Here is a 50,182-nt window from a genome sequence, read left to right as displayed (position 1 = left end):
AAATCGAATCATCATTGAATTTACTACAAAAAGGGAAGGGAAAGGTTGCCGTTAGCAACCTTTCCCTTCCCCCCACCAGAATGATTATCATTTTCATAAGTTGTATATTTTATTCTCTGGAAGTCCCATAATGGCTTTTGCAAGAGGTCTAGTAACTATGACTCATATACATCCACTGATTTTGACTGCTTTAAACTATTTTGAGTTAAATATTTAGCTCTATCCTTTAGAATTTCTACTAATCCATAAATTTCATCTAGACTCGAAATGGATTTTTTAGCTTCTTTACCATCCACATCAATAATGCCGATATATTTTTTACTGGACTTAACCCTGTTCTGTCACTCTCCGAAAACATTTGCTATTGCTGAATTCTAGAGCTTTTGCATAGCAAGCGATTGGCTTCGCCAGTGCCGTAGGCAATCGCACGATTATTTTCTAATCACAAATACAAGACCCATTTTTTTCTAATAGGATAGCTTGTATTGATTGCCTCATAAGACTTCTAGCAATTGCCCTCCCGGAAAGTGACAAAAGCGGGATAATGTGCATCGCCCCTGATCACAAAATGAGGCAATTTTATAATTTTTAATGGATTATATTTAATTTTGTTATTTTCCCCACCTAATTATGAATAATAAATGGGTGGGCATTGCCCACCCATTAAAAGTTATCTGTCTACAGAACCCATGATTACGTCAATACTACCGAGAATCACCACAACATCTGCAACTTTCATACCCCGCAATAAATGAGGCAGAATTTGCAGGTTGTTGAAATCTGCTGCGCGAATTTTCCAGCGCCAGGGGAAGACATTATCATCACCAATTAGATAAATGCCTAATTCACCTTTACCGCTTTCAACACGGGCATAAACTTCGCCTTTGGGCATTTTGAAAGTGGGGGAAACCTTCTTACCAATGTACTGGTAATCAAAAGCATCCCATTCGGATTTTTTGCCCGCGGCTAGGCGTTTAGCTTCCAGATTTTCGTAGGGGCCGCCGGGTAGTCCTTTGATGGCTTGCTTGATAATCTTCACGGATTCGCGCATTTCCCGCATCCGCACCATGTAACGGGCTAAACAATCGCCAACTGTTTCCCATTGAACGTCCCAGTCAAAATCGTCGTAGCACTCGTAATGGTCAACTTTGCGTAAATCCCATTTCACGCCAGAAGCGCGTAACATTGGGCCAGAAAGCCCCCAGTTAATTGCTTCTTCGCGGGTAATTGTCCCAATACCCTCAATCCGGCGGCGGAAGATGGGGTTATTGGTAACTAATTTTTCATATTCGTCAACTACAGGTAGGAAGTAGTCGCAAAATTCTAGACATTTATCTACCCAACCATAGGGCAAATCAGCAGCCACACCACCAACGCGGAAGTAGTTGTTGTTCACCATCCGATAGCCTGTAGCCGCTTCCCACAAATCGTAAATCATCTCCCGTTCTCGGAACTGGTAAAAGAAGGGAGTTTGTGCGCCCACGTCAGCGAGGAACGGGCCAAACCACAGCAAGTGGTTGGCGATGCGATTTAGTTCCAGCATGATGACGCGGATGTAGCTGGCGCGTTTAGGAACAGCAACACCAGCTAATTTTTCTGGGGCGTTAACAGTGACAGCTTCGTTGAACATTCCCGCTGCGTAGTCCCATCGACTAACGTATGGGACATACATGATGGTGGTGCGGTTCTCAGCAATTTTTTCCATTCCTCGGTGTAGGTAGCCAATCACCGGTTCACAATCAATGACATCTTCGCCATCCAAAGTGACAATTAGCCGCAGAACCCCGTGCATTGAGGGGTGGTGCGGCCCCATATTCAGCACCATCGGTTCAGTGCGGGTTTCTAGTCTTGCCATAAATTCCGTGTTCTCCCATGATCAAAATTTGAATGGAACCGCGTAGATGCCAACCAGACCGATAAAATCGTGTCTGCCAAAATAAAGTTTGTAGGGGCAATATCTTGAGGGTAAACCCTGTACTTATTGCCAATACAGGAGTCTATTGGAGAAGAGGTGGCAGCAGAGAGATTTTATGATGTTTCTTTTTGTTTCACTTCTTCAACTATTATATGGAGCTTGAGATGCCGGAAATTGAGGCATCGGAATTTTTTCAACTCTCTGTTAGTGAATCGAAAAATTTTGCTTCAGGAGAGCGATCGCTAACTTTTATCCAGTTTAAGTACAATTAGAGTAGTTCTTGTAGTTTTGTTCTACTTAGGCTGAGGTTAGCGATCGCCCTTTGGGATATGTGATACCAATTCGTAATTCGTAATGACGCTCGTTCACCCTTGGGGTGCCGTAGGCAAGACTCGCTAACGTAATTCGTCATTAAGAAAGTCAGATACAGTATGGGTTTCGAGGTTTGAATATGTTGCCGGATTTTAGAGAATTGGTATGAGGTGAATAAATCTGTGTGGTAGTATTGTAGGGAAATTCTATTTGGTTTGTGAAGATATTTTTTAACGAACCGCATTAGACACAAAGTGGCTACTCTTACGAGAACGCTTAACGGCGCTAAAAAAAGAAGAGAAAGGTTTCACAAATTATTTAGAACTACTACAGGTTTTTCCCAAGTCTAATGAATTCGGATTCTTCTTCATCGCTGGCTATTGACGAACAAATATTTGCTCATTTACCTGTGTTACCTCAAGAAGTAATTGCAGGTTTAGCGGTGTGTGCAGGAGGTCATTATCTCGATACAACTGTAGGCGGTGGCGGTCACAGTCGCTTGATTTTAGAAACTTTGCCACATACACGAGTCACAGCAATTGATCAAGATGAGGATGCTTTAGCCGCAGCGAAGAAAGAATTAGCTGAGTTTGGAGAACGTGTAAAATTTATTTGCAGTAATTTTGCTGTTTATGAGTTTCCCGCAGCGACTTTTAACGGTATTCTCGCCGATTTAGGGGTGAGTTCTTATCAGTTAGATACGCCGGAACGAGGTTTTAGCTTTCGTCACACTGCAAGTTTAGATATGCGGATGGATAAGCAGGGTTCACTTACTGCTGCTGATGTGATTAATGAGTGGGATGAGGGGGAACTCGCAGACATTTTCTTTAAATACGGTGAAGAACGACTATCTAGACGCATTGCTAGACGCATTGTAGAACGTCGGCCGTTATCCACGACGACAGAACTAGCAGCAGCGATCGCATCTGCTGTTCCACCCAAATACCGTTATGGTAGAATTCACCCCGCAACCCGCGCTTTTCAAGCTTTGCGAATTGTGGTCAATGATGAGTTAAAGTCTCTAGAAACTTTTTTAGAAAAAGCACCAAAGGCGCTGGTTCCTGGTGGGAGAATCGCTGTTATCAGTTTTCATAGTTTAGAAGACCGCTTAGTTAAGCATAGTTTACGCAATTCTCCACTGTTGCGAGTGATTACCAAAAAGCCAATCACCGCACAAGAATCGGAAATTGCCAATAACCCGCGATCGCGTTCTGCAAAACTAAGAATAGCAGAAAGAGTTAACTGAAGTATGAAGTGTGTACTGCTAAAGCAAAACCCGCAGGGTAGTCTAAAGTATGAAATTTTATTTTTTAGCTTTCATTATTTAATCAATAGCCATTGGTCATTTATCATTAGTTGTTATTTCTTCTCTCTGCCGCCTGCTTCTACTCAGTGCATCGTTGTAGCTATATCTACGCCATCACTTTTCAGCAATCCATCTTCCATATAAATGATGCGATCGGCTATATCAAGGATGCGGTTATCGTGGGTAACTAGCAAAATTGTACAACCTTGTTCTTTGGCGAGTTTCTGCATTAATTCCACGACATCGCGCCCAGATTTTTTATCGAGTGCGGCGGTTGGTTCGTCGGCTAAGACTATTTTAGGATGACTGACTAAAGCACGAGCGATCGCAACTCGTTGTTTTTGTCCGCCAGAAAGTTTCTCTGGGTAATAGTTTACACGATCTGCCAAGCCAACTGTTTCTAGCATGGCGATCGCTGTGGCATCAATATCTTGATTGAGGTGTTCATCATGCAATTCTAGAGACATGCGGACATTGTCTTTCGCTGTCAGAAATGTCATCAAATTATGCGCCTGAAAAATATAGCCAATCTGACGACGTAACACTGTCAATTTTCGTTTATTAGCTCCACAAATTTCTTGTTCTAAAATTTTCAAACTACCTTCTTGGGCAGAACGTAGTCCACCCAGTAATGTCAATAAGGTGGTTTTACCAGAACCTGAGGGGCCGGTCATAATCACAATTTCACCCGCATTAATCTCTAAATTAATGTCAAATAAAACTTGTTTTTTTAGTCCACCTTCACCAAAGTAATGATTCAAGTTACGAACTGCAATTACAGGCTCTAAATTAGTGCCTGGATTGTAGGAATTTGCTGAGAGAGATTCTTGCAACATAAAAGTTTGATTATGAAAAAATATCAGCCGGGTCGGCAGCACTTAGTTTACGCATAGCGATCGCCCCAGACACACTACACATGATGACGGTCATCATAAACACTGTAATTGCCCGTTGTGTATTCATGAATATGGGCAGCATAGTGGCAGTGTAGGCGAGTTGATACAGACCTAAAGAAAATAAAAATGCTGGAATAAAACCTAAGAAAGCGAGGAATAATGCTTCTTGAAGTAAGACTACCAAGAGATAGCGATCGGTGTAACCCATTGCTTTGAGGGTGGCGTATTCTGGCAAATGGTCAGAGACATCTGAGTAAAGAATTTGGTAGACAATGACGATGCCGACAATAAAACCAACTCCCACACCTAAATTGAAAATAAAGCCAATACCCGTACCACTAGCCCAGTAGGCTTTTTCGATTTGAGCAAATTCTTCTGGAGTGAGGACTCTGACATCGTTGGGTAATCCAGCTACAAGTCGCGCTTGTATTTTGATAGGATTAGCATCGGGTTTGAGACCAATTAACCCAACTTCAATGCGGTCTGGTTTCCGTTCGGGAAAGATTTGTAAAAAGGTGGAATCACTCGTGATCACGTTACCGTCAGCTGCAAAAGACGCACCATTACTAAAAATTCCCTTAACACTGACTGTTTTATTGTTCAATTCTGTGTCAAATTTGCCTGTTTTCTGGAAAATTTCGCCCACAGCACCATATTCTGGACGACTTGCTTGATCAAACAGAACTTGATTCAACGGTTTGATTGAGTCTAGGTTTTGTTGAATTTCGGGAAAATTAAATGCAGATTTAACCGGATCGATACCCCAAACTAAGATGGCACGTTCTAAACGTGTTTCAGGGTTTCGCCATTGTCCAGTGCTGATATAAACAGGATTCACTGATTGTACGCCATCGTAACCTAATGCTTGGTACAGTCGCTCTCTAGAAAAGCTTTTGACAGAAAATAAAGTTTGAAATTGGGGATTAATTAATACTAAATCGGCCTGTAAACTGCGATGTGGTTTGATAGCCGCATCAAACAACGCCCCTTCAAATCCCATTTGAATAAATATCAGCATGTCGGCAAAGGTAATACCTGCGACTGCTACTAATAGGCGAGTTTTTTCTTTTAATAATTGTCGCCATGCTAAGGGCGTTTTGAGAAATAGTTTGGATAACATATACACACAGATTCGCTTTTTAATAACCCATCGTATCAATCCGCTGTTCAAGCTGGCGCTGGCGCATTAACAAAAATAAGGGAAGACCTAACGAAACACCTACTAAAAGATTACAGGCAACATAAATCCAAAGATTTGACATTTTCAGCTTTGTTCCTTCCGCATATACGAATAGCCATAATACAAAGGATGAAACCAAAACATCCATGCCGAAAAAGCCAGAAATTTTATTTACAAAAAGTTGTTCAAAAAACAGCTTTATGTCAACACCATGTTCCCATAAGAAAGAGATAAACTGTGAGTAAGGTAATATGGTTCCCATAACACAAAGCGCAATGTAAGTAGCTTTAACCATAATTGAATTGACCTAAAAGGTTGATGTTGAAATTTAAAAATTTATTCTTGAAAAACAAGCAAATTTACAGTTCAATTGCTGTTTGTACTTGCAAGTTAGTAAATCCTGCAACTTTTTTACTGTCTTCAGGATTAAGGCGAATTTTTACTTCCACAACTCGGCTATCTAAGTTTTCTCCGGGTTGATTACTAAAAACGTTTTGGCGGTTTACCTGTAAACCAATGTAGAAAACTTCGCCGCGCAGTTCTCCATTAAATGCTTGACTAGTGATTACTGCTGATTGTCCGAGTTTGACTTTGCCGATGTCTGTTTGATAGACTTCTGCCACTGCAATCATCTGTTCGGTTTGCGCTAAGTCTGCAATGCCGTTATCACTCATTTTTTCGCCAACTCTTGTGTGAATTTTGAGGATCTGCCCGTCCATTGGCGCTTTGATATAAGCTGCTTGCAAGTCAGTCTGGGCGCGTTTGAGTGCAGCGATCGCATTTTCAACTTCGGTCTTGGCGGCTTGCACATCAATAGGCCGGACTTCGGCAATACTGGTAAGTGTGGCTTTGGCTTCGCTGACTTGCATTTTGCCAGTGGCGTTAATCCGTGTTAGTGACACTTTGGCTTCGGCTAGTTGTCTACTTGCTGTGGAGTTAATTCGCGCCAAAACTGCTTTGGCTTCGTCTAATTGTTGTTTTGCTGTGTCTACAATCAGGCGCTTACTATCAAAGACGGAATTAGAAATTGCACCTTCGGTGTATAACTTTTGATAACGTTTATCTTCGGCTTGGGCATTTTTAAGTTCTGCCTCTAGCCTCTTAATTGTGGCTTCTTGAGCGATTCTATCGCCTTGCCATTGGGCTTCTATACGGGCGATCGCTTCTCGTTGTCCAATTGTATCTCCTTGAGATTGGGCTTGTAGGCGCTCGATGCTGGCTTGTTGTGCCTTAATTTCGCCAACTTTTGCACCAGCTTTTACTTGATCAAGTTTGGCTTGAGCAACTTTGACTTGTTTTTCTGCCTGGAGTACGGCTGTTTCTAGGCGATCGCGTGAATCTAAAATTGCTACCATCTGTCCGGCTTTGACAATCTCGCCTTCTTTAACTTTCATTTCCATAATGCGATCGCCATCCAAAACCAAGGGCGCAGATAAGCTAATTACTTCTGCTTCTGGTTCTAATCTGCCCAAGGCTGTGACTTTTGGTATAGGTGTAGTAACGACTGTTTCGGGTGAGGTAGTTCGACCAATTTGCCCAAATTGAGAAATGCCATAAACAACAATTCCACCCGTAACAGCCGTGGCAGCAATTACTAACCCCAGTAATTTTTTATTGGCAGGTTTAAGTAGAAAATTTTGTCCCATATTCCCCTCTATAAAATATTTTTCTAATTGACCAAAATATTCATGTCATGTTGTAAATAAACCGTCAACATTTTGCCCAGTAAGGCGCATTGTTCAACGAAATCAATTGTTTCATCACCCCATAATTTCTCCAAAATTAGACCATTTACAAAGCTCAAAATAAATGAAGCTAAAACTTTGTCTTGAACTCCCAAAAATTCACAAGCCGCCTGCTGATAGCGTTTATTAGCACGTTTAAATACACTGTTCTGATTCAGCATTTTCTTTGAGTCTTGATGCTGGCAAAAATCAACCCAAACAAATGTCCATTTAATAAAGTAATCCTCATTTTTTACTAAATATCTTCCCAATGCTGCCATCGCTTCTTGTAGTGTCTCTGTTCCTTCTAACTCTGCCAAAGCCGCACTCACATCCTGCTGCGAAATCTCTTCTACTAATTGCTCAAATAAAGCTTCTTTACTAGGAAAGTAGTGATACAAAGTCCCAGTGGAAACCCCCATACCTTGAGCAATCTGGCGCATGGTAATAGAGCCATAACCTTTTTGGGCAAATAAATCAAAGCATTTGCTGAGAAGTTCTTTACGGTATTGGTCATGGTCAACAATCTTGGGCATGAGTCAAATTTATTTATATCGAACGCTCGTTATTTATAATTTATTAGTGAAAGTAGCCTTTAGTCAAGACATCAATAAAGATATCCACGAAACGGCTATTAATGCGAACAGTTTGCCAACTTTGAGAAAATTATTGGATGTAGTTTCTAAATTTATACTTGTATACAGTTCTTAATGTAAGCTTTACTATCAGCCATGTCAAGCAGAATTAAATGTGCGGTTAGTTTTTAATAAAGAAATAACATCTCCTCCTTGTGCTAACAGCCATGCTAAAGCAAGCCAACTGGATTTTATGTCTTTTTTAGTGGCGATCGCTTCTTCTTCGTCACAACTACTATAAAATTCAGACATCTCCATGCAACCTAGTCCTGTAAAACTTCCAATCCTTGCTTACCGAGTTTTCTAGTTTCCATAGAAAAATCTCCTAATGACTGCACAAAACACAGTTACTTAGGAGTATTTTGCTCGCTAAGTCATCTATCCGCAGAAATACTTGCCAATTAATTGGCTTTTTCTTCTTTTTACTAGTAAGTTTAAATATTAAAGAAGATGGCTATATTATCTAACTTATAGAAATGATCTAAAAATAATTCATTGAATATCAAGTAATAGATATTGAAATAGTTAAGCAGTAAATTTAAGATAATTTGTAACAGTTTTTAAAACTTGGTTTCACTAATAAACTAGGTAATTGAAATTTACCTAGTTAGTGAGAGGTTGTCCTCGTTGCTTACCGGATAAAAAAACAATTATGTTTGATTTAAAAATCGGCTGGCTGGTTCCTGTGGCTTTAACTATAGTCAGTTTAGGGTTGAATGTGCAAAGTGTAAAAGCTCAGGGTGCATATAATTCTTATACATTTAGCGCTGACTACACTACTTCTGTTACTATTGATCAAAACTTCCGACCGGATTTAGGTATTGTTAGAGCAACCATTACAGGTGAAAGTGTAGAACCTGTTCCCTATGGTTTGAATTTCTTTACAAGCAATACTTATGGTAAGCTTGAGCCTATAGAAAACCCAGCCATTAACCGATATACCTTTAATTCAGATCCTGGGGTGTTTGGTTTAAATGAGGAACCAATACTATCTGATCGGTATTATGGTGGTTCCAATGAGTTATTTGGAACAGCAAATGATAGTGCTGAAATTAATTTTGATGAAGGTACAATCAGGGGTGGTGGTACTATAACTGTTTCTGGTGGTACAGGCTTATTCCGGGATGCTACAGGAACGATAACTTTTACCCAGGAAGACATACTCGGCGCACCGGGAACTCCTTCTCAAGGTTTGGCTAAACTGAACTTTAACTTACAAACCTCTCAGCCAGTTCCTGAACCAAAAGCAAGCATAACCTTCATTGGTATGGCTGTTATTGGAATCGGTTTACGAATTAAAGGAAATATTCGCCGCAAAGGCAAAGGTTCACTTTTTAGCGTTGCTGAATCTGAGGATGAATTTACTGTCGGATGAAAAATTTATGGTTATACCCCTCACCGCATAAAAAATATTACGGTAGTATTACTGGATGAGTGAAAAAAGCATGTTATACTGACTAAGCAGTATTACATAAAGTAAAAAACCTGCATAGGCAGGTGAATACATTTATTGACGCTGAACAAAACGCAGCGTCATGTTTACGTATCTATATTAGAGTAGACTAACGTTAAAAACTACTCTCATTTTTATGAGCATTTTGCCACTTTTTAAGTGTTATGTTTTTGGTTAACGAATTTTACTTTATAAGGTAAAAGCGATCGCTAACTTCTTACAACTTCTGTCCTGTGTAGATGGATCGGACTTCACCGTTACGGCGAACAATTGCTTCCCCTTTGTTGACATCTACTAATGTCCAACCACTACTACCGATGGTTTCTCCAACATTAATCCGGCGAGTCACACCGTCAACTTGAAATAAAGCCGCAGATTTATTGCCTAACTCTAACAATCCTTCTAAGGTATGGCTGGGAGCAGGTTGAGAATTTGTTGCCAAATATACTTGCTGAGTGGTTGTTGGTGATGCAACTAAACTGGCAACCTGAGATGGTGTAGAACGTAGTGGAGAAATTGGTAACGCCGGAATCGGGCTTGCAGATTGTCGCACAGTAATAGGGGCGGTACGCACAGCTACAGGTTTGATATCTGGACGCACAGCAGCCAATACATTGACACTGACAGGTTTAGCTGGTTGCTTAACGTTATTTAAAGCTATTCTTACAGCAGTAGGCTGAGTTGTCTGTTTAGCATTGGCTATCGGCGGTAAAGGTAAGGGAGTACCAGGAATCCGCGGTAGTCCGAAGCGCATAGGTGACGGCGCTTGATAAACAGGAATATAGATGCGTTCGACAACGTTAGTTGCAGAACGGTTAGGGGTAGGTGCTGTATTATTGGCAGTGAGAGGGGATGGTAAATTATCAACTGCTGGACTACTAGCGTAGGCAACAGATTGAGGATTAGGATTTACCCTGCTACTGATTCCGGTACGCAGAGATTTTTGATTACCGCTTGCCCTTTGCTGATCGATAATTGCTAACGATCCCAGCAGATAGTCAGCCAAATCTGCCTCAACATCTGCGCGTGTAAGTAATTGCACCTGTGGTAGAGAGAGGTTCGGCTGATTCAATTTGGCAATGAGGAAAGAAATAACTTCGGATTGTAATAGGTAAACTGTACCAGCGATCGCTACACCAATAGCTGTTCCTAAAATCACCAGTTTGCTCAAAACACGTCTGATTTTTTTAGGTCTTCTCATCCCGGAATTCATTACCGGAGCATTAACTACAACTGTACTCCCGTGTTGGTTCCTGACTTGGGGAACGCCTTGTACAATTCGGTTAAGTGCATTTGGCAAGACAATCTGGGGTATGTTTAGTGTTTGCAGAGGCTCGTAATCTGAGTAGTACCAATCGTTTACAGATGTTTCTTCTCTAGAACGCTGTGGTGTGCAACCAGCATACCTGACAGTATGGGAAGACAGAGTGCCACTGACATCCAAAATATCGTCAATATCGGCAAACAGATCATCCATCAAACCATCAGCATAGATTTCAATTGACCAAGGCTCGTTGGCAATCAATTCTTCTGATGGTTCCGGAATGATGAGATGGGTGCTGAATTCTTGTAACATAGGCATGATTTTGGGTTTTGGTTGCCAGGACTAAGCAATGCTATTAATGCCTGGAAATCAGGATTTTGCAAAAATATCAAACTGCCAGCCTAAACTTGACGAGTTTATTTTTATGTGGTATTAAATTCAACTGTAGTCTGGAGATAGCTAGTGATGCCAGTTATGAATTCGTGTCATCGATCATACCAATCTCCTTCCTTATACTATACTCACCTTTGTTAAAACTTTAATTTACATTAATGCCGGAAACTCTTTCTGGTTCTTTGTTTTACGCAATTCTAAATATATTAACAATGCGTTAATATCCGCAGGATTCACACCCCCTATACGGGCAGCCTGGCCAATAGTCAGTGGTTTTACCTTACTGAGTTTTTCCCGTGCTTCTTTAGAAAGAGTATCAATTTTGGCATAATCTAAATCCGCAGGTAGCTGGCGGTGTGCTTGACGGGCAACTTGTTCAATTTGATTTTGTTGTCTGGCGAGATAGCCAGAATATTTAATGTCAATTTCTGCGCCTTCTCTTTCTGCTTGGTTGAGGACGGGATTACCCAAACCGTATCTATCGAGGTCAACATAATGAAACCCTGGTCGCCGCAGCAAGTCAGCTAAGGTAATGGAACCTTTAATTGCTTGTTGAGTGTTAGTGGCGATCGCTTGTCCGATGTCATCATGTTCTTTGATGCGGGTAGTGTATAATCTTTCTTTTTCCGCAGTGATTTGGGCTTGTTTGTTGGTGAATAATTGCCAACGGCGATCGTCAATCAAGCCAACTTCCCGCCCCAACGGTGTCAAACGTTGGTCAGCATTATCAGAACGCAGCAACAAGCGATACTCCGACCTACTAGTGAGCATTCGGTAAGGTTCGCGCAAGTCCTTCGTACACAAATCATCCATCAGCGTACCGATGTAACTTTGCTCACGTGCAAACACAATCATTTCCTGACCCCGCACAAACCGCGCCGCATTAATTCCGGCGACAATTCCTTGGGCGGCTGCTTCCTCATAGCCTGTGGTGCCATTAATTTGCCCTGCACAAAATAGCCCGGCAATCTTCTTCGTCATCATTGTGGGATAACACTGTGTTGCTGGTAAATAATCATACTCCACAGCATAAGCCGGACGCAGCATTACACAGTTTTCCAAACCAGGAAGACTCCGTAGCATTTGTACTTGCAGATTTTCTGGCAACCCAGTCGAAAAACCTTGAATATATAATTCAGGAATATCTCGCCCTTCCGGTTCAATAAAAATCTGGTGGCTTTCCTTATCCACAAAGCGCACAATTTTATCTTCAATACTAGGGCAGTAACGCGGGCCTTTCGCTTCTACCCAACCGCCATACACCGGAGAAAGGTGTAAATTTTTTTGAATTAAACGATGGGTTTCGGCTGTGGTACGAGTCATGTAACAAGACATTTGTTCTCGTTCCACCCACACATCAGGGTCAAAACTAAACCAACGGACTTCCGTATCTCCAGGTTGGATTTCCATCTTACTGTAATCAACCGATCGCCTGTCTACCCTTGCAGGTGTCCCAGTTTTCAACCTGCCAGTTTCAAACCCCAGACGATTTAAAGTTTGTGTCAAACCCTCAGCCGCAAATTCTCCCGCGCGTCCCGCCGCCATTGATTTGTTACCCACCCAAATCTTGCCACCTAAGAATGTGCCAGTGGTCAAAATCACTGTTTTACATTGAAACGCCACACCAAAGTAAGTTTCCACACCGACAACTTCATCGTTTGCGCCCAAGACTAAATCTGTCACCATTCCTTCGCGGATGCTCAAATTTTCTTGGTTCTCAACAATTGCTTTCATCACCGCCGCATATTCGCGCTTGTCTGTTTGGGCGCGTAATGCCCACACCGCCGGCCCCCGTGAGGAGTTGAGGATGCGCTTTTGCAAATATGTCCGGTCTGCTATTTTCCCAATTTCCCCACCGAGTGCATCTATCTCATGAGTTAATTGAGATTTCGCCGGGCCACCAACTGCGGGGTTACAAGGCTGCCAAGCAATTTTATCTAAATTAAGCGTTAATAGCAGAGTTCGACAACCAAGACGCGCAGTAGCCAAGGCGGCTTCACAACCGGAGTGACCTGCACCAACGACAATGACATCATAAGCGTCTTGGAATTCAACACAATTGTGCATGGTCATACTTATACAACAGCAAGCTAAGAGTCAATGATATTTTAGCTGATCCAGTGCTTTCCAGGATGCGCCTTGTTAATAAAAAAGATATCAAAAAAGTCAGTCACCTGATAGTAGTAATTTTCTAGTTTCGGAAATTATAATTATTAGCTAAACCCAGGAAAAAGATTTAGTAAATTACTGCTTATAAGTTTTAGCAGCACTTATTTTTGCTGTACATTTACAGACAAGACTCATTGGATATATTTACACTTTTAGCAATTAATGAAACAACTACAGAAAAAAGTAAAATTTATCCTGACTGCTATTTTTATTTGTTTGATATTGGTTGCTAGTAACAGTATTCATCGTCAAATAGTGACATATAAGCAAGTAATAAATCAATGCTTAGTTGCAGTAAATTCAGATTGTAGCGCTAATGCCCAAGAACTAATCTTACCTGTAGTTCCTAGCCCATCATTGAATGACCAAGAACGTTTTGTAGCTGCAATTGTGCAGAAATTAAAAGTAATTCCTGAACCTGGGACGTATGAATATATTTTATTACGCTCTTATGGTGCTGCGTTTGTCAATCCAGCAGATGATGTTAAATTACCGCCAACAGTGCTTTTAAATAGTGAAGAAGAAACGAAAGAATTCCAAACACAATTAATATTACAAAAGGTTGTTGGGACAAATAATTGTTATTTACAAAAAGCAGCAGCAGACGCTTTAAATAAGGCAAGATTACAGTATAATATTCCGTTAAAATCAGGCTATGGTGCTAGTGATTGTACTCGGAGTTTTGCCACAAATTCTAGATTTTGGTATAAATATGCTAACAATAAAACGTTAGAAAAAGTCAAACAAGGTAAAGAAACAAAAATTTTGAGTGTGGTTGCACCGCCAGGCGCATCGCAACATCTTTGGGGTTTAGCAATTGATTTAGGCGTGTCTAACACCAAGCAAAGACAAATTCTCAATCAAAATGGTTGGTTTCAAACGGTAGTTAAAGATGTACCGCACTGGACTTATTTAGGTGTATCAGTAGAAGATTTACCAAAATTAGGTTTTAAAAATCAAGTTGTGCAGGGTATTACTTATTGGTTGACACCTTTATAAAAAGGAACTAATAAAGGCTGTAATTTGTTAACTATAGCGCTTAATAAAAATTATTGCCGTTAATGGCATGTATATAATTAATTTTGATAAAACAGGACTTACGCAAAATTATGAAAAAACGAACCACATAGACGCGGTAGCGGTGAAGCAGCGAGGTCTTGGGGGTTTCCCCCATGAGCGACTGCTGAACCCGAAGGGCTTCCCGCAGGGTAGGACGCATAGACGCAATAGCGGCTTCTCGTAGAGTAGGACACAAAGAAATAAGAGTTTCAGAGAATTATTGCGTAAGTCCTATAAAAAACAAAATATTGAGTATAAAGTCTGGAATTGCTCACGAAAGGAGTAACTAGATGACGCAAATCAGTTCAGACATAGGGGAAAGTTTATTTGCTGGTGATGGGGAGATGTGTACTTTAATGCGATCGCACGATTGGTCGCAAACACCCCTTGGTGCTGTGGAGCAATGGCCGCAAAGCTTACGCACTACTGTTAGCATTTTGTTAAATTCTCGTTACCCTATGTTTACATTTTGGGGGTCACAATTAGTCAAACTTTATAACGATGCTTACCGTCCTGTTTTAGGTTCAACAAAACACCCGCAAGCCTTGGGAATGCCCGCAAACGAAGTCTGGCCTGAAATTTGGGATGCGATTGGGCCTCTAGTTGAACAAGTAGTCACCAAAGGAGAATCCACTTGGTTTGATAATTTTCAGTTATTCATGCACCGCAGTGGCTATTTAGAAGAAACTTACTTTACTTTCTCTTATAGTCCTATTCGAGACGAAACAGGCGGGATTGGTGGCTTGTTTTGTGCTTGTACCGAAACCACAAAACAAGTTTTAAGCGATCGCCGACTTCGGACTCTGCGCGATTTAGCAGCGCAAACAGGTAAAGCCAAAACGGTCAAAACAGCTTGTGAGATAGCAATCAAAACTTTGGGCAACAATGCCGCAGATATCCCTTTTGCACTGCTATATTTACTTGATGCTGAAGGCAAACAAGCTGAATTAGTAGGCGCTACAGGATTAGTAGCCAATACTCCCGCCAGTCCCAGTTTAATTGATTTGATGGACTTGACTACATCGCCTTGGCCTTTAGCTGAAGTAGTGAATACGGCAGATGTCCAACAAGTTACAGATTTAACAGCACGATTTGGAGAACTGCCGGTAGGTGTTTGGCAGGAATCTCCCCACACCGCTTTAGTTTTACCTGTCGCCTCTCCTGGACAAGAGCAACCCACAGCATTATTAGTAGTAGGTATTAGTTCCCGACGGGTTTTGGATGACGATTACCAAGGGTTTTTGGAATTGGTGGCGGGACAAGTAGTATCAGCAATAGCAGATGCTCGTGCTTATGAAGCCGAACTGAAAAAAGCTGAAGCTTTGGCAGAAATTGACCGCGCCAAGACTGTGTTTTTTAGCAATGTTTCCCATGAATTTCGTACACCCCTAACCTTGATGTTGGCTCCTTTAGAAGATGCTTTAGCTGATACATCGCCCCATTGTCAGCAACACAACGCGATCGCCTCGAAATTGTCCAGCGCAACGGCTTACGCTTGTTGAAACTAGTTAACACGCTTCTGGATTTCTCACGCATTGAAGCCGGACGAATTCAAGCAGTATATGAACTAACAGATTTAGCAAGCTTGACAGCCGAACTTGCGAGTAACTTTCGTTCTTTAATTGAACGGGCTGGTATGTCGTTGATAGTAGAATGTCCACCTCTTGGCGAACCGATTTACGTTGATCGGGAAATGTGGGAAAAAATTGTGCTGAATCTGTTGTCAAATGCTTTTAAATTTACCTTGAAAGGAAGTATTAGCATTTATTTACAAAGTTTTAGCGATCACATTGAATTAACAGTCATAGATACAGGCATTGGCATTCCCCCAGAGGAAATACCACATTTATTTGAGTGCTTTCACCGCGTCAAAGGTGCTCAAGGACGCAGTTTTGAAGGTTCAGGCATTGGTTTATCACTGGTGTTGGAGTTAGTCAAACTACATGGCGGTAGCATTTATGTCACCAGCGAACTAAAACAGGGCAGTTGTTTTATAGTATCAATTCCCACAGGCTGCACACATCTGCCCAGCGATCGCATTAGTGCATCCCGGACATTAACATCAACAGCCCTGGGAGCCATGCCTTATGTTGAAGAGGCTTGGCGGTGGTTACCAGAAGATAGTACTGAATTGAACATACTCAGGTTTGAGATAGAAACGACAAAACAGCAGCAAGAAACCAAAAGTCAAAACAACACAAACACTCAGCACCTTCATTCTGCACACATTCTCGTAGTTGATGACAATGCTGATATGCGAGACTACTTAAAGCGGTTACTTCAGCAACGCTATCAAGTAGAAGCAGTAGAAGATGGCATGGCAGCGCTGATAGCAATTCAGCAAAGCCTTCCCAATTTAGTCTTAACAGATGTCATGATGTCTGGTTTACATGGCTTTGGACTATTGCGAGAACTGCGGCATGATCCTCAAACGCGAGAATTGCCGATTATCTTACTTTCTGCTCGTGCTGGTGAAGAAGCGCGGATTGAAGGGTTACAAGCAGGAGCCGATGATTACCTTACCAAACCTTTTTCTACTCGTGAACTACTGGCACGCATAGAAGCTACATTAAAAATGGCAGAGATTCGCAAACAAGCATCTCTGCGAGAACAAACACTGCGTCTGGAAGCAGAAACAATTGCTACACGATTATCTCGCATTTTAGAAAGTATGACAGATGCTTTTGTAGCACTGGATAAAGACTGGCGCATTATTTACCAAAATGCCGAAGGAGAACGCATTAACAAAAAGCCCCGCGACCAAGTGTTAGGAAAAACTCTTTGGGAAGAATGGCCAGCCGCCGTAGGCAGTGCTTTAGAATACAACTACAGATATGCAATAGCAAATCAAGTTCCTGTCCACTTTGAACATTGCTACTACTCGCCGCCTGATTATGATGTGTGGCTAGAAGTTCATGCTTACCCATCACCTGACGGATTAGGAATTTTTTATCGTGATATTGGCGATCGCAAACGTGCCGAAGCAGAATTGAGAAAATCTCATGAACAGCTAGAAATTCGAGTTTCAGAACGTACAGCCGAGTTAAGTCAAATCAATGCTCACTTACAACAAAGTGAATCAACTCTGCGGAGCTTCTTTAATAGTAGCTCAATGATGATGGGGATTATTGAGTTATATGAAAACGACATTTTGTACATTTCTGTTAACCAAGCCACTGCTGATTTTTTGGGTTTAACAGTTGAAGCCATGCAAAATTTATTTGTTAGTCAGATGGGAGTACCACAAATAGCTATTCAAGAATGGATTCGACATTATCGTAAATCTCAGCAAATACAAGCCCCTGTCAAATTTGAATATTTATATAATTTGGATGAGCCACATCGTTGGCTATCTGTGAGTGTCTGCCCAATTGCTGTTAGCTCTACAGGAAATCCGAGATTTTCTTATCTGAGTGAAGATGTTAGTGATGCCCGTCGGCAAGCTACGCAACGCAAACAAGCCCAAGAACAAATTGAAGCATCATTACGAGAAAAAGAAGTATTACTTAAAGAAATTCACCATCGCGTCAAGAATAATCTTGGTATTGTCAGCAGTTTATTACAAATGCAACGCCGACGCACCCAAGAACCTCAAGCGATCGCAATCCTGCGCGAGAGTCAAAATCGCATTGCCTCTATTGCCTTAATACACGAAAAACTTTACCGTTCTCAAGATTTAGCTAACATCGATTTTTCTCAATATATTCCTGATTTAACTATTCATTTATTTGATTCGTATAATGTTAACTCTAGTCAGATCAAACTCAATCTGCAAATTCAGAATGTAAGTTTGGACATTGAAAGTGCTATCCCTTACGGATTAATTATTAATGAATTAGTTTCTAATGCTTTAAAATACGCTTTTCCTGAGCAACGTACAGGAGAAATATTAGTAAAATTATTTCAAGACGAGCAAAATTTAATCCTGATTATTCGAGATAATGGTGTAGGTTTATCTCCAGATTTTGATACTAAAAAAACAAAAACATTGGGGATTACACTTGTTCAAGGTTTAGTAAAACAACTGAGAGGAACAATAGAAATTAACTCCCACCAAGCCACAGAATTTAAAATTACACTGAATAAAGACAGGCAGTAATCATAAACTGCATAGAACAAGATAGAACAGAAGGCAGAATAATAATTTATTACTCAGCACTCAGCACGCTGCTCAACTCCCGCTACCGCTAACAGCACTCAGCACTTTGGAATACTACAATAAAATAGTCACACTCAATCTTGGAGTTTTGGCAGTGGGCTTATTTGATGATTTGAGTCGGTTTTTAGAAAACCGTTTAGAGGAATTCTTGCGGAATAATCCGCATTTGGAGTTAGAGGCGCTGCTAGAGCAACTGCGTCAGCAAGAAGAGGATACTTTAAAGTTGATAGCAGATTTACAAGTACAAGAAAAGCGATCGCAAGACGAAATTCTCTCCACTGCTCAAGAAATTCAGCGTTGGCACATCCGCGTACAAAAAGCCAAAGATGCAGGTAGACAAGACTTAGCCGCCGCCGCCCAAGAAAGAGAAGCAGCCTTACTGCGGGAAGGAAACCAAAAATGGGGACACATGCAAGGCTTAAAAGAACGCATCAACCAATCTCAAGAACTATTGCGGAAAATCCAGGTACGGCGACAGGAAGTTCAAGCCAAAGCCGCACAAGCTCAGACAACACGCGCTCAAACTCAAGCCCAGCAACAACGCATAGAAACTGATGGTTGGTGGAATTCATCTCCAAGTTCTTCTAGTAGTTTTGATGACTTAGAAGAAAAGTTTCGTCGCTGGGAAACGGAAGACGAATTAGAGCAAATGAAGCGTAATCTAGGCAGAAAGTGAGCATAAGCTGTTATCAACCTAAATTGTACATTCAAACAGCAGGGAGCAGGGGAAAGAAATTGACATTTTTCTCCTAAATCAAAAATATGCAAGTTAAATGTGGAACAGCTTAGTAAAGGATTTGAATTTTTGGTGTTGCATAAATGCGGGATGATTTTCTTATATTTATCTTTCAAAACCTCTTCTTCTCGACGAGACGCTGCGCGTTGGCGGAAGCCTCTCGTAGAGAATGCGTACTTTGCGTACTTTGCGGTTCATTATTTCATCCCTAAATTCAGCAACGCCGAATTTTTATTTTTCTCACTGCATTCTGGCGCGTGACTCCTAAATCCTGGTTAGAGAGTCACAATAGTCAAAGAAGCCCATATTTTGTTTCTAAAAATGTCTGCTAAACCCACGGATACTAAAAGTCGAAGTCCAATTCAATCTGGTGAGTGGCCGATTGAACAATTACCAGGATTGAGTCAGGAAGAACAATCTCATCTCCAAATTTGCGGAATTAAAACTACAAGAGGACTATTTAACCAAGGAAAAACTCTGGAAGCTAGGCTAGTTTTAGCTAGTAAATTACAGGTTAATCTTCAGTATGTAAATAAATGGGTAGCGTTAGCTGATTTATCCCGAATTCCTAGTGTTGGCACACAATATTGTGGTTTATTGCTTCATGCAGGTATCGCTTCTGTAGCACAATTAGCCGACACTCCTACTCACAGATTGCACAGACAGATTATGCGTTTGCAAGTAGCAACTCTGCAACGACGGGACTTGTGTCCATCGGTTGAGTTAGTTCAACAATGGAGTCAACAAGCAAAAATAGTGCTGAGTGCTGAGTAATAAATTACCATTCTGCCTTCTGTCTCCTGCATCATTCTTTCACTAATACTCCATTGAGAAAGATATCAGCGAGTCCTTCGGCCATATGCTGCATTTCTTGGGGAGAAGCGTCGGGTTCCATGAGGGTGTTGTTAGAAAAACCTGCGATCGCAAACATTCCCAGGAACACTTTAGCAACAAGCTTGGCATCGGTTTGGCGATAAATGCCTCTATCCATTGCAGTTTGAAAAAATGCTTCGGCCACATCTGTCATTTTATTAATGACTTCTAACTGAATGCGATCGCGTAAATCGGGGTGAAACTGCACTTCCATAAAACAAACCCGCATCAAATCAGCGTTTTTCTGGAAATTCCACATCCGGCGGCGCATTACCTGAGCTACCGCTTTATAGCTGCCCATTTCACTTAATTCCGTTAGCAAATCTGTTAAAATTTCTACCCAGCCACTAGTAGCTACCTCTACCAAAATTGCCTTCTTATTAGAAAAATGGCGAAATAGTGTACCCTCAGCTACCCCAGCTGCTTGCGCTAAATCACGGGTGGTAGTTCCATCAAATCCTTGAGCAGCAAACAATCGCCTAGCCGCTTGTAAAATGCGGGTACGTGTTTGTGCTTCTGAGGGTGGGGGAGAATTAAAAACTCGCATAACAGTTATTGTGAGATTACTGTGAGATTTCCGGAATCCGACTGGTAGCATTATTGTCTAACGTCGAGTCCAAAAATCCCAGAAAGCTTAATACAAGATTAACGCCCTGTTGAGTTATTCGTATATTTCAGATCAAAGCAATCATAATCATGGATTTATCAGAGGAATTTAACGGCTAAAAAGTAATTTACCGCAACGTTCATTGGCGGGGACTGCTTCCATAATTTTTTTTGGTTCAGGTAAATCTACACTGGCCATAAACTCAATGAAGTTTTGGCGATCGCGCCCAACAAATCGAGGATTCCAGCGTTTTTCTTCGCCAATGGTAGATACTCCATGTCCACGATAGTCATGACAAGGATATACCAAAGTCTCATCTGGTAAAGTAAATAATCTTTGTGTTACTGAGTCAAATAAAATTCCCGCATCACCACTTTGAAAATCGGTTCGTCCACAGCCACGAATAAACAAGGCATCTCCAGTTAAAACTTTATCTTGATTAACTAAATACGCCATGTGGCTATCTGTATGGCCTGGTGTGGCGATCGCCTCAATTTTCATATTTGCCAATTTTAGGATTTCTCCATCTTGAATGTGCCTATTCGCACAACTGGCTTGAGCTTTGTCTGGAACAATCCCCAAACAACCAGTCATTTCCCGCAATTTGGCTGTACCTGTAATATGGTCTGCATGGATGTGGGTTTCTAAGCAGTAACGCAGAGATAAACCCAATTCTCTAAGTAGTTGCAAATCGCGTTCGACTTGCTCCAGAACCGGATCAACCAAAATAGCTTCTTGAGTTTGTTGCTCGGCAAGTAGATAAGTGTAAGTACTGCTTTCTTTGTCAAATAATTGTCTGAATAACATAATGTTTTCTCCTGCAACAGTAGGAAACTTCAATTTAATGTGAATTCTACAGACTTCTCCCTCCCAGCCTTCTTTTCCTAAAACTATCTATTGCCCGGATTTTTTTTAACAAACAGACAAAATACTTAAAATAAAATCAAGACGATTGATGGCTATAGTTTTGAGGGAATGTGATGAACGTAGTTCATGTAAAAATGGGCGGAGTCGAAATTAAAACAAACAGACTTAGGGGATGCGAGGAGAAATCAGAAGTTAATATGTATTTTGGAAGATTCGGCAGCCCAGCCAACCAGTAAGTAGCTTACCATAAACAAGCCTCAATGTTGTTCGGATCAGCACTATAGGAATCCGGTTTGATTACTGAACATACTTCTGTAGGAAGGGAACAGGGAACAGCAAAGAAGGCTGGTAGCAATGTACTGATTTTTTTCAACAATCAAATATGAGTCCTATAGCAGTCTTCAAAAATAGGGATTAAATCCCTATGTAATAATGTATCTGTCTACTCAAATGTCATGTTTTTTCTGCTTTTTTACATCCTACTTTTATTAAAAAAAATAGTTTATTGCAGAAAACAAAAACTTATCTTTTATCTTTGATTTAAAAAATAATTAATCCTTTTCTTACTGTTTCATCAAGCCTTATCTAGCTAAACTAAGTGATTGAACACAATTAACAGCTTGATCATTGATGGATAGAGGTATTTCAATATAAAACTCAGTTCCCTTACCAGGTACTGACAAACAGTTCATCTTTCCCTTATGTTTTTCAACTATAATCTGATAGCTAATTGATAAACCTAGTCCTGTACCTTTACCAACGGGCTTAGTTGTAAAAAATGGGTCAAATACTCTTTCTTTAACTGCTTCTGACATTCCTAAAGCATTATCAATAATTCGGATAACTACATTTTTTGTTTCTAAAACTTCTGTAGTAATTATAATTTTACTAGGATTAGATTGAATTTCCGTAATATTTCGTTCACTATTGAAGCTATCTAAAGCATCAATTGCATTACTAATAATATTCATAAATACCTGATTAAGTGAACCGGGGTAGCACTCTAGCAAAGGTAAATTTCCATAATTTTTTATGACTTCAATTCTAAAGTGATCAGATTTCTCTTTTAGCCGGTTTTGTAAAATTAATAACGTACTATCAATTCCTTGGTGAATATCAACTTTTTTCATCTCTGCCTCATCAAGACGAGAGAAATTTCGCAAAGATATGACAATTTCTGTAATACGCTCGGTTCCTACTTGCATTGAATGAACAATTTTGGGCAAATCCTCAAGTATGAAATCTAACTCAATTGCTTTAATATAATCTCGAATTTCTACCTCTTGATGGTCATAATACTTCTGATAAAGATGCACAAGTTTTAGTAAATCTTTAGTGTAATCATTAATATACTTTAAATTTCCATAAATAAAGTTAACAGGGTTATTTATTTCGTGAGCAATTCCGGCAACTAATTGCCCCAGGCTCGACATTTTTTCAGCCTGAATTAATTGAGCTTGAGTTTGTTGCAGTTCCTTCAGGGATGTTTCCAGCTTTTGAGCTTGCAACTGGGCAATCTTAGTGAGATGCTCTTTGATTCGTAGTGCATTCTGCAATTCTGTACGTTGGTGAGTCAGTTCTGTAGTTAACTTTTCAGTATCAGCTAAGGCAGTATTCTTAGCTTGTAATAAAAAGAGAAAATCAGTAATTGGGTCGTGAATAGCAAAATCCTTAAGTTTGATACCAAGAGGAGGTAAATTAGCTGTATCAGTAATCCAAGGAGAGCCTAAGAAAAATATAATTTCCTGCTCTTGCTGATACATCATTTGACCCTTGAGATACATTCCATTATGAAGAAATTCCAGAATGAAAAGAGAGCGCGATTTTTTATTAATGGTATCAAAATCAACTGGAATATTAGGCCGATTAATATGAAAATGCTGCTCAATCTGACTACCGACAAGTGATTCAGAACTGATACGTTCTAAAACATCACCAGCCTGTAAAATTTCTCGCTTCTGGTTAAATACAAAATGGAATGGAAAAGCTTTAGCAAATAATTCTGGTGAAAGACTGATGTGAGGAGTAACCATTCATGTAGCGCTCAGTGTGGTTTATATTTCACTAAAAATTCATCATGTTCAGCACCATCATCCCGGCTCTGGGTTTGAGTAATATCAACTTCTGTCTCAAACCTTGCACCTAAACCCTTCACTAAACCAACAATCATTGGAGTTAACCCTTCTCTGGTAGAGCGATAGTGTAAGCTGAGGGAATCTTCTCCCATCTCGCTACACTCAAATGATGGGGGTTGAAGCTGAGGAAAGCTGACTCCTACACGCGCATGAAGATTATCAAGGTTTTCTAGAAACTCAGGTAGGTTATCCCCACTCATATCCATCATCTCGCCATAGCCTTCTTCGGATGTGTATTTCACCCAAAATTCTCCAAAGGCTTGCATAATATCTGAAGACGGTAAACCTAAAACCACGCTAGCTGCTTTTACTAACTTATGAGTGATGTCATCGGGATAGCCTTCCATGCTAATGAAAACATCTACACTCACCTCAGCTTTTTGCTTAATCTCTTTCCAAATTTCTTCCCCAAAGCGACTACACACCATATCTTGAATCGCCTTGTTGACTAATCCATACATAAAAACCACCTCTAACTCTAATCTATACCCAACTTTAATTTGTCAATTTGACCAATTTTCAACAAGAAGATTTCCTACAAAAACAATTTAAATTTTAATGTTTCTGTATTTACCATTTACAGCTTTACATCTGGGAAAATTAGGATATGTTGCTTGAATTCTAATATGACAAATCAGTATGCCTGCATCCGTATTTACACCCTTTTCGTTCACATATAGTTATGAATTAACAAGAAGTAATGAATCGGGAGAAAAGCTATATTTAGAAATTTGACGTTGGATTCCATTAAAGAATTGGACACGGGCATCCATTGCTTCTACAATAGCTAACTTAACCTTGATATCACTGTCCTCCTCACTCATCGTGATTCGAGGTTCAATGACTGCTGCTAATTTCGCTGCATGACTATCATCCACATCAATATGGACTTCAAAAAAGATTAAAGATTCTTTGGGTAAAGGAGCAGCTCCGACAATTCCTTTATATAGTTGCGTATACAAAGAGCTAACAATTCCTTCGGAAGCATAGCAGACTGCACCCAGCGCTGCTAAATAGCCATACTGATGCGGAATTCTCAAATAGGTTTCGATTAAAGCACGAGTTTCTGGTGTCGTGGGTAATACTGCTAAAGTTTTGTCATCAATACCAAGCGCACGGGTAAATCGGCGAAACAATTCTGGATGAGACTTATCTGTATCGCCTTGTCCCATTTCGTCAAATAGGTTTTCTAAGATGACTAACTGAGCAGCTTCATCTGGGCAGCAAGACAAGATACTGGCTAGAATTCGATTGAATTCTTTGGAGAACTTATACATCTGAACAGCTAGTATCTGTATATCTGAAAGGTACAAATTTCCAGTACGACAGTGCTGAAGAAACTCATGGTTCCATAAAGGATGATTCAGCGTTATTTCACGGTAAGAATGTTTGATTAAAGACGACATAATCTGTTGTGTGTTATTTTGATACTCTGATGGCTAGATGGAGGGGTAAATCGAGTAAAGGGCTAAAGAATGATTCATCTAATGCAATATGCTCTGAAGTAACATGTAGTTCTTGTAAAGTGGGCATTGTATTGAAGCCAGCAATTTTTAGAGCATTAAAGTAATCCTCAAGAGTTTTATGAATCAACTGCACATTTAACCAAGAACCATCACGTTTCCAAATACGTCCAGGAAAAAGTTGATCTCGCTTGCTAAAGTAACCTCTCTCTTCAACTTGAAAATAAAATGGATATGCTGCTTCCCGCATATATGGAAAAGATGGGTGGGGAATACTAAAGACAAATCGACCACCAGGACGAAGAACACGGACAACTTCTTTCATACATTCCTGGGTCTGGTCAATTGTCAAATAGTTAAATAAGAAAACAGCAACAATTAAGTCAATTTCTCCATTACCAAATTGTTTGAGATTAGTAGCGCATCCTATTTCATACGTAATTTCTAAAGCTTCTTCTAATTCTTGTAAGCGGGCTGCTTCTATCATCCCTTGAGAAATATCTATTCCATGAACTTGTACAGCACCACGTCGGCTTAACTCTCGACTGCAATAACCTTCACCACAACCTAAATCGAGTACTCGTAGTTCATGAACAGGTTCACAAAGTTCTAGTATAAAAGGACGTGCGGTAAAGTCTGAGAGAGAAATAGGTTGAGTTCTAATCCACTCAGATGCTGTGCGATTATATAGATGACTAGTTGATTTTTTGTTATTTAGCATTGACATTGTTAAAAAAATATTTATATTTTATTTATGTTGGTACTTATCAGTTTCAAATATTCAACGATTGTTGAAATTATTTATTTTTTAACACCTATTGACTTTATTTTTAAATGTTGATTTTACTGAAGTTTATTTATTTAATCTGTTTGCAGCTAGATGGCATTAAATTACACTAAATTAATAGTCGTTCTACCATCAAGCTACTATTTTATTTAATCATTACTAAATAAATCCGTATCTAACTTCATAACTGCTTTATTTTAAATATCTGCATAAACTTCATAATTCTGCTTGCTGATTAACTTGTCTTTAACTTCATCTTGCTTTTACTAATATTTACAATAATTAAGAATTTGCTAAAGATAAATTGAAAAATAAAGTAGTATATCCTACGAAGGATAAACAGAATAATATTGTTAAATTTTAATAACAGCAATCGTTTTAAACAACGATTTGTCTGCGGATGTATAAGTAGTTTGGCTAATTTAAAAATAACTAGGAAAAAATGATAATCAAAGAATCACCAGTAGACAATAAATTACAATATGATCGTGCGATCGCATTTTCTCAACTTGGTGACAAACTGTTCAACGAACTTGCAGAAAGAATCGCTACAAGACATCAGTACCGCTTACTATTTGAACATACATTAAAAACTGAGCTATTCCAGCAAATTAGAGTTGCAGTAGCAGGTTACATTTCGGCATGTCTGAATAGTCCGATAATTCTTTCAGAAACCGAAATGCTGAATCGGTTGTTAGAAGCCAGAAATACTTTGCCCAACTACACTGGGACTGGTTTATTAATGCCCAAGCGAGAACACGTTTTAGCATTTAACGTTTTTCAAAAAAGTGTTGCTGATGCTTTCTATCAACTGGGTGCAAATGACATTATCGATTCTGTAGATTTACCAGTAAATCTACGTATGGTTTATGGTCAAACTAATGCAGAAAAATTGCGTTTGCCTTTTACTAGTTCAAAGTGCCATAGTGATGTATGGGCAGGCGTTCCATCTGATGCTACTGTCGTAGTTTTACCATTATTTGGTGACATTGATAATATTACCATCGAAGCAGGTGAAATGCCTCGTGAAATGGAACTAGGAGCTATGGGTGTGATGTCTGACTTTGATGAAGGTAAAGATATTCCGATGGTTGTTTCTTACACAGAAGCAAAACTACAACACGGGACGATGTACTTTAATGATGCACGAGGATTGCACCAAACAGTTAGACGGAAAACTGAAGGTCTGAGGATTTCAGTAGATTTCAGGTTTCGGAGAAAATTCAACGAAGCTTACCGAGCAATGGTAGTACCTAGTATTGCTGGTGTTGAAGAAGATATGAGTGTGCCTTATGAAAACTGGCTGAAGGTTGGCAAAGAAACATTAATTGTATTTGATGAAACTGTGGAACAGATGAAACAGCGACAGAAGAGTAAAGTTTCTGAGCCTCTTTATACTAGAGGGTATCGCTTAGTAAATATGTTTGATTAAATCCTGGAAATATAGTAGGTTACAGGTGATAGGTGACAGATTACAGGTTACAGAATTAAAAGCCTTGTGGTGTCTAATTTTTATGCTCTGTTGATGTTCTAAACCATAGTCTGCAAAATAGGGAACGGGAAACGGTGTGATGCTTGTTTCCTGTTCCCTATTAAGTTACACAGTACCCATAAACACCCGTTCAGCTGGGCCAGTCATGTAAACCCGTTGGTCTATTTCTGACCATTCAATTTGTAAGCAACCTCCTGGTAATTCTACAGTAGCAGCGCGATCGCATCTGCCAGTTAATACGCCAGCTACTAAGGATGCACAAGCACCTGTCCCACAAGCTAAGGTGATACCTGCACCTCTCTCCCATACCCGCATTTTTAGGTAGTTACGACTAACCACTTCAATAAATTCGGTGTTGGTTCTTTGAGGGAAAGCTGGGTGATGCTCAAACTTCGGGCCTATGATTTCTAAAGAAATTGCAGCCACATCTTCGACAAAGGTTATGCAGTGGGGATTACCCATACTCACACAGGTAACTTCCCAAGTTTGCCCTGCCACTTCTAGAGGTTGATTAATGACTTTGGCATCAGCAGCGCCAAGGGTAGTAGGAATTTCTTGAGCTAGTAGCCGAGGTAAACCCATATCTACCTTGATTTGACCATCGAGCATTAGCTGGGGTGTCATCGTACCAGCTAAGGTATGAATGCGATATTTATCTTGATTGCGGGATAAGCCCTCTAAATCTGCGAGAAACGCAGCTAGACAGCGAATGCCATTACCACACATTTCCGGTTCTGAACCATCGGAATTGAAAATCCGCATAGTGTAGTCAGTACCATTTTCTCCAGGTAAAGCAAAAATCACACCATTTGCGCCAATGCCAAAGTGGCGATCGCACCACTGAATTGCTTGCTCTGGAGTCAGGACTGGTGAGGATGATGAGCGATTGTCAATTAAAATGAAGTCGTTTCCTAGACCGTGATACTTAGTAAATTTGATTGCCATTTTTCCAATGATGAATTATCAATGATTAGGAAAGTATGAAGTATGAAATTTTATCCTTCATAATTCATAGTTCACAACTACTTACTGAAAACATTTTCTATTGTGAATAAACCATTATCAAAAATGCCTACGACTGAATTTGATACATCACTACCAAGCATTCGACAACTGCAAAACCTGATTAAACAAGCAGCAGTGGTAGAGTTCAAACTGGTCACAGGTGACCTGCTGACAGGTAAGGTTTTATGGCAAGATCCAAGTTGTGTGTGTATTGCGGATGAAAACAGCCAGCAAACAACCATTTGGAAACAAGCGATCGCCTACTTCCAGCCTAAAGGTTAATCACTCAACTTCAGTCTTTTTTGTACTTAAGGCAGAAACTCTTTCAGCGTTTGCGCCTCATTAGCTTTTGCCACGGGCATAGATAACGGTACTTTACTGGCTGCGACGAATAATGATTGTAGTTGATTCAAACTCGGTAAGCTACCACACAACAATACTTGGTCGCCAACTCGCAGGTCTGTTTTATCATCAGGGCGGCGAATAAACTTACCATCGCGTCGCAGTGCTTGCACCTGCACTGATGTTTCGTGGTTCTTCAAATCTGCAAGGGTTTTATTCTCAACGGGAGAATCAGCATCGACGACTATCCATTGACAAGCACTATTTTCTCCGGGAACGGCTATCTTACCCTGAGCAAATTCTTCTAAGGCTGCTAATTCCTCAGATGCGCCGACAACCAACAAGCGATCGCCTTCTTCTAATTTGGTTTGATTATTGGGATAATCGATTTCATTACCGTTAGCGCGGCGAATTGCCATTAAACTTACGCCTGTTAAGTAACGCATATCTGCTTCATCTAAACTCATGCCAATTAGAGGTGAAGTAGACGGTAGAAGATACCAGCGACGATTTAAATCACGAGTTGCTTGTCTTAAATCGCGGGAAACCTCGTCAGCAGAACGCTCTGGCCGCAAAGCCAAGTAATGATCGTTGCGGATTTGTTGCATTTCCCGTTGGACTACAAATGGCGAGAAACCTAAGTCATTTAATAGATAGGTTGCCATTTCTAAACTAGCTTCAAATTCTGGTTGTACAACTTCCCTAGCCCCTAATTGATAAAGTACTTCAATATTTTTGTCTTGGGTGGCGCGAACAACTAAATTTAGTTCTGGGCATAACTCCAAAGCGCGTTTCAGGCTCAGACGAGTACTCATGGGATCAGGAAGTGCGATCGCCATTCCTTTGGCATGGTTTACGCCTGCGGTTTCTAAAACGTGGAAACTCACGCAGTTACCGTAAACATAAGGCACTCCTGCTTCCCGTAACTGCTGAATCCGACCTTCGGATTGGTCTATGACTACCACAGGTAAGTCATGCTGTTGCAATAACTTGACCAAATTCTTGCCCACACGCCCATAGCCACAGACAACTATATGATCTTTGACAGGTAATTCTTCTGATACATCTCGTGCTTCACCTTCCCCAGCTAAATAGGGTTTCAGCCAAGGCATAGATTCGGCAAAGTTAAATAGGAGTGGTAGTAGCCGCAGTACAAAAGGGGTGAGAATGAGTGTGACCGCTGTCGTCCCCAAAATTAATAAATATATTCGTCGGGACACCAACCCCAATACTTGTCCTTCACTAGCGAGAACAAAAGAAAATTCCCCAATTTGTGCTAGTCCCAAGCCAGCAATGAAGGCTGTTTTCCACGGATAGCGGAACAGCTTGACTAAGGGGGTAATAATCAAAAACTTACCGACAAAAACCAGTGCCACTAACCCTAAAATTAATTCCAGATTGTTCCACAAAAACACTGGGTCAATTAGCATCCCAATGGCAGCAAAAAACAAACTGGCAAAAATATCTCGTAGTGGCTCTACGTAAGTCAGGGTTTGGTCGGCGTACTCCACCTCCGAAATCATCAGGCCAGCGACAAATGCCCCCATCTCAATTGAGAGTCCTAGATACTCTGTAAGCAGGGCAATCCCCAAACATAAAGCTACTACACCTAGTAAAAATAATTCTCGGCTTTCGGTGCGGGCTAACATTTGCAATAATGGCGGTATTAACCAAATTCCTGCCACTACTGCCCCAGCGGCAAATAACCCAATCCTTACTAACGCTGTTAATACTGCTATACCGATGACTTCACCAGGTTCGTGAAGTGCGGGTAAGACTGCAAGCATTAGTCCTAAAGCTAAGTCCTGTACTACCAAAATGCCTAACATTACCTGCCCGTGGGGCGTTTCTGTTTCGTTGCGCTCCATCAAGCACTTGAGGACAACTGCTGTAGAAGACAAAGAGAGAATTGACCCCAAAAATACACCTTTTGCGGGTAAGCTTCCCCAGGCTCCCGTGATACCACAAAGCACCACTGTGATTAAGATTGTCAAGGTTATTTGCAGTCCACCGCCTCCAAGGGCGATCGCTTTAACTTTTTTTAGTTCTGCAAAGGAAAATTCTACGCCTAACGCAAATAATAGGAAAGCAACCCCGAACTGCGCCAGAGTCTCTACTTGAATAACTTCTTTAATCAGCCCTAGCCCAGCAGGCCCAACAACCATTCCACCGATGAGATACCCCAACAGCACGGGTTGTTTTAAAAGGGATGCCAACAGTCCCCCACAGGCTGCGACTGCCAAAACTAATACTAAGTCGACAATTAACCTAAAATCTTCCTGCACAATCTTTAAAAAGAACTATTAAGGCCTGTTAATTCAGTCTAGTAAGTTAAGCTAGAGTTTTCAAACATCCTCTAAAATAGTTAGATTCCAATAGCTCTCGCAAACTTGCTTAAATTATCCTGTCGCCATTTGGCATCAGCTTTGCGATTTGTCTGCAACTCCAAAACCCAAATTCCTTTAGTTGGAAGTGTTTTTAATTTTTTCTGCAACTGTGGCCAAGAAGTAATTAGTTCATGCTGCACATTGTAAGTAGCACATAACTGGGCAAAATTAATATCCTGTGGTGTGCCAAAAAATTCTTCAAAGGGTGGGTCAAATTTGGCAATGGGTAACATTTCAAAAATTCCACCACCATTGTTGTTGATTAAGATAATCGTCAGATGACCAACAAACTGATTGCGGATTAAAAAACCATTGGTGTCATGCAACAGTGCTAAATCTCCTGTTATCATCACACTACTTTGTTGACGATGGGCAATTCCTAACGCGGTAGATAGTGTACCATCGATACCGTTAGCACCACGGTTAAAGTGCGATCGCACTCCTAAATTATTAGGTCGCCAAAAAAACTCTACATCTCGCACAGGCATACTATTGGCAATAAATAGCGGTGTTTCTGGTGGTAGTGTTTGAGACAATAACCAGACCGCTTTACCTTCAAATAAATCCTCCATGTTCGTCATAGTTTGATCAACAGCGAGCCTGATTTTCGCTTCCGCAGTACACCACAGTTGCAGATATTCAGATGAAGCAGAAAACTTTTTCTTGTCTGTTTTCCATTCCCCCAACTCTTCCACTCTAATTCGTAAATGTGTTGTCTTTCCGTGGAGAGGGTCAAGGTTTTGGTCGCTAGGGTCAATTACCCAGCGTCGGGGTTGTGTATTACTTAGCCAATTACGTAATTCTTTACTGGTAGGTATATCTCCCACCTGAATTACCATTTTGGGCGCTAACTGCTTTCCTAGTTGCTGATTACGCAAAATCAGGTCATAGGTAGAAATTAAATAGGGGTTGAGGTCAGCATAATTTCTTAATGGTGAGAGTCCTTCGGCTAAAACTGGCCATTGGAGAGTTTGGGAAAGTTTAGCGATCGCTCTACAATACTCCTGAGGATTTTGTGGTTGGGCAACTCCAGCAATAATAATACCGCGATCGCATTGCTGCCATGCTTGGGGAGTCAGAAGACTAGAGTCTGGAGTCGAGATTGTATTTGTGACTGCGGCGAAGAATTCTTCTGTGTCAAACTGTAAGTCAGTACCATCAGGGATTGGTGCAAGGGGGTCACGAAAGGGAATATTCAAATGTACCGACCCTTGTGTTGGTGTTTGCGCTCGTTCCCAGGCATAAATTATGATTTGCCGCAAATACGCCAGCATGTCCATATCTGGAGAGGGTAAAGCTAACTCGGCTTGCCAGTTTGGGTAACTACCATATAACTTCACTTGGTCGATAGTTTGACCAGAGTGGCAATCTCGCAGTTCTGGTGGTCTATCAGCAGTGAGCAACAGTAATGGTACGCGACTTTCTTTGGCTTCAATGACTGCGGGATAAAAGTTTGCTCCTGCTGTACCAGAAGTACAAACCAGTGCTACAGGTCGTCCCGTGGCTTTAGCTACTCCCAAAGCAAAAAAAGCAGCAGAGCGTTCATCGAGAATAGAAATCGCTTCAATATCCGGTCTTTGTTGAGCAAAGGCGACTGTTAGAGGTGTAGAACGAGAACCAGGACAAATTACAGCACAAGTTAAACCCAGGCGCTTTAATGTCTCCGTCAAGACAAAAGCCCAAAGTTGATTAACATTCCTATAGGCGACCAGCATCAAATCCAAGGTAGCTATCAGACAATATCCAATTGTGGCATTCTCTCATACTGACTTTCAGTGAACATGTAGGCTTTCAAACCTTTGTTTGTTAAATTTTGTATGGTCAATTAATTGCAAATTTATCGGAAACACCTATGGACTGTATTCATTTAACTGGAATTCGCTGCTATGGCTACACTGGATATTTGCCAGAGGAACAGTCACTAGGCCAATGGTTTGAAGTGGATGTAAAGTTATGGTTAGATATTTCCTCAGCTGCCAAGACTGATGCGATCGCAGATACTCTCGATTATCGCAGTGTCATTAGCACAATTCAAAACCTCGTAAAAACAGCCAAGTTCGCTTTACTAGAAAAGTTAGCAGGTACAATTGCCGAATCTATCTTGCAACAGAGCGATCGCGTCACGCAAGTCCAAGTTATTGTCACCAAACCCGCAGCACCCATTCCTGATTTTGCTGGCAAAATCAGTATTGAACTCACCAGAACTAAATCTCATCTTTGAAGAGTTTGTGGTTGAAGACTAATTGCGTAAAATGCTAGTCAAATTAAATACTTTTGCAAAACCAAAGAGCAAGTCATATCCAATCACAGATGACTGAATTGAACGCAAAATTTTCTGAACAAGTGCGGGTTTTTGTTTACGGTACGCTAAAACCCGGTGAAGCTAATTATCAAAAATACTGTGCCGATAAGGTCATAAATGTTAATAGGGCAGTCATACTAGGCAAGCTTTTTGGTTTACCTGTGGGCTACCCAGCGATAACATTGGGACAAAATCAAGTCCACGGCTATTTGCTTTCTTTCTCAGATCCAGAGGTCTTACATGCTTTAGATCATCTAGAAGATTACCAGCCCACTAGACCAATGTCAGAAAATTTTTACAATCGCCAACAAGTTGAAGTTTACACTCAACAAGGCGAATCTCTTGGTTGGGCTTGGGTCTATTTGATGAGTTTAGAGCTTGTTGACCAATTAAATGGCACTCTCCTAGACAATGGCTGGTGGAGTGGCTGTGGTTTAAAGGCAAAGTAGCGTCGTAGGTTGTGAATTAGATGCAGTTAGTTCAAGTCTGGTTCGATTTTTTCTAGTCCAGGTTGTTCCATCTGAATTGTCTTTTCTGGAAAAGTCACTGCTGCTTTGGGAATTTCAATCACGGGATTATTTAAAGCCACCATCAGCGGTGAAGCAGGAGCAGAAGATGTTCTTGCTGTTGGCGCAGATTCTACTTCTACTTGGGGTTTTTGAGCCAGCTGTGGTGTTGTAAATTCACCCTTAGGTAGCCAACCCGAAACTACACTAATGAGGCAAGCAGCAGCAGCAGCACCGCCGAAAGTCCAGGCTAAATGTGAACGACGGCGCAGACGTGAGAATACTTTTTGGGCTGTTACTTCTGGTGATTGTGCGGCGGCTGGTACTGGTAAACCCCGTAAACCTTGCCGCAGTTTTAATAATCTGGCATACAGGCACTGAACGGAAGCATCATTTGCCAGCCATTCTTCTACTTGCCTGCGTTCTGTGGCTGTCACCTCTCCATCGAGGTAGGCACTCAATAACTCGAAGCGATCGCGCTTCACCATATCCATAGTACCCGTTGATTCATTGGTATGCTGATCCCTTCCTTCTGGCAAATTTCCAGAAAGTTGCAAGTGGGAACGGTCGTAAAACTGAGAATCAGTAGTCATATTAACATTATTACTAATTCATGCACGGGTAAAGGGAGCGAGAAATGCTAGGAAATTTATCCAGAAATTGATTATTTCCTCTCCTGACAACAAAAGCATTTTTATTGATTCCTTACAATTCTTAACCATGCTTAAATTCTGTCATTAAGCAGAGGAAAGAGACTGTAATTTAAGAATCTAAATAATTTTGCAATTGAGCTTGCAATCTGGATCTTGCCCTGGCTATTCTTGATTTCACCGTTCCCAAGGAAACCCCTGTGATTTCGGCGATTTCTTCATATGCCATACCTTCAATTTCTCTTAAGACAATCGTAGTGCGAAAAACTTCTGGTAAGTCAGTGATCGCTTCTCGCAGTTGCTCGTAAAACTCTCTCGTTGTCAGCTCTTCTTCTGGGCCTGGAGTGTCTCCGGCAATGTCCCAATCCATTTCGCCATCTTCTAGCGCACGGGGAGCATCTAGGGACAAAGGACTAAGAACCCGTTTGCGTTTACGTAACTCATCGTAAAACAAGTTAGTTGCAATGCGGCTTAACCAGCCGCGAAACTTAGCAGGTTCTTGTAATCGGTTGATATTCCGATACACTCGAATCCAAACTTCTTGAGCCAAATCGGCTCTATCTGACCAATCTGGAGCTAGATGGTATAAAACCCTATCCACTTGGGTCTGATAACGGCGCAGGAGTTCTGCAAATGCAGCACGGTCTGGACGCAATCCTACTTGACAGCGCAAAATTAGATCGTGATTTGAGAGTTTGTCAACTTGCACCGATGCTTCTGAATACTTCGCATCAACCGTTGACCAGGATACAGCAATCGACTGACTCATAGATCGTACTGGCATTAAATCATCCCTTACTATTAGACCTACTAATTTGCTGGATGTTCCTGCTTTAGGTGCCGGATTAAGGATTGGAACATCAAAATTTTAATGACAAACTCTAGTTTTTTCGGAAAAATTAGCTATTTCAGCAGGATTGTGACACAATTATACTTATAGAAAATATGTATAATTGTGCATCTTATAACAACTGACTATTTACGCTTGACAAAATGGGCTTGTGAACCAGTTGTTGAGGCTATCTCTTCTCCTACACCTTGCCCCAACGGAGCTTGGTCAAAAGCAACTTCTAGTTTTGAGTACCTCTGAATAATAGCCTAGAGATTGCGCTAAAAAGCTTGAGGGCTGGTCAAAGAAGAAGTTCGGAGAAAAAATTTGACTTTACTAAAAAACAAATACTTAAATTTCTGAGCTTCTACTTTGAATACTGAATTGATGTTTTAGAAGCCGTTAAACTGTTGTAGATATCGTGGTAACTTCACCAAGGGTAGAGTAGAATCTTGTTTCTGGCAGCAATGACCAGAAAGCATCAAGCTCGAAGAAATTCATAATTAATAATTATGAGTCAGAAATTGATCATTTCTGCTGGCATCCTTGAAAAGGAATGTTATTTGTCCGGTCTAGTTACCAGAATTGCAGTTTTTTCTGGATTTTCCTGATAAATAGCGCCAGTATTAGCTGGATATGGTATGCGAACTTGAAAAAAGAAGTTAATGGAAAATGTGATTGTGATTGCTAGCAATAGTTTTTCAAACATGGATTTTCACCGACCCACACCATTAATGATTGATTGCTGCACTTGGAGAGTTTTAGAAAAAAGCCTGAACGGAGGAAACCTTCCCTTGGTCTTTAGAGGAATGAGGTTTCTCGCCAGAAGTTTTATTGGCTGGGGCATCCGCCTAAACTTAGTTTGCCCAGAAATATTGGCAAATTTATAAGGGAACAGATAAGTATTTATAAATTATTGATAATTGGATGATGAGCGCATTCAATTATTCCAAGAGATTGGATCTGTCAGGGATAAACAATAGGCGATCGCAATGGTAAGAAATGAATCTGTAGCGCGTATAGCAATGTTTCTCTGTTTTGGCACAGCCATCTTATCGTTAGCTGTCCATTGGCGAGTTACAACAACCCAACAAAAGTCGGAGAATTCACCCTCGGCTAATGGGAATTTTCCTGGGAGTATAGGGGAAACAGCCTTTGGTGCGTCTACAACTGCTGATGAACCAATCCCAAGGCAAAATCCACTGACGACTGATAAGTTTAAGTCCTCTAGTATTGAGCCTCATCATCAGTCTGGTACAGTGAGGCAAAATGTAGCTAGAAACAGTGATGTAACTAATAACAGACGATTGCAAGAACAAACAGAAAATCGTAATACTGAGGATCAACCGAAATCCTTTTTTACCCAGATTCTAACTCAACCAAAAACTTCTAACAAGCTGGGGATGAAAATGCAAGTAGTGGTTGATTTAAGCGATCGCCGCACTTATGTTTACAAAGGAGATTTAGTGATAGCCAGTTACCCAATTGCTGTAGGTAAAAAGGGCTGGGAAACGCCTACGGGTTCTTTTACGGTAATGAATATGCAGCACGACCCGATTTGGCAGCACCCAATTACTGGTAAAGTTTTTCCGCCGGGGAATGATAGTCCTTTAGGCGATCGCTGGATTGGTTTTTGGACGGATGGACGGAATGAAATTGGCTTTCACGGCACACCAGATATCCACCTCTTGGGGACTGCTATTTCTCACGGTTGCTTGCGGATGCGTAATTCTGATGTCCGATTGTTGTATGACCAAATTAAGATCGGTACGTTGGTAACAGTACGTGATTGATCAAAGGTCAAGAGTCTATAGTCAAAACAGATTGACTCTTGACCAAAATTCATTTTTGCTCAAAGCTGGGTGCGTAGACTTGAAGTAAATTACTAACTTGGCGCAAAACTTCATTACCAGTGCTTTTGGGCAAGAATGGTGTTCTATTGTCGTTCGGTTGGTCAAGGTTACGACCGATTGCCTCAGTTACTTGTTGGGAAATCAACTCTTGTAATTCGGCTTTAGCACGTAGACGTTGGTAGTTAGCACCTTCTTCTGTGGTGGCATATAAAGGCGGTAAGCGGTTAAGAGCATAGGCAGCAATATCGCCTACATCCAAAGAACTTTCGCTGGTAGCTTCTATTTCGGCTACGCGGGCGATCGCCTCAGTCAATACCAATTCTTCCATGACGTTAATAAATTGTTTGCGAGGTACCGCCACTACCTCACCAGTCAATAGCGCTCCCATTAATCTATCCAGCGCCATGTACTCTTCTATCGAGAGTTCCGATGCGTTATCACAAATTCGCCCAACTTCTGCTTCCATTGCTGGTGTAAGATAACCATCCTGGAGAGCTTGTTCTACAATTTTTTCAATACTCATAACGCTCATCTTGTTTAAGCCACCCAAGTAAGGTAGGGACGGTACCAATTAAATTTATCCTGCCCAATTATCGGCGCATAATATACAAATTATGCACACACGCCATTAATTCACTTTGACTATTCAAAGACCTTTGTTCGCCAGGGTACTGGGTCAACAGATTGCCCGTTAACATATAAACCCCAGTGCAAATGCGGCCCTGTAGAAGCACCTGTGGAACCTACTGCGCCAATTAATTGACCAGTTTTGACAAAATCGCCTTCTTTAACGTTAATGCGACTTAAATGCAAGAATATACTGGTCACTCCTTGACCGTGGTCAATGCCAACTACATTACCATGAACTCGGAAACCTTGAGACACTGTGCCTACCAAAGCCACTCGCCCGGATGCTGGGGCAGTTACAGGTGAACCTGTGGCTCCAGCGTAGTCAACACCCCGATGATAATAATCCTTTGCAAATTTACCATTATAGTAACGACGTACACCATAGATTGAACTAATCCGGGCTTTACTTGGTGCTAAAAATTGACCCTTCCAATGTTTTTCTGGTGTTTGTAACGCTTTGAATGCTGCTACACGCGTGAGTTCATGCTCAGTGGCTCCATCAGCAGATTTTCCTGGTGGTAGAGTGATGCGTTGTACTGGAAATTTGCGCGATCGCAATTTGACTGCTAAGTTTTTTACTTGACCATCCCCAGTAATTTTCAAAGTTCTAGTTCCGGCTGTTTCCAGTGGAGTTGTGGGGATGAATGCTCGATATTTATTTGGTGCAACGGCAAAAGCTGGGTAGGTTTTCTCGCCAACTACCACTGTTGGTTGCCTACTATTATCTTGGTTATCAACATCAATCATTACAGATAAGGTATCTCCCAACTGAGGATTACTGGGAGATACCTTCACTTGCAAAGCTTCTACGGGTAATGCCAAGGCGACAGGGAAAGATGTAAATATCCCAAGTAACAAATTTTTGGCATAACGAGTTACTTGCCAATTCTGAGAATTTCTAGCGCGATTCTCGATAGTCATAGAACTATAAAACAATTCCTTACTTTTGTTAACAGACAGACTAGATCATAAGCGCTAGGGTTTCCTAAGCACAGCAGATGTTTTGAACACCATAATATGGTGTTTAATGAGTGTCAATAGATATTCTAGAGAATAAGTTATATCTGTTTGGATGCGATCGCTAATGATCATCATTCACTTAAATAAATAGTACAGATAATTATTCAGGTTGTCGAAGCTAATTAGCTGAACCATACAAGCCACAAAGGTAGTGCGAGAAACAAACCGACAAATGTCAAAGCAATACTGCTGGCTAATAAGTTCCGATCTAAGTCATACACTTCTGCCAAAATCAGTACAGAAAGCCCTGTGGGTGTGCCAGACATTAACACCAGTACTAAGCGCTCCTCACCAGTGACACCTAAAAAGGTTGCGCCTAGTCCTACTAGTACAGGTACAACAAAGACTTTTAACACACTAGCAATTGAAGCAATTTTCAAACTTTTCCAGCCTGTGATTGTACCTAGTCGCAGGCCGACAAGTAACAAAGCAAAGGCGATAACTACCCAAACAGCTTGCTCTAATCCTGACTCAACTATTGCTGGTAACTGAATAAATTGAGTACTCAAGCCCAGCAAAAATGTCCACAAGCTAGGTACTGTGATTAAATCCCGTAACTGAGTCCACCACTGGTTATTGATTTGATTCTTGCCAAAATAGCTGGCAATTAAGACGGCAATTCCATAAGTACCGACAACATTGTTAGTAACACTGAATAATACTGCCCAGTCGTTGTTTTTTGGACTAGTTAGAACTTGGGTAAGGGTTAGCCCAACGAAACCTGTATTACCTAAAATGGCAGCCAGAATAAAACTGCCCAAACTGCCTCGCACCAATGAAATATCTACTGCCAAGTCCAGAGGTTCTAGTTGTTGTTTTTGACTGTTCAACCATTGTAAAGCTTGCCAAATAAACAGCGCTAACATCAGACTCAGGAGTAATACACCGACGGCCACTCCAGGTATGAGTACGCCATGAGATAAGTCAGTGTGACGTGCCAAAACTAAAATTTGTAATGGCACTCCCACCCAGTACAACCCATTACCAAGCCACTTGAGAAAAGTATCAGGAATTAACCGAGATCCCAATAGTCCTATACCAACCCAGATTAAAAAAGGGGTATAGGCATGAATCAGACTGTCAATCATCTGAAGTATGAAGGGTGAAGTGTGTTCGCCCCTGGCGTTCCCGCAGGGTAGTATGAAGTATGAAAAGCTCGTCGTGTTTGCGGCAAGCAGTTCTAGTTCTACATCTTTTACACTCCACTATTTTGGTCAAACAAGGATGCTGTTGCTAATACATCAGCACAGCCTCCTACATTATTATTTATTATGAGTAGGACTCCATAGGCAAACAAGAACAAATAAAATTCCTGTCACCAAAAGCCGCATCAATACGGCCGACGCTAGGCCAGAATTTAGATTCACGAGTCCAAGGTGCGGGATAAGCAGCTTGTTCGCGGGAATAGGGATGAGTCCATTCGCCAGCTATGAGACTTTCGGCGGTATGGGGTGAATTCTTCAAAAGATTATCTTCTGCGTCCATCTTGCCTAATTCGATTGCGGCAATTTCTTGCCGAATAGCAATCATGGCATCACAAAAACGGTCTAATTCTGCTTGAGATTCGCTTTCTGTCGGTTCCACCATGATAGTACCCGCTACAGGCCAAGAGACAGTTGGTGCATGGAAACCATAGTCTATTAACCGCTTGGCGATATCATCGATGTCGATGTTGGCGGATTTTTTGAGCGATCGCAAATCTAAAATACATTCATGGGCAACTAAGCCATTTTTGCCTTTGTACAAAACTGGATAGTAAGTTTCTAGTCGCTTGGCGATGTAGTTAGCATTGAGAATTGCCACCTTAGTTGCTTCTGTCAAACCAGTCGCACCCATCATGGCAATATACATCCAAGAAATTACCAAAATGCTGGCACTACCCCAAGGTGCAGCCGCAACTGCGCCTGTTGAGTGCTGAGTTGATTTATTGATAGGGACTACAGCGTGTCCAGGTAAGAAAGGCACAAGATGGGCTGCTACACCAATTGGCCCCATTCCAGGGCCACCGCCACCGTGAGGAATACAGAAGGTTTTATGCAAATTCAAGTGACAAACATCTGCGCCAATATCTCCCGGACGGCAAAGCCCGACTTGGGCGTTCATGTTCGCCCCATCCATGTACACTTGTCCACCGTGGCGATGAACAACAGCACAAATTTCTTGAATGGCTTCCTCAAACACACCGTGTGTTGAGGGATATGTCACCATCAAAGCGGCGAGTTCATGACTATGCTTTTCTGCCTTGGCTTTGAGGTCATCTACATCAATGTTACCGTCAGAGTCACAAGCAACTGCTACTACCTTCATACCACACATAACTGCACTGGCGGGGTTTGTTCCATGCGCGGAGGTGGGAATTAAACAAACGTTGCGGTGTGCTTCACCACGGCTGGCGTGATATTCGTGAATTACTAAAAGTCCGGCATATTCACCTTGGGAACCTGCGTTAGGTTGTAGGGAAATTCCGGCAAACCCAGTAATTTCAGCTAACCAGGACTCAAGTTGCTGGAACAGAATTTGATAACCCCGTGTTTGTAACGGCGGTGCAAAGGGATGTATTTTGCCAAATTCCTCCCAAGTCACCGGAATCATCTCGGCTGTTGCATTCAACTTCATGGTGCAAGAACCCAAGGGAATCATCGATGTAGTTAGGGATAAATCTTTGGTTTCTAATTTGTGTAGATAGCGCAACAACTCTGTTTCTGAGTGATAGCGGTTAAATACTGGATGAGGGAGGTAGCTGCTTTGGCGAGGTAAAAGAATATGAGAAGTTAAGTCAGTTAATTCTTCTATGGTGAAGGGTAATTCATCATTACCTGCAAAAATCTGCCACAGGTTGATTAAATCTTCTGGTGTAGTTGTCTCATCTAAAGAAATACCAACAGCCGTATCATTAAAAATTCTTATGTTAATATTTCTGGCTTGGCAACCTTCAAGAATCGCTTCGAGGCCGTGTGTTCCTAACTCCACTTGCAGCGTATCGAAGAAATATTCAGAATTAATCTTGTAACCTAGACGTTTTAATCCTGCTGCCAAGATTAAAGTTAGCTTGTGGATATTTTCAGCAATATTTTTTAGTCCCTCTGACCCATGATAGACGGCGTACATACCCGCCATGACTGCCAGTAGCACCTGTGCGGTACAGATGTTACTTGTCGCTTTTTCGCGGCGGATGTGTTGTTCGCGGGTTTGTAATGCCAGACGTAAAGCAGGCTTACCGTTGACATCTTTGGATATCCCAACAATGCGTCCTGGAACTTGCCGTTTATACTCTTCTTTGGTGGCAAAGTATGCCGCATGAGGCCCCCCATACCCCAAGGGAATACCGAAGCGTTGGGTGCTTCCTACAGCAATATCAGCGCCAAATTCGCCCGGTGGGGTGAGTAAAGTTAGGCTGAGGGGGTCGGCTGCGACTGTAACTAATGCGCCTAATTCATGGGCTTTGTTGATGAAGGCGCAATAGTCGTAAATAGTGCCGTCAGTGGCAGGATATTGCAAAACTGCCCCAAAAATTGGCTGAGTAAAATCAAATGTTTGATGGTCGCCAACTATGATGTTAATTCCCAGAGGTTTTGCCCGTGTTTGCAACACATCGATAGTTTGGGGATGACAGTCACGGGAGACAAAGTAGTTATGGGCTTTATTTTTGCTGACACCATAACTCATAGTCATGGCTTCGGCGGCGGCGGTGGCTTCATCTAGTAATGAGGCGTTGGCAATTTCTAAACCTGTTAAGTCAATAATCATGGTTTGGAAATTCAGCAGTGCTTCCAGCCGTCCTTGGGCGATTTCTGGCTGATAGGGCGTGTAAGCAGTATACCAACCGGGATTTTCTAGGATATTACGCCCAATCACAGGCGGTGTAATGCAGTCGTAATATCCCATACCGATGTATGAACGACACACTTGATTTTTAGCAGCAATATTTTTTAACTTTGCTAGTGCTGCATACTCACTTTGTGCGTCGGGTAATTGTAGGGTTTGCTGCGATCGGATTGCTTGTGGTACTGTGCGATCGATGAAATCGTCTAGGCTTGCAAAACCTAGCAGATCAAGCATTTGCTGAATGTTATGGGAATTAGAGCCTACATGTCGTTCTAAAAAATTAGATGACTGTGAATTGCTTTGTTTTAGCACCTGGTGATGGGTAGACTGGGGTTGAGGGGCATGAGATACCACAAATTGAACTCCGGACGCAACTATTTAATATTTTGCAATAAAAAATACTTTTAACAAGCCGACACTAAAAGAAAAAGATGAAGTATGAAATTGAGATTTCACACTTCATACTTTACACTTCATAACTTCCTACATTCCTTCTACCAGGGCGCTGTATTCATCCGCAGTCAAGGCATCTTCAAGTTCACTGGGGTCATTAACGCGCACTTTCAAAAACCACCCGTCGCCGTAGGGGTCATCTGTCACTAGTTCAGGATCATCAATCACAGGATCATTACGTTCTACCACTATGCCGGTTACAGGTGACATTAATGATTCTACTGCTTTTACTGATTCAACTGTGCCGAAATCATCACCCTTTTCAAGAGATGCACCAATCTCTGGGATGTCTACAAACACTATCTCACCTAATTCTTTGATGGCAAATTGAGTAATGCCAATGGTAGCAATTTCACCATCTAGCCGCACATATTCATGACTATCTAGGTATCGTAAATCATCAGGATATTCAGACATATTACTTACTCTCCCATATCACAAAAATTATTACCCCAACAGTGATACTGGTCATATTTTGCTCATTATCCTTACTGTAGATTGAGTAGTTTACAACACATTATTCCTTAAAAACTGCAAAGGATGAAGTAGAAAGTGTGAAGTGTGAAGTGTGAAGTATGAAGTGTGAAATTTCAGCCTTCATACTTCATTTTTTAGTTTTTGAGCGATAAAAGGGGCGTTTGACTACAACTGTGGGGTAAGCTTTACCGCGAATTTCTACTTCTAGCTGCTGTCCAATGCTTGCTAGTTTGGTGGGAACATAGGCTAAGGCGACGGGATAACCAAGGGTAGGAGAGATAGTCCCACTGGTAACTTCTCCGATAACTTCACCTGCTGATAGAACTTGGTAGCCATGACGGGCTATGTTACGCCCTTGGGTTTGCAAACCTACGAGACGGCGTTGCACTCCATTGGTTTTTTGCTGTTTTAACACTGACCGACCGATAAAATCACCTTTGGTATCGAGGTGAACTAACCACCCTAAACCTGCTTCTAGGGGTGTGGTGTTATCGTCGATATCTTGGCCGTAAAGTGCCATTGCGGCTTCGAGGCGGAGGGTATCTCTTGCACCAAGCCCACAGGGAACAACACCAGCGTTGTAGAGACTATGCCATAGTTCTATACCTACTTCTGGGTCTAACATGATTTCAAAGCCATCTTCGCCGGTGTAACCTGTACGGGCGATGAAGGCAGGTTGACCGAGGATGGTTGTTTGTAAATGAGCAAAGGCTTTGACTGGTTGCAAGTCTGCTTGCACTAATGGCTGGAGATATTTAACAGCTTGTGGCCCTTGCAGGGCAATTAAAACTTTGTCGGGTGAGAGGTCTTGAAATTTTACATTATCTAAATTGAGGTTTTGCAATAGCCATGCTTTATCTTTGGCTGTGGTCGCTGCATTGACAACGATCGCCACTTTTTCTTCCCCTTGATAATAAACAATAATATCGTCAATAATTCCCCCTTGAGGATTTAATAATACGGTATATTGCGCTTGACCAGGTTGTAACCTACTCAAGTCTGAAGGTACTAAACCCTGGAGTTGGTCAATAACGTTTTTCCCTTCCAGAGTGAATTTGCCCATATGAGAAATATCAAACATTCCAGCAGCATTTCTCACCGCTTCGTGTTCGCTGGTAATACCGCTATACTGCACAGGCATTTCCCAACCACCAAAGCTGGTAAATCGAGCTTTGAGTTCTACACCCAGTTGATATAAAGGAGTTCGCACCAAAGGCGGGTCGATATTTTCTTGATTAGCCACAGGTAGTTATGCTTTGCGATCGCATTTCAACATCTATATCCTAAGTCAAGGCTGAAATTTTATACTTCTTACTTCACCCTTCAGACTTCAACCTAGTAATGTTATTGGTAGAGATGTTGAGATTTGTTAAGAATACATTATGAAGTATTGGCGCATACTAGCTAGTTTTGTTTTAGCTATGGTTCTATTTTTATTTCCCTTGTCTGCACAAGCAGCTAGTTCTTCAAGTATTAGCCGTTCTGCGGGGGATGAAGTTAAGGGAAAAGATTTTTCTGGTCAAAGTTTAGTTGGGAGTGAGTTTACCAATCTTGATTTAGAGAATGCTAACTTTAGCAATGCTGACTTACGTGGAGGTGTGTTTAATGGTACTGTCCTCGAAGGTGTCAATCTGCACGGTGTAGATTTTAGCAATGGTATAGCTTATCTAGCCAAGTTCAAAAATGCTGATTTAAGCGACGCAGTTTTGACAGATGCGATGATGCTGCGATCTATTTTTGATAATGTTGAAATCACAGGTGCAGATTTTACCAATGCAGTGTTAGATGGGACACAGGTGAAAAAACTCTGTGCTAAAGCTGCTGGTGTAAATTCTAAAACTGGTGTGGATACACGCGAATCTTTAGGATGTAGGTAAAGCTATAGAAATAAATAGGGTAGGGTGGGCATTACAATGCCCACCCTACAAAACTCTACAAAACTCGATTTCCTTAGCGATTTTCCCTCAAACTAAAGCCGCTACTGTTTGCGGCCAACGTCCCACAGCTTTACCCACTACAGATAACTCTTGCATTAACTGGTCAAAACGCTCTGGTGTCAAAGATTGCGGCCCGTCAGAGAGGGCTTTTTTGGGGTTGGGGTGAACCTCAATCATCAGAGAATCACTACCACAAGCAACAGCCGCGATCGCCATCGCCGGTACAAATTCCGCCCAGCCTACGCCATGACTTGGATCAATCATAATTGGCAGATGTGTCAGCTTCCGCAATACTGGCACTACCGATAAATCTAGAGTATTGCGTGTGTACTGGCGATCAAAAGTCCGAATTCCGCGCTCACATAAAATCACACTGGAATTTCCCGCCGCCAAAATATACTCAGCCGCCATTAACCACTCTTCAATGGTGGACGACATTCCCCGTTTCAAAAGCACCGGCTTTGGTTGCGCGCCTACTTTTTTCAGCAGCGAGAAGTTTTGCATATTTCTCGCACCCACCTGAATGACATCTGCAACTTCGGCAATTTTCTCCAGTTCAGCCGCATCCATCACTTCTGTAATTACACCCAACCCGCTGACTTCTCGAGCCTTGGCGAGTAAATCCAAAGCACTCTCGCCGTGTCCTTGAAAAGCGTAGGGTGAAGTCCGGGGTTTGTATGCACCACCGCGCAAAAACTTAGCACCCGCAGCCTTGACGCGCTGTGCTGTTTCGACAATCATTTCTTCATTTTCTACAGAGCAGGGGCCAGCTACAACAACTAGAGGCTGGTTTTCGCCAAATATGACTGCACCATCAGGCGTATTCACTATCACTTCCGAAGCTTCGCCGTGACGAAATTGGCGACTAGCTCGTTTGTAAGGCTGTTCTACCCGTAATACTTGCTCAATCCACGGGCTAATTTCTTGAATTTGGAGGGGATCTAAATCGACAGTCTCACCGACTAAGCCGATAACTACTTTGTGTTTACCGATAATTTTTTCTGGTGTCAGTCCCCAGTTAGTTAGTTCCTCGTCAATGCGGTTGATTTCCGCCTCTGGGGAACCAATCTTCATGACTAAAATCATTTTATAATTCCCTGATGAGTTGAGTGAAATATTAAACGAGTAAGCCTGACTGTATTTTAATACTTCTAATTATTGAGCGTAATTTTCAATGATTAAAAACTAACATTTATAAGAGTGAAAAAATAAAGCGCCCGGCGATTTGGCTGTTGAATACTGCGTTTGATTAGATACTATATTTTTTATATTAGCAATGTTGAAGTTACATAACCTAACTTCAACATGTACTAGAAAATTTCGCAATACTGGAGTTACCTGAATACCTGAGTGCTAATTATCAACCGTTCTTTTGCTGAGTTTCGCGCCACACCTCTACCATGCGACCCCAATTGGTGGTAAGCTCGCTTAACCCTAGTAAGCCTCCGGCTCGTTCTTCATCCCAAGAAGCTGAAAGAACACCGTAAGTAATGCCTACTACCCCTAAACCAAATAACCCCATATTTACCAGTAATACGGCAATGGGAGCTAATTGGATATGGGCTTGGGTAGCCAGCAGATAGCTAACTACTAATGTAGTAATTCCCAAGGCTGTGGGAACACCGCAAAATATTGCTACCCGCCGAATCATCCGCTGACTAACCACTGGGGGAATAGCCATCTCTTCTTTAGTGTATGGCGGCTGCTGGCTGGCTGATTTTTCTGGGGGATTGGATTTCGTCGGCGTTTTTTGAGCTTTTAAAGGTTTTTGACGCTTTTTGCTCGGTTCAAAAGGCAAGCGACTACGTTCAGATTCTTCAGCAGACATAAGCAGTAATCCCTATCCACGAATACCAAGGCGAGCAATCAACGCTTGATACTTTTCCCGGCTTTCCTGTAGGAGATAAGCAAGCAGGCGCTTACGATGACCAATTAGCTTCAACAAACCACGCCGAGAAGAGTGGTCTTTTTTATTTGCTTGGAGGTGTTGGCTGAGGCGGTTAATGCGCTCAGTCAGCATGGCAATTTGGACATCAACGGAACCAGTGTCGGTTTCGTGAACTTGGAAATTGGAAATTATTTCTTGTTTGTGCTGTTGCGTCAGAGCCATGATCAATTAAATTTCTATTTTTTCTAAATATATGCAGCAGTCTCCCATAATATCACAGCCATATAAGTTGTATCTGGAATCAGATGGAAGTGATTATTAATCATGAGTATTTTTGCTAAATTATTATCTTTCAACTAAGCCGATCGCCTGATGGGTTGTGCTTGATGGCACTGTTGTAACTGATACATATGATTAAACAAATGCCAGCAATATTCCTCAGGTAAACCACAAGTAATTGCACCCCGCAGGACTACGTTAAAATACCAGTCGTTAGGTGCGATTTCTTCTGCTAGTTTGCTCACTGCTACATAGGTACGAACATCTTTATATATGGAATTATGGCTGTGAATTTCTACTGTTTCGTGCTGATATAGTCCTTGACTAACACCTTCACGTTTATCTAAATATTCACTCAGTCGCCAAGGTAGCTGATAAAGTACGCCTTTCACGCTGGCGTTAGGGTCTTTCACTACATCCAAAACACCACATTTTCGAGTGGAGGAATAGAGGTAAAATCCCAGACTATATCCTTTTAATACTCCTGGTGCAACGACGTAAGGGTGAGTGTTTTCACCAAGCGATCGCTTTAAATCTACCGGACACATACAAGAGCCATAGGCAAAATAATAGAATGTTGGCTCTTTTTGTAGCTGTTGTTGCAATTTCAAATCTAAGTTTGCCGGATTATGAGATTGCACCCAATTGTAGCCTGAGTGTCGATTTTGGTTACTCATCTACCCCTAGAAGGATTAACTACAGGTAGAATTCTAACATCAAAAAATTAAATAATACAACTAAATATCGATAGATTTGCCGTATTTTATAATTATAGAAGCTAATCTTTAGCAGCAGAGAGGGATGTGTGGCGACAAGACGCAGATGTCTAAAAAATTAGATGGGGATAATTAAATTCTTGGAATAGCACCTGATACTGTGCTGTAATTACCATCTACAACCCAGCGATCGCCTCCGAAGGAAAAATGAAACAAGAAACATTCAACATTCTGTCAGGTGTATACGCTCAACTACAGGAGATTGCTGCACAATTGTATCTAGCTGCTGATCAAGCCCTTCAAAACGATGATTTTGATGACGCTAGTCTACTTCAAAGTAGGGCAGATAAAATTTATGAAGAAGCTGAAAACATTGAAATTTTGATTTCTGAACTGGAGGGAGAATGAAAACCATCGAACAGTTAAAGACACGTATTCGTGAGTTGGGCAAGCAAGCCGCGCATTTCAGTCAGCAAGCTGTTGAGGTTAGCAGAACTAACCGCGAACAAAGTAAAACCCTTATGCGGCAAGCTAGAGAAGCTAGTAAACAGTGTCAATTGTTGATACAGGAATTGAAAAGACACAACTAGTAGAATCGCTTTCAAGTCCTTCTAACTACATAAGTGTATGATTCAAACAAAACCAACTACTGTATAAAATAAAGTTTAACCCCAATTCATTTTCTAGGTTAGAGTTTTAGTCACAACAACAATTAAAAGCGATCGCAGAAGCAGAGAGCGCGACGATCACCTACAGAAATTTACCACCACACAATACAAATATTGCGATCACCCGAACGCGTAATAAACATTTAACCGAACATAATTATAGAGTTTTAGAATAAATGCGATCGCGCCTAGCTGTACAATAACGCAGAAGTGCGATCGCGCATCACATCATTCGGTACTTCTACCCAATTAGGTTCCCAGTGTAGATAGTCTAGTTCCACATGGGGTAGCGAGGCGTTGGGATATTTGCCGCGACAAAGTTGTCTTACCTGAACCAGTAGTTCCAACTACAGAAATGCGTTGTATAGAGTAGTTTGAGCCTTGAGCTAATTAAAGAGAATTCTTTTTTTAATACACAGAGGTGAATCAGCAACAGTACAGAAAGTTACACTAGGACTGTAACCGTTGCTGGATAAGCGTTATATCAATACTGGCAATGGTGATGACTGGGTTGACGGAGCTTGAACTAATATTAAGATGAGGACAATAAACCGCTTGGAAGTTTTACTCAGTAAGGAATTATGAACGCTTACAAAAAATACATCACCATTACAGATCCAAAGCAAGTAATATTGTCGGACTTACCTTTTCAACCAGGGCAGCGAGTAGAGATAATTATCTTAGCAGAGGAGAATCCTAGAGCATCCATTAGTAAAAAACTGAGAGATTTATTTGATAAAACACAGTCGCTACCTGGAGTACAAGATATCACATCAGCAGAAATAAAAGCAGAGATTGAAGCTTACCGACAAGGAGAATGAAAGTTGTTATTGACACGAATGTTTTAGTCTCTGCTGTCCTTAAGAGGGTGTTTGAAAAGTTTTGAGTGGTGAAATTTTATGCCAATCGCCTCACCATGATCCGGATCATGGCAAGGTAAATAAACGTCTCCGATGTTTCGGGCAATAACTCATAATCTCGAACTAATCG

Annotated in this window: 48 protein-coding genes and 2 pseudogenes; 17 read left to right on the top strand and 33 right to left on the bottom strand. The window is 41.3% G+C overall.

The window, feature by feature from the left end:
- Positions 1-155: 155 nt before the first annotated feature.
- Positions 156-296: a hypothetical protein gene (locus IQ259_RS27220; protein WP_228014595.1), complete on the bottom strand. Its 141-nt coding sequence runs from the start codon at positions 294-296 to the stop codon at positions 156-158.
- A 374-nt stretch (positions 297-670) separates the two neighbouring features.
- Positions 671-1,855 carry an NAD(P)H-quinone oxidoreductase subunit H gene (locus IQ259_RS17040; RefSeq protein ID WP_193886833.1) on the bottom strand — a complete coding sequence of 395 codons (1,185 nt, stop codon included), beginning with the start codon at positions 1,853-1,855 and terminating at the stop codon, positions 671-673.
- Positions 1,856-2,576: 721 nt separating this feature from the next.
- Here IQ259_RS17040 and rsmH point away from each other — a divergent pair.
- Positions 2,577-3,473: a 16S rRNA (cytosine(1402)-N(4))-methyltransferase RsmH gene (gene rsmH / locus IQ259_RS17035; RefSeq protein WP_193886831.1), complete on the top strand. Its 897-nt coding sequence runs from the start codon at positions 2,577-2,579 to the stop codon at positions 3,471-3,473.
- Positions 3,474-3,616: 143 nt separating this feature from the next.
- Here rsmH and IQ259_RS17030 read toward each other — a convergent pair whose 3' ends face one another.
- The 6 genes from IQ259_RS17030 to IQ259_RS27215 form a co-directional block, all read right to left on the bottom strand.
- The gene (locus IQ259_RS17030; protein WP_193886829.1) at positions 3,617-4,369 is read right to left on the bottom strand and encodes a DevA family ABC transporter ATP-binding protein; all 753 of its coding nucleotides are present in this window, start codon (positions 4,367-4,369) and stop codon (positions 3,617-3,619) included.
- Positions 4,370-4,379: 10 nt separating this feature from the next.
- Positions 4,380-5,549, bottom strand: coding sequence for an ABC transporter permease DevC (devC, locus tag IQ259_RS17025; protein WP_193886827.1), 1,170 nt, complete (start codon positions 5,547-5,549; stop codon positions 4,380-4,382).
- A 19-nt stretch (positions 5,550-5,568) separates the two neighbouring features.
- A complete protein-coding gene (locus IQ259_RS17020) occupies positions 5,569-5,904 on the bottom strand; it encodes a DUF2834 domain-containing protein (RefSeq protein WP_193886825.1) in 336 nt (111 codons plus the stop codon).
- Positions 5,905-5,968: 64 nt separating this feature from the next.
- Positions 5,969-7,255 carry an ABC exporter membrane fusion protein gene (locus IQ259_RS17015; protein ID WP_193886824.1) on the bottom strand — a complete coding sequence of 429 codons (1,287 nt, stop codon included), beginning with the start codon at positions 7,253-7,255 and terminating at the stop codon, positions 5,969-5,971.
- A 23-nt stretch (positions 7,256-7,278) separates the two neighbouring features.
- Entirely contained in the window at positions 7,279-7,869 is a 591-nt protein-coding gene (locus tag IQ259_RS17010) for a TetR/AcrR family transcriptional regulator (RefSeq protein WP_193886822.1), read from the bottom strand.
- A gap of 198 nt (positions 7,870-8,067) precedes the next feature.
- Complete coding sequence (locus IQ259_RS27215) at positions 8,068-8,220, bottom strand: hypothetical protein (RefSeq protein ID WP_228014594.1); 153 nt, start codon at positions 8,218-8,220, stop codon at positions 8,068-8,070.
- 400 nt (positions 8,221-8,620) lie between these two features.
- Between IQ259_RS27215 and IQ259_RS17000 the strand changes: the two genes are divergently transcribed.
- A complete protein-coding gene (locus IQ259_RS17000) occupies positions 8,621-9,343 on the top strand; it encodes a hypothetical protein (protein ID WP_193886820.1) in 723 nt (240 codons plus the stop codon).
- A gap of 295 nt (positions 9,344-9,638) precedes the next feature.
- Here the strand turns inward: IQ259_RS17000 and IQ259_RS16995 are convergent, their stop codons facing one another.
- Both IQ259_RS16995 and mnmG read right to left on the bottom strand, forming a co-directional pair.
- A complete protein-coding gene (locus IQ259_RS16995; protein WP_339383924.1) occupies positions 9,639-11,003 on the bottom strand; it encodes a hypothetical protein in 1,365 nt (454 codons plus the stop codon).
- A gap of 225 nt (positions 11,004-11,228) precedes the next feature.
- Complete coding sequence (gene mnmG / locus IQ259_RS16990) at positions 11,229-13,151, bottom strand: tRNA uridine-5-carboxymethylaminomethyl(34) synthesis enzyme MnmG (RefSeq protein ID WP_193886818.1); 1,923 nt, start codon at positions 13,149-13,151, stop codon at positions 11,229-11,231.
- Positions 13,152-13,409: 258 nt separating this feature from the next.
- On the opposite strand from mnmG, the gene IQ259_RS16985 reads away from it, so the two are divergent.
- The 5 genes from IQ259_RS16985 (at position 13,410) to IQ259_RS16965 (ending at position 19,975) form a co-directional block, all read left to right on the top strand.
- The gene (locus tag IQ259_RS16985) at positions 13,410-14,246 is read left to right on the top strand and encodes a D-alanyl-D-alanine carboxypeptidase family protein (protein WP_193886816.1); all 837 of its coding nucleotides are present in this window, start codon (positions 13,410-13,412) and stop codon (positions 14,244-14,246) included.
- 350 nt (positions 14,247-14,596) lie between these two features.
- On the top strand, positions 14,597-15,808 hold the full coding sequence (locus IQ259_RS27210; protein WP_228014593.1) for a GAF domain-containing protein: 1,212 nt from the start codon (positions 14,597-14,599) through the stop codon (positions 15,806-15,808).
- On the top strand, positions 15,748-18,405 hold the full coding sequence (locus tag IQ259_RS27205; protein ID WP_228014592.1) for an ATP-binding protein: 2,658 nt from the start codon (positions 15,748-15,750) through the stop codon (positions 18,403-18,405). Before IQ259_RS27210 ends, IQ259_RS27205 begins: the two co-directional genes overlap by 61 nt.
- Positions 18,406-18,559: 154 nt before the next feature.
- On the top strand, positions 18,560-19,141 hold the full coding sequence (locus IQ259_RS16970) for a TIGR04376 family protein (RefSeq protein WP_193886837.1): 582 nt from the start codon (positions 18,560-18,562) through the stop codon (positions 19,139-19,141).
- A 381-nt stretch (positions 19,142-19,522) separates the two neighbouring features.
- Entirely contained in the window at positions 19,523-19,975 is a 453-nt protein-coding gene (locus IQ259_RS16965) for a DUF4332 domain-containing protein (protein ID WP_193886814.1), read from the top strand.
- A 31-nt stretch (positions 19,976-20,006) separates the two neighbouring features.
- On the opposite strand, the gene IQ259_RS16960 is transcribed toward IQ259_RS16965, so the two are convergent.
- Positions 20,007-20,621 (bottom strand): TetR/AcrR family transcriptional regulator, encoded by a 615-nt coding sequence (locus IQ259_RS16960; protein WP_193886812.1) that lies wholly within the window; start codon positions 20,619-20,621, stop codon positions 20,007-20,009.
- A gap of 168 nt (positions 20,622-20,789) precedes the next feature.
- Positions 20,790-21,488, bottom strand: a complete 699-nt coding sequence (locus IQ259_RS16955; RefSeq protein ID WP_193886810.1) for an MBL fold metallo-hydrolase — start codon at positions 21,486-21,488, stop codon at positions 20,790-20,792.
- A gap of 204 nt (positions 21,489-21,692) precedes the next feature.
- Here IQ259_RS16955 and IQ259_RS27780 point away from each other — a divergent pair.
- Positions 21,693-21,788, top strand: a pseudogene (locus IQ259_RS27780) (hypothetical protein); the annotation flags it as partial.
- A 341-nt stretch (positions 21,789-22,129) separates the two neighbouring features.
- On the opposite strand, the gene IQ259_RS16945 reads toward IQ259_RS27780, so the two are convergent.
- From IQ259_RS16945 to IQ259_RS16930, 4 genes are all read right to left on the bottom strand, one after another.
- On the bottom strand, positions 22,130-23,581 hold the full coding sequence (locus IQ259_RS16945) for a sensor histidine kinase (RefSeq protein ID WP_193886808.1): 1,452 nt from the start codon (positions 23,579-23,581) through the stop codon (positions 22,130-22,132).
- Positions 23,582-23,592: 11 nt separating this feature from the next.
- Positions 23,593-24,144 (bottom strand): heme NO-binding domain-containing protein, encoded by a 552-nt coding sequence (locus IQ259_RS16940; protein ID WP_193886806.1) that lies wholly within the window; start codon positions 24,142-24,144, stop codon positions 23,593-23,595.
- A 219-nt stretch (positions 24,145-24,363) separates the two neighbouring features.
- Entirely contained in the window at positions 24,364-25,089 is a 726-nt protein-coding gene (locus IQ259_RS16935; RefSeq protein WP_193886804.1) for a TenA family transcriptional regulator, read from the bottom strand.
- Between the two features lie 13 nt (positions 25,090-25,102).
- Entirely contained in the window at positions 25,103-25,867 is a 765-nt protein-coding gene (locus IQ259_RS16930; protein ID WP_228014590.1) for a class I SAM-dependent methyltransferase, read from the bottom strand.
- Positions 25,868-26,375: 508 nt separating this feature from the next.
- On the opposite strand from IQ259_RS16930, the gene IQ259_RS16925 reads away from it, so the two are divergent.
- Positions 26,376-27,365 (top strand): hypothetical protein, encoded by a 990-nt coding sequence (locus tag IQ259_RS16925; protein WP_193886800.1) that lies wholly within the window; start codon positions 26,376-26,378, stop codon positions 27,363-27,365.
- Positions 27,366-27,530: 165 nt separating this feature from the next.
- On the opposite strand, the gene dapF is transcribed toward IQ259_RS16925, so the two are convergent.
- A complete protein-coding gene (dapF, locus tag IQ259_RS16920) occupies positions 27,531-28,370 on the bottom strand; it encodes a diaminopimelate epimerase (protein WP_193886798.1) in 840 nt (279 codons plus the stop codon).
- 123 nt (positions 28,371-28,493) lie between these two features.
- Between dapF and IQ259_RS16915 the strand changes: the two genes are divergently transcribed.
- On the top strand, positions 28,494-28,712 hold the full coding sequence (locus IQ259_RS16915; protein WP_193886796.1) for an RNA chaperone Hfq: 219 nt from the start codon (positions 28,494-28,496) through the stop codon (positions 28,710-28,712).
- 26 nt (positions 28,713-28,738) lie between these two features.
- On the opposite strand, the gene IQ259_RS16910 is transcribed toward IQ259_RS16915, so the two are convergent.
- Both IQ259_RS16910 and menD read right to left on the bottom strand, forming a co-directional pair.
- Positions 28,739-31,057: a cation:proton antiporter gene (locus IQ259_RS16910; protein ID WP_193886794.1), complete on the bottom strand. Its 2,319-nt coding sequence runs from the start codon at positions 31,055-31,057 to the stop codon at positions 28,739-28,741.
- Positions 31,058-31,137: 80 nt separating this feature from the next.
- Positions 31,138-32,874: a 2-succinyl-5-enolpyruvyl-6-hydroxy-3-cyclohexene-1-carboxylic-acid synthase gene (gene menD, locus IQ259_RS16905; RefSeq protein ID WP_193886792.1), complete on the bottom strand. Its 1,737-nt coding sequence runs from the start codon at positions 32,872-32,874 to the stop codon at positions 31,138-31,140.
- A 137-nt stretch (positions 32,875-33,011) separates the two neighbouring features.
- Between menD and folB the strand changes: the two genes are divergently transcribed.
- Together folB and IQ259_RS16895 are read left to right on the top strand one after the other, a co-directional pair.
- Positions 33,012-33,380: a dihydroneopterin aldolase gene (folB, locus tag IQ259_RS16900; protein WP_193886790.1), complete on the top strand. Its 369-nt coding sequence runs from the start codon at positions 33,012-33,014 to the stop codon at positions 33,378-33,380.
- An 89-nt stretch (positions 33,381-33,469) separates the two neighbouring features.
- Positions 33,470-33,910, top strand: a complete 441-nt coding sequence (locus IQ259_RS16895) for a gamma-glutamylcyclotransferase (protein WP_193886788.1) — start codon at positions 33,470-33,472, stop codon at positions 33,908-33,910.
- A gap of 26 nt (positions 33,911-33,936) precedes the next feature.
- Here IQ259_RS16895 and IQ259_RS16890 read toward each other — a convergent pair whose 3' ends face one another.
- Positions 33,937-34,560, bottom strand: a complete 624-nt coding sequence (locus IQ259_RS16890) for an anti-sigma factor (protein WP_193886786.1) — start codon at positions 34,558-34,560, stop codon at positions 33,937-33,939.
- Positions 34,561-34,729: 169 nt separating this feature from the next.
- Positions 34,730-35,386 carry a sigma-70 family RNA polymerase sigma factor gene (locus IQ259_RS16885; RefSeq protein WP_193886835.1) on the bottom strand — a complete coding sequence of 219 codons (657 nt, stop codon included), beginning with the start codon at positions 35,384-35,386 and terminating at the stop codon, positions 34,730-34,732.
- A gap of 1,052 nt (positions 35,387-36,438) precedes the next feature.
- Between IQ259_RS16885 and IQ259_RS16880 the strand changes: the two genes are divergently transcribed.
- Positions 36,439-37,239 carry a L,D-transpeptidase gene (locus IQ259_RS16880; RefSeq protein WP_193886784.1) on the top strand — a complete coding sequence of 267 codons (801 nt, stop codon included), beginning with the start codon at positions 36,439-36,441 and terminating at the stop codon, positions 37,237-37,239.
- A 49-nt stretch (positions 37,240-37,288) separates the two neighbouring features.
- Here the strand turns inward: IQ259_RS16880 and IQ259_RS16875 are convergent, their stop codons facing one another.
- From IQ259_RS16875 to gcvT, 6 genes are all read right to left on the bottom strand, one after another.
- Positions 37,289-37,822 carry a late competence development ComFB family protein gene (locus tag IQ259_RS16875; RefSeq protein WP_193886782.1) on the bottom strand — a complete coding sequence of 178 codons (534 nt, stop codon included), beginning with the start codon at positions 37,820-37,822 and terminating at the stop codon, positions 37,289-37,291.
- A 119-nt stretch (positions 37,823-37,941) separates the two neighbouring features.
- Complete coding sequence (locus tag IQ259_RS16870) at positions 37,942-38,850, bottom strand: M23 family metallopeptidase (RefSeq protein WP_193886780.1); 909 nt, start codon at positions 38,848-38,850, stop codon at positions 37,942-37,944.
- Positions 38,851-39,071: 221 nt separating this feature from the next.
- A complete protein-coding gene (locus tag IQ259_RS16865) occupies positions 39,072-40,037 on the bottom strand; it encodes an AEC family transporter (protein WP_193886778.1) in 966 nt (321 codons plus the stop codon).
- A 181-nt stretch (positions 40,038-40,218) separates the two neighbouring features.
- Complete coding sequence (gene gcvP / locus IQ259_RS16860) at positions 40,219-43,128, bottom strand: aminomethyl-transferring glycine dehydrogenase (RefSeq protein WP_193886777.1); 2,910 nt, start codon at positions 43,126-43,128, stop codon at positions 40,219-40,221.
- 129 nt (positions 43,129-43,257) lie between these two features.
- On the bottom strand, positions 43,258-43,644 hold the full coding sequence (gene gcvH, locus IQ259_RS16855; protein ID WP_193886775.1) for a glycine cleavage system protein GcvH: 387 nt from the start codon (positions 43,642-43,644) through the stop codon (positions 43,258-43,260).
- 187 nt (positions 43,645-43,831) lie between these two features.
- The gene (gene gcvT, locus IQ259_RS16850) at positions 43,832-44,947 is read right to left on the bottom strand and encodes a glycine cleavage system aminomethyltransferase GcvT (RefSeq protein WP_193886773.1); all 1,116 of its coding nucleotides are present in this window, start codon (positions 44,945-44,947) and stop codon (positions 43,832-43,834) included.
- A gap of 139 nt (positions 44,948-45,086) precedes the next feature.
- Here gcvT and IQ259_RS16845 point away from each other — a divergent pair, with 139 nt between their 5' ends.
- On the top strand, positions 45,087-45,581 hold the full coding sequence (locus IQ259_RS16845; protein WP_193886771.1) for a pentapeptide repeat-containing protein: 495 nt from the start codon (positions 45,087-45,089) through the stop codon (positions 45,579-45,581).
- Positions 45,582-45,668: 87 nt separating this feature from the next.
- Here the strand turns inward: IQ259_RS16845 and aroF are convergent, their stop codons facing one another.
- The 4 genes from aroF to IQ259_RS16825 form a co-directional block, all read right to left on the bottom strand.
- Complete coding sequence (gene aroF / locus IQ259_RS16840) at positions 45,669-46,727, bottom strand: 3-deoxy-7-phosphoheptulonate synthase (protein ID WP_193886769.1); 1,059 nt, start codon at positions 46,725-46,727, stop codon at positions 45,669-45,671.
- A 274-nt stretch (positions 46,728-47,001) separates the two neighbouring features.
- Positions 47,002-47,469 carry a PAM68 family protein gene (locus IQ259_RS16835; protein ID WP_193886767.1) on the bottom strand — a complete coding sequence of 156 codons (468 nt, stop codon included), beginning with the start codon at positions 47,467-47,469 and terminating at the stop codon, positions 47,002-47,004.
- A 12-nt stretch (positions 47,470-47,481) separates the two neighbouring features.
- A complete protein-coding gene (gene rpsO / locus IQ259_RS16830) occupies positions 47,482-47,751 on the bottom strand; it encodes a 30S ribosomal protein S15 (protein WP_193886765.1) in 270 nt (89 codons plus the stop codon).
- Positions 47,752-47,885: 134 nt separating this feature from the next.
- Positions 47,886-48,485, bottom strand: coding sequence for a gamma-glutamylcyclotransferase (locus IQ259_RS16825; protein ID WP_193886757.1), 600 nt, complete (start codon positions 48,483-48,485; stop codon positions 47,886-47,888).
- 246 nt (positions 48,486-48,731) lie between these two features.
- On the opposite strand from IQ259_RS16825, the gene IQ259_RS16820 reads away from it, so the two are divergent.
- Positions 48,732-48,932, top strand: coding sequence for a hypothetical protein (locus IQ259_RS16820; RefSeq protein WP_193886755.1), 201 nt, complete (start codon positions 48,732-48,734; stop codon positions 48,930-48,932).
- Complete coding sequence (locus IQ259_RS16815) at positions 48,929-49,114, top strand: hypothetical protein (protein ID WP_193886753.1); 186 nt, start codon at positions 48,929-48,931, stop codon at positions 49,112-49,114. Before IQ259_RS16820 ends, IQ259_RS16815 begins: the two co-directional genes overlap by 4 nt.
- A 266-nt stretch (positions 49,115-49,380) precedes the next feature.
- Here IQ259_RS16815 and IQ259_RS16810 read toward each other — a convergent pair whose 3' ends face one another.
- The gene (locus IQ259_RS16810) at positions 49,381-49,539 is read right to left on the bottom strand and encodes a hypothetical protein (RefSeq protein WP_228014589.1); all 159 of its coding nucleotides are present in this window, start codon (positions 49,537-49,539) and stop codon (positions 49,381-49,383) included.
- 234 nt (positions 49,540-49,773) lie between these two features.
- On the opposite strand from IQ259_RS16810, the gene IQ259_RS16805 reads away from it, so the two are divergent.
- Positions 49,774-50,013 carry a hypothetical protein gene (locus IQ259_RS16805; RefSeq protein ID WP_193886751.1) on the top strand — a complete coding sequence of 80 codons (240 nt, stop codon included), beginning with the start codon at positions 49,774-49,776 and terminating at the stop codon, positions 50,011-50,013.
- A 76-nt stretch (positions 50,014-50,089) separates the two neighbouring features.
- Here the strand turns inward: IQ259_RS16805 and IQ259_RS16800 are convergent.
- Positions 50,090-50,182, bottom strand: a pseudogene (locus IQ259_RS16800) (IS5/IS1182 family transposase); the annotation flags it as partial.

This window comes from Fortiea sp. LEGE XX443 (assembly GCF_015206815.1).
Classification (GTDB): Bacteria; Cyanobacteriota; Cyanobacteriia; order Cyanobacteriales; family Nostocaceae; genus Nostoc_B.
The sequence above is the reverse complement of the archived record's forward strand: the minus strand, read 5'-3'. Positions and strand labels throughout refer to the sequence as shown.

What these genes read in the sequence shown, in the direction of transcription:
- IQ259_RS17040 (WP_193886833.1), bottom strand. Translation starts at nt 1,855, where the DNA reads ATGGCAAGACTAGAAACCCGCACTGAACCGATGGTGCTGAATATGGGG.
- rsmH (WP_193886831.1), top strand. Translation starts at nt 2,577, where the DNA reads ATGAATTCGGATTCTTCTTCATCGCTGGCTATTGACGAACAAATATTT.
- IQ259_RS17030 (WP_193886829.1), bottom strand. Translation starts at nt 4,369, where the DNA reads ATGTTGCAAGAATCTCTCTCAGCAAATTCCTACAATCCAGGCACTAAT.
- devC (WP_193886827.1), bottom strand. Translation starts at nt 5,549, where the DNA reads ATGTTATCCAAACTATTTCTCAAAACGCCCTTAGCATGGCGACAATTA.
- IQ259_RS17020 (WP_193886825.1), bottom strand. Translation starts at nt 5,904, where the DNA reads ATGGTTAAAGCTACTTACATTGCGCTTTGTGTTATGGGAACCATATTA.
- IQ259_RS17015 (WP_193886824.1), bottom strand. Translation starts at nt 7,255, where the DNA reads ATGGGACAAAATTTTCTACTTAAACCTGCCAATAAAAAATTACTGGGG.
- IQ259_RS17010 (WP_193886822.1), bottom strand. Translation starts at nt 7,869, where the DNA reads ATGCCCAAGATTGTTGACCATGACCAATACCGTAAAGAACTTCTCAGC.
- IQ259_RS27215 (WP_228014594.1), bottom strand. Translation starts at nt 8,220, where the DNA reads ATGTCTGAATTTTATAGTAGTTGTGACGAAGAAGAAGCGATCGCCACT.
- IQ259_RS17000 (WP_193886820.1), top strand. Translation starts at nt 8,621, where the DNA reads ATGTTTGATTTAAAAATCGGCTGGCTGGTTCCTGTGGCTTTAACTATA.
- IQ259_RS16995 (WP_339383924.1), bottom strand. Translation starts at nt 11,003, where the DNA reads ATGCCTATGTTACAAGAATTCAGCACCCATCTCATCATTCCGGAACCA.
- mnmG (WP_193886818.1), bottom strand. Translation starts at nt 13,151, where the DNA reads ATGACCATGCACAATTGTGTTGAATTCCAAGACGCTTATGATGTCATT.
- IQ259_RS16985 (WP_193886816.1), top strand. Translation starts at nt 13,410, where the DNA reads ATGAAACAACTACAGAAAAAAGTAAAATTTATCCTGACTGCTATTTTT.
- IQ259_RS27210 (WP_228014593.1), top strand. Translation starts at nt 14,597, where the DNA reads ATGACGCAAATCAGTTCAGACATAGGGGAAAGTTTATTTGCTGGTGAT.
- IQ259_RS16965 (WP_193886814.1), top strand. Translation starts at nt 19,523, where the DNA reads ATGTCTGCTAAACCCACGGATACTAAAAGTCGAAGTCCAATTCAATCT.
- IQ259_RS16960 (WP_193886812.1), bottom strand. Translation starts at nt 20,621, where the DNA reads ATGCGAGTTTTTAATTCTCCCCCACCCTCAGAAGCACAAACACGTACC.
- IQ259_RS16955 (WP_193886810.1), bottom strand. Translation starts at nt 21,488, where the DNA reads ATGTTATTCAGACAATTATTTGACAAAGAAAGCAGTACTTACACTTAT.
- IQ259_RS16945 (WP_193886808.1), bottom strand. Translation starts at nt 23,581, where the DNA reads ATGGTTACTCCTCACATCAGTCTTTCACCAGAATTATTTGCTAAAGCT.
- IQ259_RS16940 (WP_193886806.1), bottom strand. Translation starts at nt 24,144, where the DNA reads ATGTATGGATTAGTCAACAAGGCGATTCAAGATATGGTGTGTAGTCGC.
- IQ259_RS16935 (WP_193886804.1), bottom strand. Translation starts at nt 25,089, where the DNA reads ATGTCGTCTTTAATCAAACATTCTTACCGTGAAATAACGCTGAATCAT.
- IQ259_RS16930 (WP_228014590.1), bottom strand. Translation starts at nt 25,867, where the DNA reads ATGCTAAATAACAAAAAATCAACTAGTCATCTATATAATCGCACAGCA.
- IQ259_RS16925 (WP_193886800.1), top strand. Translation starts at nt 26,376, where the DNA reads ATGATAATCAAAGAATCACCAGTAGACAATAAATTACAATATGATCGT.
- dapF (WP_193886798.1), bottom strand. Translation starts at nt 28,370, where the DNA reads ATGGCAATCAAATTTACTAAGTATCACGGTCTAGGAAACGACTTCATT.
- IQ259_RS16915 (WP_193886796.1), top strand. Translation starts at nt 28,494, where the DNA reads ATGCCTACGACTGAATTTGATACATCACTACCAAGCATTCGACAACTG.
- menD (WP_193886792.1), bottom strand. Translation starts at nt 32,874, where the DNA reads ATGCTGGTCGCCTATAGGAATGTTAATCAACTTTGGGCTTTTGTCTTG.
- folB (WP_193886790.1), top strand. Translation starts at nt 33,012, where the DNA reads ATGGACTGTATTCATTTAACTGGAATTCGCTGCTATGGCTACACTGGA.
- IQ259_RS16895 (WP_193886788.1), top strand. Translation starts at nt 33,470, where the DNA reads ATGACTGAATTGAACGCAAAATTTTCTGAACAAGTGCGGGTTTTTGTT.
- IQ259_RS16890 (WP_193886786.1), bottom strand. Translation starts at nt 34,560, where the DNA reads ATGACTACTGATTCTCAGTTTTACGACCGTTCCCACTTGCAACTTTCT.
- IQ259_RS16885 (WP_193886835.1), bottom strand. Translation starts at nt 35,386, where the DNA reads ATGAGTCAGTCGATTGCTGTATCCTGGTCAACGGTTGATGCGAAGTAT.
- IQ259_RS16880 (WP_193886784.1), top strand. Translation starts at nt 36,439, where the DNA reads ATGGTAAGAAATGAATCTGTAGCGCGTATAGCAATGTTTCTCTGTTTT.
- IQ259_RS16875 (WP_193886782.1), bottom strand. Translation starts at nt 37,822, where the DNA reads ATGAGTATTGAAAAAATTGTAGAACAAGCTCTCCAGGATGGTTATCTT.
- IQ259_RS16870 (WP_193886780.1), bottom strand. Translation starts at nt 38,850, where the DNA reads ATGACTATCGAGAATCGCGCTAGAAATTCTCAGAATTGGCAAGTAACT.
- IQ259_RS16865 (WP_193886778.1), bottom strand. Translation starts at nt 40,037, where the DNA reads ATGATTGACAGTCTGATTCATGCCTATACCCCTTTTTTAATCTGGGTT.
- gcvH (WP_193886775.1), bottom strand. Translation starts at nt 43,644, where the DNA reads ATGTCTGAATATCCTGATGATTTACGATACCTAGATAGTCATGAATAT.
- IQ259_RS16845 (WP_193886771.1), top strand. Translation starts at nt 45,087, where the DNA reads ATGAAGTATTGGCGCATACTAGCTAGTTTTGTTTTAGCTATGGTTCTA.
- aroF (WP_193886769.1), bottom strand. Translation starts at nt 46,727, where the DNA reads ATGATTTTAGTCATGAAGATTGGTTCCCCAGAGGCGGAAATCAACCGC.
- IQ259_RS16835 (WP_193886767.1), bottom strand. Translation starts at nt 47,469, where the DNA reads ATGTCTGCTGAAGAATCTGAACGTAGTCGCTTGCCTTTTGAACCGAGC.
- rpsO (WP_193886765.1), bottom strand. Translation starts at nt 47,751, where the DNA reads ATGGCTCTGACGCAACAGCACAAACAAGAAATAATTTCCAATTTCCAA.
- IQ259_RS16825 (WP_193886757.1), bottom strand. Translation starts at nt 48,485, where the DNA reads ATGAGTAACCAAAATCGACACTCAGGCTACAATTGGGTGCAATCTCAT.
- IQ259_RS16820 (WP_193886755.1), top strand. Translation starts at nt 48,732, where the DNA reads ATGAAACAAGAAACATTCAACATTCTGTCAGGTGTATACGCTCAACTA.
- IQ259_RS16815 (WP_193886753.1), top strand. Translation starts at nt 48,929, where the DNA reads ATGAAAACCATCGAACAGTTAAAGACACGTATTCGTGAGTTGGGCAAG.
- IQ259_RS16805 (WP_193886751.1), top strand. Translation starts at nt 49,774, where the DNA reads ATGAACGCTTACAAAAAATACATCACCATTACAGATCCAAAGCAAGTA.